54 protein-coding genes and 1 pseudogene (1 of these 55 cut by a window edge) are annotated in these 55,900 nt (G+C 71.5%); 26 read left to right on the top strand and 29 right to left on the bottom strand.

From position 1 onward, the window contains the following. The 3 genes from radA to ABZS66_RS23335 all read right to left on the bottom strand — a co-directional run. Positions 1 to 58, bottom strand: the 5' portion of a protein-coding gene (gene radA, locus ABZS66_RS23345) for a DNA repair protein RadA (protein ID WP_354760893.1). It extends 1,349 nt beyond the left edge of the window; 58 of the gene's 1,407 nt are visible here — the first part of the coding sequence; its start codon is at positions 56 to 58; its stop codon lies off the left edge, out of view. Between the two features lie 34 nt (positions 59 to 92). Continuing rightward, positions 93 to 848, bottom strand: a complete 756-nt coding sequence (locus ABZS66_RS23340; protein WP_354760891.1) for a hypothetical protein — start codon at positions 846 to 848, stop codon at positions 93 to 95. A 96-nt stretch (positions 849 to 944) separates the two neighbouring features. Beyond that, on the bottom strand, positions 945 to 1,766 hold the full coding sequence (locus tag ABZS66_RS23335) for a UbiA family prenyltransferase (protein WP_354760889.1): 822 nt from the start codon (positions 1,764 to 1,766) through the stop codon (positions 945 to 947). Positions 1,767 to 1,820: 54 nt separating this feature from the next. On the opposite strand from ABZS66_RS23335, the gene ABZS66_RS23330 reads away from it, so the two are divergent. Both ABZS66_RS23330 and ABZS66_RS23325 read left to right on the top strand, forming a co-directional pair. Then, the gene (locus ABZS66_RS23330; protein WP_354760887.1) at positions 1,821 to 2,522 is read left to right on the top strand and encodes a methyltransferase domain-containing protein; all 702 of its coding nucleotides are present in this window, start codon (positions 1,821 to 1,823) and stop codon (positions 2,520 to 2,522) included. A gap of 20 nt (positions 2,523 to 2,542) precedes the next feature. Then, a complete protein-coding gene (locus ABZS66_RS23325) occupies positions 2,543 to 3,559 on the top strand; it encodes a type III polyketide synthase (RefSeq protein ID WP_354760912.1) in 1,017 nt (338 codons plus the stop codon). On the opposite strand, the gene ABZS66_RS23320 is transcribed toward ABZS66_RS23325, so the two are convergent. Beyond that, entirely contained in the window at positions 3,556 to 4,329 is a 774-nt protein-coding gene (locus ABZS66_RS23320; protein WP_354760885.1) for a hypothetical protein, read from the bottom strand. The two genes, ABZS66_RS23325 and ABZS66_RS23320, sit on opposite strands and share 4 nt — an antisense overlap. Positions 4,330 to 4,693: 364 nt before the next feature. Between ABZS66_RS23320 and ABZS66_RS23315 the strand changes: the two genes are divergently transcribed. Then, complete coding sequence (locus ABZS66_RS23315; protein WP_033363204.1) at positions 4,694 to 5,179, top strand: CarD family transcriptional regulator; 486 nt, start codon at positions 4,694 to 4,696, stop codon at positions 5,177 to 5,179. Positions 5,180 to 5,218: 39 nt separating this feature from the next. Then, positions 5,219 to 5,914, top strand: coding sequence for a 2-C-methyl-D-erythritol 4-phosphate cytidylyltransferase (gene ispD / locus ABZS66_RS23310; protein ID WP_354760883.1), 696 nt, complete (start codon positions 5,219 to 5,221; stop codon positions 5,912 to 5,914). Between the two features lie 247 nt (positions 5,915 to 6,161). Here the strand turns inward: ispD and ABZS66_RS23305 are convergent, their stop codons facing one another. Continuing rightward, positions 6,162 to 6,899, bottom strand: a complete 738-nt coding sequence (locus ABZS66_RS23305) for a VTT domain-containing protein (protein WP_354760882.1) — start codon at positions 6,897 to 6,899, stop codon at positions 6,162 to 6,164. A 102-nt stretch (positions 6,900 to 7,001) separates the two neighbouring features. On the opposite strand from ABZS66_RS23305, the gene ispF reads away from it, so the two are divergent. Both ispF and ABZS66_RS23295 read left to right on the top strand, forming a co-directional pair. Further along, positions 7,002 to 7,478: a 2-C-methyl-D-erythritol 2,4-cyclodiphosphate synthase gene (gene ispF, locus ABZS66_RS23300; RefSeq protein WP_354760910.1), complete on the top strand. Its 477-nt coding sequence runs from the start codon at positions 7,002 to 7,004 to the stop codon at positions 7,476 to 7,478. Next, positions 7,479 to 7,856 (top strand): PPOX class F420-dependent oxidoreductase, encoded by a 378-nt coding sequence (locus ABZS66_RS23295; RefSeq protein ID WP_354760880.1) that lies wholly within the window; start codon positions 7,479 to 7,481, stop codon positions 7,854 to 7,856. Here ABZS66_RS23295 and ABZS66_RS23290 read toward each other — a convergent pair. Further along, entirely contained in the window at positions 7,843 to 9,018 is a 1,176-nt protein-coding gene (locus ABZS66_RS23290) for a homogentisate 1,2-dioxygenase (RefSeq protein ID WP_354760908.1), read from the bottom strand. The two genes, ABZS66_RS23295 and ABZS66_RS23290, sit on opposite strands and share 14 nt — an antisense overlap. 84 nt (positions 9,019 to 9,102) lie before the next feature. Between ABZS66_RS23290 and ABZS66_RS23285 the strand changes: the two are divergent. From ABZS66_RS23285 to ABZS66_RS23275, 3 genes and pseudogenes are all read left to right on the top strand, one after another. Next, positions 9,103 to 9,933 (top strand): annotated as a pseudogene (locus tag ABZS66_RS23285) (hypothetical protein); the annotation flags it as partial. 164 nt (positions 9,934 to 10,097) lie between these two features. Next, entirely contained in the window at positions 10,098 to 11,297 is a 1,200-nt protein-coding gene (gene fahA, locus ABZS66_RS23280; RefSeq protein ID WP_354760906.1) for a fumarylacetoacetase, read from the top strand. 117 nt (positions 11,298 to 11,414) lie between these two features. Next, positions 11,415 to 12,764 carry a PQQ-binding-like beta-propeller repeat protein gene (locus tag ABZS66_RS23275; RefSeq protein ID WP_354760878.1) on the top strand — a complete coding sequence of 450 codons (1,350 nt, stop codon included), beginning with the start codon at positions 11,415 to 11,417 and terminating at the stop codon, positions 12,762 to 12,764. Between the two features lie 52 nt (positions 12,765 to 12,816). On the opposite strand, the gene hisC is transcribed toward ABZS66_RS23275, so the two are convergent. From hisC to hppD, 4 genes are read right to left on the bottom strand one after another with little or no spacing between them, the layout of a single operon-like run. Further along, complete coding sequence (gene hisC, locus ABZS66_RS23270; protein ID WP_354760876.1) at positions 12,817 to 13,857, bottom strand: histidinol-phosphate transaminase; 1,041 nt, start codon at positions 13,855 to 13,857, stop codon at positions 12,817 to 12,819. After that, a complete protein-coding gene (locus tag ABZS66_RS23265; protein ID WP_354760874.1) occupies positions 13,854 to 15,023 on the bottom strand; it encodes an RDD family protein in 1,170 nt (389 codons plus the stop codon). The genes hisC and ABZS66_RS23265 overlap by 4 nt, the downstream gene beginning before the upstream one ends. Further along, on the bottom strand, positions 14,972 to 15,607 hold the full coding sequence (locus ABZS66_RS23260; RefSeq protein ID WP_354760872.1) for an RDD family protein: 636 nt from the start codon (positions 15,605 to 15,607) through the stop codon (positions 14,972 to 14,974). The genes ABZS66_RS23265 and ABZS66_RS23260 overlap by 52 nt, the downstream gene beginning before the upstream one ends. A gap of 10 nt (positions 15,608 to 15,617) precedes the next feature. Then, entirely contained in the window at positions 15,618 to 16,775 is a 1,158-nt protein-coding gene (gene hppD / locus ABZS66_RS23255; RefSeq protein WP_354760870.1) for a 4-hydroxyphenylpyruvate dioxygenase, read from the bottom strand. A gap of 92 nt (positions 16,776 to 16,867) precedes the next feature. On the opposite strand from hppD, the gene ABZS66_RS23250 reads away from it, so the two are divergent. The 3 genes from ABZS66_RS23250 to ABZS66_RS23240 all read left to right on the top strand — a co-directional run bounded on the left by ABZS66_RS23250 (position 16,868) and on the right by ABZS66_RS23240 (position 19,876). Then, entirely contained in the window at positions 16,868 to 17,365 is a 498-nt protein-coding gene (locus tag ABZS66_RS23250; RefSeq protein WP_354760868.1) for an Lrp/AsnC family transcriptional regulator, read from the top strand. Between the two features lie 67 nt (positions 17,366 to 17,432). Beyond that, positions 17,433 to 18,755, top strand: a complete 1,323-nt coding sequence (locus ABZS66_RS23245) for a PQQ-binding-like beta-propeller repeat protein (RefSeq protein ID WP_354760866.1) — start codon at positions 17,433 to 17,435, stop codon at positions 18,753 to 18,755. Positions 18,756 to 18,934: 179 nt separating this feature from the next. Further along, on the top strand, positions 18,935 to 19,876 hold the full coding sequence (locus tag ABZS66_RS23240; protein WP_354760864.1) for an alpha/beta hydrolase: 942 nt from the start codon (positions 18,935 to 18,937) through the stop codon (positions 19,874 to 19,876). On the opposite strand, the gene fxsT is transcribed toward ABZS66_RS23240, so the two are convergent. The 7 genes from fxsT to ABZS66_RS23205 all read right to left on the bottom strand — a co-directional run bounded on the left by fxsT (position 19,870) and on the right by ABZS66_RS23205 (position 30,415). After that, the gene (fxsT, locus tag ABZS66_RS23235) at positions 19,870 to 23,781 is read right to left on the bottom strand and encodes an FxSxx-COOH system tetratricopeptide repeat protein (protein WP_354760862.1); all 3,912 of its coding nucleotides are present in this window, start codon (positions 23,779 to 23,781) and stop codon (positions 19,870 to 19,872) included. The two genes, ABZS66_RS23240 and fxsT, sit on opposite strands and share 7 nt — an antisense overlap. Next, complete coding sequence (locus tag ABZS66_RS23230; RefSeq protein WP_354760860.1) at positions 23,778 to 24,935, bottom strand: TIR-like protein FxsC; 1,158 nt, start codon at positions 24,933 to 24,935, stop codon at positions 23,778 to 23,780. The genes fxsT and ABZS66_RS23230 overlap by 4 nt, the downstream gene beginning before the upstream one ends. Further along, positions 24,932 to 25,555 carry a TIR-like protein FxsC gene (locus ABZS66_RS23225; protein ID WP_354760858.1) on the bottom strand — a complete coding sequence of 208 codons (624 nt, stop codon included), beginning with the start codon at positions 25,553 to 25,555 and terminating at the stop codon, positions 24,932 to 24,934. Before ABZS66_RS23225 ends, ABZS66_RS23230 begins: the two co-directional genes overlap by 4 nt. 120 nt (positions 25,556 to 25,675) lie before the next feature. Then, positions 25,676 to 27,832, bottom strand: a complete 2,157-nt coding sequence (locus tag ABZS66_RS23220; RefSeq protein WP_354760856.1) for an FxsB family cyclophane-forming radical SAM/SPASM peptide maturase — start codon at positions 27,830 to 27,832, stop codon at positions 25,676 to 25,678. Between the two features lie 4 nt (positions 27,833 to 27,836). Further along, positions 27,837 to 28,010: a hypothetical protein gene (locus tag ABZS66_RS23215; RefSeq protein WP_354760854.1), complete on the bottom strand. Its 174-nt coding sequence runs from the start codon at positions 28,008 to 28,010 to the stop codon at positions 27,837 to 27,839. A 178-nt stretch (positions 28,011 to 28,188) separates the two neighbouring features. Next, a complete protein-coding gene (locus ABZS66_RS23210) occupies positions 28,189 to 29,766 on the bottom strand; it encodes a protein kinase (RefSeq protein WP_354760852.1) in 1,578 nt (525 codons plus the stop codon). Between the two features lie 91 nt (positions 29,767 to 29,857). Beyond that, positions 29,858 to 30,415, bottom strand: coding sequence for an XRE family transcriptional regulator (locus tag ABZS66_RS23205; RefSeq protein ID WP_354760850.1), 558 nt, complete (start codon positions 30,413 to 30,415; stop codon positions 29,858 to 29,860). A gap of 77 nt (positions 30,416 to 30,492) precedes the next feature. Between ABZS66_RS23205 and ABZS66_RS23200 the strand changes: the two genes are divergently transcribed. The 3 genes from ABZS66_RS23200 to ABZS66_RS23190 are packed head-to-tail and all read left to right on the top strand — an operon-like array spanning position 30,493 to position 33,150. After that, positions 30,493 to 31,203, top strand: coding sequence for an AzlC family ABC transporter permease (locus tag ABZS66_RS23200; RefSeq protein WP_354760848.1), 711 nt, complete (start codon positions 30,493 to 30,495; stop codon positions 31,201 to 31,203). Then, positions 31,200 to 31,508, top strand: a complete 309-nt coding sequence (locus ABZS66_RS23195) for an AzlD domain-containing protein (protein WP_354760847.1) — start codon at positions 31,200 to 31,202, stop codon at positions 31,506 to 31,508. Before ABZS66_RS23200 ends, ABZS66_RS23195 begins: the two co-directional genes overlap by 4 nt. Positions 31,509 to 31,521: 13 nt before the next feature. Continuing rightward, positions 31,522 to 33,150 (top strand): fumarate hydratase, encoded by a 1,629-nt coding sequence (locus ABZS66_RS23190; protein WP_354760844.1) that lies wholly within the window; start codon positions 31,522 to 31,524, stop codon positions 33,148 to 33,150. A 364-nt stretch (positions 33,151 to 33,514) separates the two neighbouring features. Here ABZS66_RS23190 and ABZS66_RS23185 read toward each other — a convergent pair whose 3' ends face one another. Beyond that, the gene (locus tag ABZS66_RS23185) at positions 33,515 to 34,471 is read right to left on the bottom strand and encodes a LysR family transcriptional regulator (RefSeq protein WP_354760842.1); all 957 of its coding nucleotides are present in this window, start codon (positions 34,469 to 34,471) and stop codon (positions 33,515 to 33,517) included. On the opposite strand from ABZS66_RS23185, the gene ABZS66_RS23180 reads away from it, so the two are divergent. Further along, positions 34,391 to 35,707, top strand: a complete 1,317-nt coding sequence (locus ABZS66_RS23180) for a nuclear transport factor 2 family protein (RefSeq protein WP_354760840.1) — start codon at positions 34,391 to 34,393, stop codon at positions 35,705 to 35,707. The genes ABZS66_RS23185 and ABZS66_RS23180 overlap by 81 nt on opposite strands. 9 nt (positions 35,708 to 35,716) lie before the next feature. Here ABZS66_RS23180 and ABZS66_RS23175 read toward each other — a convergent pair whose 3' ends face one another. Together ABZS66_RS23175 and ABZS66_RS23170 are read right to left on the bottom strand one after the other, a co-directional pair. After that, a complete protein-coding gene (locus ABZS66_RS23175; protein ID WP_354760838.1) occupies positions 35,717 to 36,799 on the bottom strand; it encodes a tartrate dehydrogenase in 1,083 nt (360 codons plus the stop codon). Between the two features lie 5 nt (positions 36,800 to 36,804). Next, on the bottom strand, positions 36,805 to 37,494 hold the full coding sequence (locus ABZS66_RS23170; protein WP_354760836.1) for a GntR family transcriptional regulator: 690 nt from the start codon (positions 37,492 to 37,494) through the stop codon (positions 36,805 to 36,807). Between the two features lie 102 nt (positions 37,495 to 37,596). On the opposite strand from ABZS66_RS23170, the gene ABZS66_RS23165 reads away from it, so the two are divergent. Genes ABZS66_RS23165 through ABZS66_RS23150 form a run of 4 tightly spaced genes read left to right on the top strand, consistent with a single transcriptional unit; the run spans position 37,597 to position 41,558 of the window. Next, the gene (locus ABZS66_RS23165) at positions 37,597 to 38,880 is read left to right on the top strand and encodes an MFS transporter (protein WP_354760834.1); all 1,284 of its coding nucleotides are present in this window, start codon (positions 37,597 to 37,599) and stop codon (positions 38,878 to 38,880) included. Between the two features lie 16 nt (positions 38,881 to 38,896). Further along, the gene (locus ABZS66_RS23160; protein ID WP_354760832.1) at positions 38,897 to 39,871 is read left to right on the top strand and encodes a phosphoglycerate dehydrogenase; all 975 of its coding nucleotides are present in this window, start codon (positions 38,897 to 38,899) and stop codon (positions 39,869 to 39,871) included. Then, positions 39,868 to 41,238, top strand: coding sequence for an acyclic terpene utilization AtuA family protein (locus ABZS66_RS23155; RefSeq protein WP_354760830.1), 1,371 nt, complete (start codon positions 39,868 to 39,870; stop codon positions 41,236 to 41,238). Before ABZS66_RS23160 ends, ABZS66_RS23155 begins: the two co-directional genes overlap by 4 nt. Further along, on the top strand, positions 41,238 to 41,558 hold the full coding sequence (locus tag ABZS66_RS23150; RefSeq protein ID WP_354760828.1) for a DUF4387 domain-containing protein: 321 nt from the start codon (positions 41,238 to 41,240) through the stop codon (positions 41,556 to 41,558). The genes ABZS66_RS23155 and ABZS66_RS23150 overlap by 1 nt, the downstream gene beginning before the upstream one ends. Here ABZS66_RS23150 and ABZS66_RS23145 read toward each other — a convergent pair. Continuing rightward, positions 41,446 to 42,045, bottom strand: coding sequence for a hypothetical protein (locus ABZS66_RS23145; protein ID WP_354760826.1), 600 nt, complete (start codon positions 42,043 to 42,045; stop codon positions 41,446 to 41,448). The two genes, ABZS66_RS23150 and ABZS66_RS23145, sit on opposite strands and share 113 nt — an antisense overlap. Further along, a complete protein-coding gene (locus ABZS66_RS23140; protein ID WP_354760824.1) occupies positions 42,042 to 42,338 on the bottom strand; it encodes a PadR family transcriptional regulator in 297 nt (98 codons plus the stop codon). Before ABZS66_RS23140 ends, ABZS66_RS23145 begins: the two co-directional genes overlap by 4 nt. 128 nt (positions 42,339 to 42,466) lie before the next feature. Between ABZS66_RS23140 and ABZS66_RS23135 the strand changes: the two genes are divergently transcribed. Beyond that, positions 42,467 to 42,913, top strand: a complete 447-nt coding sequence (locus tag ABZS66_RS23135) for a type II toxin-antitoxin system HicB family antitoxin (RefSeq protein WP_354760822.1) — start codon at positions 42,467 to 42,469, stop codon at positions 42,911 to 42,913. A 35-nt stretch (positions 42,914 to 42,948) separates the two neighbouring features. Here ABZS66_RS23135 and ABZS66_RS23130 read toward each other — a convergent pair whose 3' ends face one another. The 4 genes from ABZS66_RS23130 to ABZS66_RS23115 are packed head-to-tail and all read right to left on the bottom strand — an operon-like array spanning position 42,949 to position 46,311. Continuing rightward, entirely contained in the window at positions 42,949 to 44,133 is a 1,185-nt protein-coding gene (locus ABZS66_RS23130) for an ABC transporter permease (RefSeq protein ID WP_354760820.1), read from the bottom strand. Then, complete coding sequence (locus tag ABZS66_RS23125) at positions 44,130 to 44,804, bottom strand: ABC transporter ATP-binding protein (protein WP_354760818.1); 675 nt, start codon at positions 44,802 to 44,804, stop codon at positions 44,130 to 44,132. The genes ABZS66_RS23130 and ABZS66_RS23125 overlap by 4 nt, the downstream gene beginning before the upstream one ends. Continuing rightward, on the bottom strand, positions 44,801 to 45,850 hold the full coding sequence (locus ABZS66_RS23120) for a peptidoglycan-binding domain-containing protein (protein WP_354760816.1): 1,050 nt from the start codon (positions 45,848 to 45,850) through the stop codon (positions 44,801 to 44,803). The genes ABZS66_RS23125 and ABZS66_RS23120 overlap by 4 nt, the downstream gene beginning before the upstream one ends. Then, the gene (locus ABZS66_RS23115; protein WP_354760814.1) at positions 45,847 to 46,311 is read right to left on the bottom strand and encodes a hypothetical protein; all 465 of its coding nucleotides are present in this window, start codon (positions 46,309 to 46,311) and stop codon (positions 45,847 to 45,849) included. Before ABZS66_RS23115 ends, ABZS66_RS23120 begins: the two co-directional genes overlap by 4 nt. 119 nt (positions 46,312 to 46,430) lie before the next feature. Between ABZS66_RS23115 and ABZS66_RS23110 the strand changes: the two genes are divergently transcribed. Next, positions 46,431 to 47,087 (top strand): response regulator transcription factor, encoded by a 657-nt coding sequence (locus ABZS66_RS23110; protein ID WP_354760812.1) that lies wholly within the window; start codon positions 46,431 to 46,433, stop codon positions 47,085 to 47,087. Beyond that, complete coding sequence (locus ABZS66_RS23105) at positions 47,084 to 48,313, top strand: HAMP domain-containing sensor histidine kinase (RefSeq protein ID WP_354760810.1); 1,230 nt, start codon at positions 47,084 to 47,086, stop codon at positions 48,311 to 48,313. Before ABZS66_RS23110 ends, ABZS66_RS23105 begins: the two co-directional genes overlap by 4 nt. A gap of 323 nt (positions 48,314 to 48,636) precedes the next feature. Here the strand turns inward: ABZS66_RS23105 and ABZS66_RS23100 are convergent, their stop codons facing one another. The 3 genes from ABZS66_RS23100 to ABZS66_RS23090 all read right to left on the bottom strand — a co-directional run bounded on the left by ABZS66_RS23100 (position 48,637) and on the right by ABZS66_RS23090 (position 50,403). Next, positions 48,637 to 49,572, bottom strand: a complete 936-nt coding sequence (locus tag ABZS66_RS23100; protein WP_354760808.1) for a hypothetical protein — start codon at positions 49,570 to 49,572, stop codon at positions 48,637 to 48,639. Continuing rightward, positions 49,566 to 49,883, bottom strand: coding sequence for a PadR family transcriptional regulator (locus ABZS66_RS23095; protein WP_354760806.1), 318 nt, complete (start codon positions 49,881 to 49,883; stop codon positions 49,566 to 49,568). The genes ABZS66_RS23100 and ABZS66_RS23095 overlap by 7 nt, the downstream gene beginning before the upstream one ends. 115 nt (positions 49,884 to 49,998) lie before the next feature. Beyond that, entirely contained in the window at positions 49,999 to 50,403 is a 405-nt protein-coding gene (locus tag ABZS66_RS23090) for a hemerythrin domain-containing protein (RefSeq protein ID WP_354760804.1), read from the bottom strand. A gap of 69 nt (positions 50,404 to 50,472) precedes the next feature. On the opposite strand from ABZS66_RS23090, the gene ABZS66_RS23085 reads away from it, so the two are divergent. The 3 genes from ABZS66_RS23085 to ABZS66_RS23075 all read left to right on the top strand — a co-directional run bounded on the left by ABZS66_RS23085 (position 50,473) and on the right by ABZS66_RS23075 (position 55,766). Next, entirely contained in the window at positions 50,473 to 50,919 is a 447-nt protein-coding gene (locus ABZS66_RS23085; protein WP_354760802.1) for a MarR family winged helix-turn-helix transcriptional regulator, read from the top strand. Positions 50,920 to 51,360: 441 nt separating this feature from the next. Then, the gene (locus ABZS66_RS23080; protein WP_354760800.1) at positions 51,361 to 54,309 is read left to right on the top strand and encodes a BTAD domain-containing putative transcriptional regulator; all 2,949 of its coding nucleotides are present in this window, start codon (positions 51,361 to 51,363) and stop codon (positions 54,307 to 54,309) included. A gap of 29 nt (positions 54,310 to 54,338) precedes the next feature. Beyond that, entirely contained in the window at positions 54,339 to 55,766 is a 1,428-nt protein-coding gene (locus ABZS66_RS23075) for a class II fumarate hydratase (RefSeq protein WP_354760798.1), read from the top strand. Positions 55,767 to 55,900 lie beyond the last annotated feature (134 nt).

The following is a 55,900-nucleotide window of genomic DNA, read 5'->3' as shown; positions in this document are numbered from 1 at the left end:
TCGGCGGCCGATGCCCGCAGACGTCGCACTCGTAAGCCGCGCTCTTCGCCTTCGTCACACCCGAAAGCTAGCCGACGGGTATGACAGAAACGCTATTCGCCGTGCTCCTCGTTCTGCACGACCGCGCTCGGCTTCGGCAGCGGGGTCAGCGGCGGCGACATCGGGAGCTCGGGGAGCGTGGCCGTGGTGGTCTTGCCGTCGGCGTAGGTGAAGGTGAGCACCACGTTCGCCTGGGCGGCGCCCGCCTCGAGGGCGTCGGTGAGCTTGCTGATCGCGAGATACGTCTTGGTGTCGGGGCTCAGGGCCACGAAACCGGCGACCGGGATCGCGATGTTGATGTCGGTGGCGCCGGCCGGCGCCTGGGCGGGCGACGGCGCCGTGGTCGACGGGGCGGCGTTGGCCGACGCGACGTTCGACGGCGAGCCGCTCGGCTTGCGCGAGGTCGACAGGGACGGCGACGGCGACGTGTTGGTCGGGGTCGGCGAAGGCGCGGCGGCGGCGGCCTGCGCGGCGCCGACCAGCACGACCGTGCCGCCGGTTCCGACGCTGACCCCGGTGAGCTTCACCGGCTGCGTGGCGTTGTTGAAGATCCGGACGCTCAGCGGCACCGTCGAGCCGGCCTTGTACCCGTCGGCGTAGACGATCATGGCGTCCCGGACGGCGATCAGCCCGTCGGCGCTGTTCACGGCCACGCCCGGCACGGCGGCGACCTGGGTGTCGGTTCCGGTGATCTGACCGGCTCCGCAGGCGGAGAGCAGGCCCACGCTCAGCGCGGCGGAAGCCAGGAGCGCGGCGCCCAGCACCGTGCGGCGGCGAGCCAGCGGCGTAGCCGGAGTCGAACGCGTCACCTTGGGTCCTCCATCTGGTGTCCCATCAACGGGTGGCCGCACTACAGCCTAGATGCCCTTGATCTGCTGATCACGCGCACCCTGAACAATGTGACGTCAGTCCAGTCGCAGGCCGCTGACCAGCAAAAACACCACATCGATGAGCGCTACCGCGATAACGGCGAGGAAGGGGACCCGGGAGGACGGATCGCGGCGCATGGAGTACCAGCCGAACGACAATGCGATCAGGGCGAGCGCGAGGGCCGGCCAGAAAAGCAGCGCCGGTGGCCCCGGCGGACCGAACGCCAGGACCGCCGTCGCGCTCAGCAGCAGTACCGCTGCCGCAAAAAGCGACCCGGCGCGCCCGAACATCTGCGGCAGGCCCCGCACGCCCGTGCGAACGTCGTCGTCCAGGTCGGGCAGGGTGTTGACGAAATGCGCCCCGGCCCCGAGCAGCCCACCGGCCGCCAGTAGCCACAACGGCGGCGTCCGGCCCGCGCCCAGCGCCACGAACGCGGGCAGGCACGCGAACGACACCGCGTACGGCAGGACCGACACCGGCGTGGACTTGAGCGGCCAGTCGTAGAGCAGGGCCGAGGCGAGCGCGAGCGTCGCGACCAGGCCGGCCTGCCAGCCGGACAGGAACCCGAGCGGCACGCAGGCCACGGCCGCGGCCGCGCCGAGCGCCCCGACCAGCCGGCGGGAGAGCCTCCCGGCGGCGACGGGCTTGTCGGTGCGGCCGACGGCGGCGTCGCGGGGCGCGTCGACGGCGTCGTTGACCCATCCGATCGAGAGCTGGCTCGCCAGTACCGTGGCCGCCGTCGCGACGACGCCGGGCCAGGGCCGATCGAGGCCGATCGCCAGCAGGGCGGCGACCGCGGTCACCCCGGCGGCGGGCTCGGGGTGGCTGGAGCGCAGGAGCGAGATCGCAACCGACACCCGGCAAGTGTGGCCGCTGGAGGGGTTCCATGTCAGGCTCGTTCCATGCCAGCGGTGCGGCGCGCACGCAACGACCCGGGTCAGTACGACGACCTGGCCGGCGAATGGTGGCGCCCCGGCAGCCCGCTGTCCATGTTGTACTGGCTGGCGCGCGCCCGGGCGAACCTGATCCCGCCCGCCGAGCGGGACGGGGCGGTCCTGCTCGACCTCGGCTGTGGCGGCGGGCTGCTCGCCCCGCACGTGGCGGACAAGGGGTACCGGCACGTGGGCGTCGACCTCGTCGTCTCCGGCCTGGAGCAGGCGGCGGCGCACGGTGTGGTGCCGGTGCGGGCCGACGCGACACGGCTGCCGTTCGCCGACGCGAGCGTCGACGTGGTGAGCGCGGGTGAGTTGCTGGAGCACGTGCCGGACGTGCCGGGGGTGATCGCCGAGGCGTGCCGGGTGCTGCGCCCGGGCGGCTGGCTCGTCCTCGACACGATCAACGACACAACCCTGGCCAGGCTGGTCGCGGTACGCCTGGCCGAGTTCGTGATGCCGGTCGTGCGCGGCATCCACGACCCTGCGCTGTTCGTCGACCCGGGCCGGCTGCGGGACGAGTGCGCCAAGCATGGCGTGCCGCTCGACGTGCGCGGGATCCGTCCGACCCTGCCGGCGCTGACCCGCTGGCTGGTGACCCGCCGCAATGCGGTGCCGATCGTGCCGACGTTCACGACCGCGATCCTCTACCAGGGGCGCGGCAGGAAGGGGATTCCGTGACGGGTGCCGCCATAGCGGGGATGGGCGTGACCTTTCCCGACCCGATGCGCCAGGACGAGGTGTGGGCAGGCTACTTCGAGCGGCACTACAACGGCTCCCCGCGCAAGGGGCTGGCCAAGCGGATCTTCGCCAACTCCGGCGTGGTCTCCCGGCACGGCGCGGTCAATCCGTTGATCGAGGACGCGTCGAACTGGTCGACGGGGCAGCGGATGATCCGGTACCTCGCCGAGGCGCTGCCGCTGGGCAAGGACGCCGTCAGCAGCGCGCTGGACGCGGCCGGGCTGCGCCCCGACGAGATCGGGCTGTTCGTCGTCTGCTCGTGCACCGGGTACGCCACGCCGGGCCTCGACATCCTGCTGGCCCGCGACCTGGGCATGGCGCCGACCACCCAGCGGCTGTTCATCGGGCACATGGGCTGCTACGCGGCGCTGCCCGGGCTGGGGGCGGCGTCGGACTACGTCGCCTCGCGCGGCCGGCCGGCCGTGCTGCTCTGCCTGGAGCTGACCAGCCTGCACGTACAACCGCCGAGCGATGATCCGCAGCAGATCGTGGCGCACGCGCTGTTCTCCGATGCCGCGGCGGCGATCGTGCTGGTCCCGGGCGAGGCGGGCACGGGGGTGGCCGACATCGCCGCGGTCACCGACACCGCGACCGCGGACCTCATGACCTGGGACGTCACCGACCTCGGCTTCCGGATGGGCCTGTCGCCGAAGGTGCCCGACGTGCTGTCGATCTACGTCGGCGACCTGGTCGGCGGCCTGCTCGACCGGCACGGGCTGACGCTGTCCGATGTGGACGGCTGGGCGGTGCACCCGGGCGGCCCGCGCATCCTCGACGTCGTGCGGGACGAGCTGGCCCTGCCCGAGGCGGCGCTGGCCGAGTCGCGCGGCACGCTGGCAGCGCACGGGAACTGCTCGTCGCCCACGGTGCTGCTGATCCTGGACGCGCTGCGCCGCCGGGCCGCGGGCCCGCCGCGGACGACGATGATGTTGGCCTTCGGGCCGGGATTGACCTTGTACGGCGTGTTGCTGCGTTAATGCAGCGTCTGTAGGTCGTCGACGAAGTCGGTCGTGCTGGTGACGTTGCGGGAGGTCTTCGTGACCTTGCCCGTGGAGTCGACGAGCACGGCCGACGTGGTGCGGTCGGCGGTCAGGGCCGGCACCGCGGCCCGCACCGAGTTGTTCGGGTCGGCGGCGGCCTTGACCGGCACCGCCGTGTCCAGGCCGATCGGCAGGGTGGGGACCCGGGTGGCCACGACGAGAACGGTGGTGGGTTTTCCGGGCTTCGGGGAGGCGCCGGCGCCAACGGCGTCCACAGTGGTGGTGATGAGGTGCTCGCAGCTGCAGCCCTCGACGAGCAGGATGATCGCCGGCGCGACGTCCTTGATCGAGATCGCGGTGCCCGCCGCGTCGAACAGGGTCAGCCCGGCCAGTGATACCGCCACCGGCGCACTGCTCGGCGAGGCGACGTGTGGGGTGGTCCGGGGCGCGTGTCCGGGCCAGGCCACGGCGAACAGGCTCACAAGCGTCGCGATGACCGCGATCGACATGATCAGCAGCGGCACCGCGAGGCCGGGCGAGTCGTCGGTGGTCCGGCGCACGGGCTCGGGGGCGAGGTGGAGCAGGCGGCGCCAGCGGCGGCGGACGGAGGCGCGGCGGAACTGTCGACGGATCTTAGCGCCTTCGTCATCGAGCGCACCGGGATCGTCGGGGATGATGATCGTGCCCCACTCAGGTGGGAGGTCAGGCAGGCCACCACCTTCTTGCGGTCGATCGCCACCGCCGTTGTCTCCGCGCAGCGTGCCCATCGCTGTTCTCCTCGCACCTGCCTCAACTTTCCCTCACGCGGCGCCTGCGCGCCAGAGGGCGTTCATCGAGATGTGTGCGCGTTTTTCGACGCTCCGCCGCTGGTGGCGTTACTCAGCGTGGCGATCTGGGATACTGGAGAGGTGGAGGTAGACACTTGCCGTAATCAATCCGATATGTCCGACTGGCAGGTCATTTGTGGGTGCTGCGGGTTGTTGATCCATTACACAGCAGGTTCCACGATTCCTGTCAAGCGGGAGAAAGGGGACTCACATGTGTTCTGACCTGCGCGAATGCCTGTCGCTGGGGTGGGACGACAGCGCGTGACCGTGTTACCCTAGACACAGCGAAAGGGGTTTCGAACCTATGGTTTTCAGTGTCGGCGAGACCGTTGTCTACCCCCACCACGGGGCCGCACTCATCGAGGCAATCGAGACTCGGGTCGTCAGGGGCGAGGAGAAGCAGTATCTCGTCCTCAGGGTCGCTCAGGGTGACCTGACGGTGCGGGTGCCCGCCGAAAACGCCGAGATCGTCGGCGTGCGCGAGGTGGTCGGCGAAGAAGGCCTGACGAAGGTCTTCGACGTCCTCCGCGCTCCGCACACCGAGGAGCCGACCAACTGGTCGCGGCGTTACAAGGCGAATCTGGAGAAGCTGGCCTCCGGCAATCCGCTCAAGGTCGCTGAGGTCGTGCGTGACCTTTGGCGTCGCGATCGCGAGCGTGGTCTGTCGGCCGGCGAGAAGCGCATGCTCGCCAAGGCTCGGGACATCCTTGTCGGCGAGGTGGCGCTCGCTGAGAAGAGCACCAAGGACGAGGCGGAGACGCTGCTCGACAAGGTGCTGACCGAGGCCTGACATTCCAGCCTGGCTATCCCTTCGACCGAGGACCGCGACGTGACGGCGCACCCCAGTGTGCGTGGTGACGTCGCGGTCCTCGTGCCTGCGGCCGGTATGGGGATCCGACTCGGACCCGGCGGCCCCAAGGCACTTCGACTCCTGCGCGGCGAGCCGCTCCTGGTTCATGCGGTGCGGCGGGTTGCCGCCGCTCCCAGCGTGGGCTGCATCGTGGTGGCCGCCCCGCCGGACGCCGTGAGCGACGTGGAAGCGCTGCTCGCGCCGATCGCCTTCCCCAATGGTGCGGTGGTGGTCGTCGCGGGCGGCGCGACCCGGCAGGCCTCCGTGGCCCTCGCCCTGGCCGCCGTGCCGGCCTCTTTCGACATCGTGCTCGTCCACGACGCGGCGCGCGCCCTCACTCCACCGTCGCTGGTGGAGGACGTGGCGGCAGCGGTCCGTGGGGGGCACGCCGCGGTCATACCCGTTCTGCCGGTGGTCGACACCATCAAGCGGGTGGACGATTCGGGGGCGGTGCTGGGCACGGTCGATCGGTCTTCGTTGCGGGCGGTGCAGACCCCGCAGGGCTTCCGCCGCGACGTACTCCTGAAGGCCCACGAGGCCGCCGTGGACGACCACACTGACGACGCGGGCCTGGCCGAGCAGCTCGGCGTGACGGTGCAGACAGTGCCGGGCTCCGAGGCCGCGCTGAAGATCACGCGGCCGTTCGACCTGTCGATCGCGGAGCTGCTGCTCTAGGTCGTTCCATGATCGATGGAGAGTTCCGGCTGTGATGGCGACCAGAGGCTTCCATCGATCATGACCGCATCTGCGGGCGGTAGCTGGCCGGGTTGCCGACTACTGCGTGTAGTCCCTGGGCCGTGACTTTCCGTGACGCATCAGGTCTGATGCATCCAGACTGATGCATCAAAATTGATGTATCAGGGCCGATGTATCAGGGCCGATGTATCAGAACTGATGCATCAAGCTTGATGGGCGACGCGGGTCAGGCCGTCGCAGGGGCGGCCGGGGAGATCGGGGCCGTCTTCGGCGCGTGGTGCTTGCGGGGGCGGCGGCGCCAGACCAGCAGGCTGCCGATCGAGCCGCCGATGCCCAGGGTCAGGATCACCACGCCGGCGATCGACATGCCGGCCGCGTCGCCGCGGGCCGTGGCCGAGCCCAGGGCCGCGTAGGCCAGGGTGGCCGGCATCGCGCCCAGGATCGTGCCGCTGATGAACGGCAGCAGCCGGACCCGGGTCGTGCCGAACAGGTAGTTCGAGACGCCGAACGGTACGAGCGGGATCATCCTCGAAATCACCACGGCCAGGATGCCGCGCTTGGCCACGGCCTGCTCGATCAGCAACAGGCGGCCGCGGAGGTGCCGGGCCATGAACTCGCGGCCGAGATACCGCCCGACGGTGTGGGCCAGGATGGCGCCCAGCGTCACGCCGACCAGGATGTACATCGCGCCGCTGGAGAAGCCGAACAGCAGGCCGCCCACGGCCGACAGCAGCGTCCTGGGCAGCAGCGCGGTCGTCAGCAGGGCGGTGCCGAAGACGGCCAGCACGGGAGCGAACGGGTGATCCGGGCTCACCGCGTGGGAGAGTGACGCGCGGTCGGGGCCGACCACAATCATCACCACGAACATGGTCGCCACCAGCAAGGCCAGGGCGCCGAAGCGCAAGGCGGCTCCGGTGCGCCACCACGGCTGGGGGCTCTTCGGGGTCGTCAGTTCGCTGCGCACCCGACCCAGCCTAGGCCCGGATCGCCTTCCTGCCGAGTCCGATGACAACTCGGCAACCGGAAGTTCACGGTTGTGCACCAATCGTCGTACCCTCGCGAAGTGATGTTGATCGGTACCGGGACGGACGTCCACGCCTTCGAAAAGGGCCGCGACTGCTGGGTCGCCGGGCTCAGGTGGGAGGGCGTCGACGGGCTCGCCGGGCACTCCGACGGCGACGTCGTCGCCCACGCGATCTGCGACGCGCTGCTGTCCGCGGCCGGGCTGGGTGACCTCGGGGCGAACTTCGGGACCGGCCGGCCCGAGTGGGCCGGCGCCTCGGGCGTCACCCTGCTGCGCGAGACCGCCCGGCTGGTCCGCGACGCCGGTTTCGAGATCGGGAACGTGTCGGTGCAGGTCATCGGGGTGGCCCCCAAGGTCGGCAAGCGCCGCGCGGAGGCCGAGAAGACCATGCGCGAGGCGCTCGGCGGGATCGTCCGGCTGTCCGGCACGACCACCGACGGGCTCGGATTCACCGGCCGGGGTGAGGGGCTCGCGGCCACCGCCGTAGCGTTGATCTACCCCGTGCAGAAAGAGGCCTGAGTGAACGACACCCTCCGCGCGCTGCTCGACCGCAAGGCGTTCCTGGTGCTGGGCACCGTCAACCCGGACGGCGGGCCGCAGTCCAGCGTCATCTGGGCCAGGTATGACGGCGACGAGCTGGTCTTCTCGACCATCCGGGGCCGCCGGAAGACCCGCAACATGGAGCGGGACCCGCGGGTGTCGATCTGCGTGTACGACCCGGCGAACCCGTACCGGTACGTCGAGGTGCGCGGCACCGTCACCCTCACCGAGGAGGGCGGACCCGAGCTGATCAACGAGCTCTCCCTCGCCTATGACGGGGTCCCCTTCACCGAGAAGGTGCCCGGGGTCACCCGGGTGGTCTGCCGGGTGACCCCGTCGAAGGTCATCGAGCACTAGGCGGGTTGTTCGCCCAGGTCCAGGCGTAGCCCGCGTCCTCGATGCCCAGCGCGGGCTCGCAGAGGTCGAGCGGGCGGAACGTGTCGACCATGACCGCGAGCTCGTCGAACGCCTCGACGCCGATCGCGCGCTCGACCGCGCCCGGCTGCGGGCCGTGGGTGAAGCCGCTCGGGTGCAGCGAGATGGAGCCCTGCTCGATGCCGGAGCCGCGGCGGGCCTCGTAGCTGCCGCCGGTGTAGAACAGCACCTCGTCGGAGTCGACGTTGTGGTGGTTGTACGGCACCGGGATGGCGAGCGGGTGGTAGTCGACCTTGCGGGGCACGAACGAGCAGATCACGAAGTTCGGGCCCTCGAACGTCTGGTGGACCGGCGGCGGCTGGTGCACCCGGCCGGTGATCGGCTCGAAGTCGTGGACCGAGAACGCCCACGGGTAGAGGCAGCCGTCCCAGCCGACGACGTCAAATGGGTGATTTGCGTAAATGTGCTCGGTCCAGCCCCGGCGGTGCTGCACAAGCACGGAAGTGTCAGACCCCTCCTGGAGGATGGGCGCCGAGGGGCCACGGAGGTCGCGCTCGCAGTAGGGAGCGTGCTCCAGGAACTGGCCCCGCACCGACAGGTAGCGCCGCGGGGGGCCGATATGTCCAGTCGCTTCGATCGTCAGCAGCTTCACCGCTCCGCCGACCGGGACAAGCCGGTGGATCACCGACGTGGGGACGATCGCGTAGTCGCCCTCGGTCAGCTCCAGCACGCCGAAGGTCGTCTCCAGCGTGACCGCGCCGGCGGAGACGTAGAGGCACTCGTCGCCGACCGCGTTGCGGTAGAGCGGCGAGGGCAGCGACGCCTCGACGTAGGAGATGCGCACGTCGTCGTTGGCCAGCAGGTGCTGGCGGCCGAGCACGGCGTCGACAGGCCCGCCGCCGATCTTGCCGGTCTGGAAGTGGCGCGGCTTGAGCGGCAGGTTCGGGATCCGCGACCAGGCGGGTGGAGTGAACTCGGTGGCCGAGACGATCGCCGTCGGGCGGTTGCGGTGATAGAGCAGCGACGAGTCGCTCGAAAAACCCTCCTGCCCCATCAGCTCTTCCGCGAACAGGGAGCCGTCTGGTTGGCGAAACTGGGTGTGGCGCTTCGGCGGCACGTCGCCGACGCGGCGGTAGTACGGCATCACGGCCTCCACGGTGAAAGTTGGAGTGTCCGGATAGCGGACGTAGTTGTCCGCCCTGTATAGCGTCCATTAGATTCGGAAGCCGTGTCAAACGCAGTGCCGCCCCTGCTGACAGCCCTCATTGACGACGCCGCCGTGTTCCCGCCGGGCAGCGCGGCGCTCGCCGATGCCGTTCCCGCACACGACGGCCATCGTGCGAGCTGGTATTCGCCGCTCATCGGCCCGCTCCTGCTCCCCGTCGCCGACCTTGCCGACCCGGCCCTGGCCAGCCATGCGCACGGCCTCGGCGTGATCGGCGAGGCGGGCGCGATCGAGCGCGCCCTCTCCGATCCGGGCGGGCTCGCCGGCCTGGACATCCGGCAGATCGAGAGCCCCGTCGCGAAGCGCGGCGAGGACCCGGGTCCGGGCATCAAGCGACTCGCCGCGTTCATGCGGGCGGGTGAGACGCCCTGGGAGTGGTATTTCGAGGTCCCGCTGACCTGGGGGCTCATGTCGGCGCTCGACGAGCTGGCCGACCTGCGGGCCGAGGGGCTGCGGGCGGCCGCGAAGTTCCGCACCGGCGGGCTGGCGGCGGAGCTGTTCCCGACGCCGGTGGAGCTCGCCGCGGTGATCTGCGCCTGCCGGGATCGGGAGATGCCGTTCAAGCTGACCGCCGGGCTGCACAATGCCGTCCGGCATACGGACGCGGAGACCGGTCTGGTGCACCACGGGTTCCTCAACGTGCTGGCCGCCGTGCTCGCCGCGGCCGACGGGGCCGAGCCGGCCGACCTGTCGATCATCCTCGGCGGCACCGACGCGATTCCGCTCGCCGAGGCCGTCCATGCGGCGCTCGAGCGGCCGCGGCCGCTGTGGGTCGGGTTCGGCAGCTGCAGCGTGCAGGAGCCGGTGGCCGATCTCACGGCGCTCGGGCTGCTGCACCGGCCGAAGGGGCACGGGCCGACCGGGCTGACCGCCATCGGGCCGACCACCGGCACCGAGGGGCTGGCCGGGGGACGAGCGGACGGGAGCGGGGGAGGAAGCGGTGGTGAGCGGTCCGGGCGGGCCGGGTGGAGCTGTGGGTGGCCCGCGGACGGTGCGCGGTGACCTGGCTGGAGCTGGGTGAGGGCCACCCGTTCGGGGTGCACAACCTGCCGCTGTGCTCGTTCGGGCGGGAGTGTGCCGAGTGGGTCGGCGTGCGGATCGGGGACCGGATTCTCAACCTGGCCGGGGCCGAGCATCTCGGGCTCGTCGACGCCGGCGGGAGCCTCGACGGGGAGACGACGCTCAACCGGTTCCTGGCGCAGGGGCGACCGACCTGGACCAGGCTGCGGGAGCAGCTCACCGAGCTGTTCACCGACGGCCGCCACCGGGAGAAGGTCGAGCCGCTGCTGTTCGACGTCGGTGACGTGCGGCTCAACCTGCCGTTCGAGGTGGCGGACTACGTCGACTTCTACTCGTCCGAGCAGCACGCGACCAACCTCGGGAAGCTGTTCCGGCCCGGGATGGAGCCGCTGCTGCCCAACTGGAAGCGCCTGCCGGTCGGGTATCACGGGCGCGCCGGGACCGTGGTCGTGTCGGGCACCGAGGTGCCGCGGCCGTGGGGGCAGCGGAAGCGGCCCGACGACGCGGCGCCGACCTACGGGCCCTCGGAGCGGCTCGACATCGAGGCCGAGCTCGGGTTCGTGGTCGGGGTCCCCTCCGCGGGGGCCGTCGGCGTGGACGAGTTCCGCGAGCATGTGTACGGGGCGGTGATCGTCAACGACTGGTCGGCGCGGGACCTGCAGGCGTGGGAGTACCAGCCGCTGGGGCCGTTCACGGCGAAGTCGTTCCGGACGTCGGTCTCACCCTGGGTGGTGTCGCTCGACGCGCTCGACACCGCCCGCGTGCCGGCGCCGGTCCAGGAGCCCGAGGTGCTGCCGTATCTGCGGGGGCGGGAGCACGTGGGGTACGACATCCGCCTCGAAGTGACGTGGAACGGGACGGTGGTCGCGCGACCGCCGTTCGCGGGGATGTATTGGACGCCGGCCCAGCAGTTGGCGCATCTGACCGTGAACGGCGCATTCGCACGCACCGGTGATCTGTATGCGTCGGGGACAATCTCGGGGGATTCGCCGGAGGAGGTCGGATCGTTCATCGAGCGGACATGGAACGGCGCACAGCCGGTCCGGCTTTCGGATGGTTCTTCTCGTAGTTTTCTGCTGGACGGGGACACGGTGACGATTTCGGCGACCGCGCCCGGGGTAGATGGCGCTGCGGTTGCCTTCGGTGAGGTGACCGGGACCGTGGTGCGGGAGTTGTGATGAACGTGTGAGTCTCCTGTCGATAGACGGTCACCGTGAGCGGATCGCGACAATCGCCGGGTATGGTGCCCGGCGGAGGTGGTTATGGGGACGGGTCGGTCAGGGGTTCGGCGACTCGTGCGGCCGGGCAGTTGGCCCAGGCCCGTACGCCGGATCTTCACCGCGCTCTTCGCGATCGTGGTGCTGTCGGCCATGGGGATCACCTCGTACCGAACACTCAAGCCGGCCGAGACGGTGAGCAGCGCCAAGCGGCCCGTGCCGTCGCCCGAGCCGATCAAGTCGATCCAGTACGGCGAGCTGCCGTCCGCGCCGCTGATCGTCGAGGGGCGCCTGCGCGTCTACACCGAGCAGCGGCGGGTCTTCGCCGACACGCCGGTGACGGCGCTGCGCGAGATGACGCCGCACTGGGCGTACCGGCGGTGGCCGGCCGAGGTCGTCTCGGTCGTGGCCGTGGAGAAGCCGGCCAGCGGGGTCGGGCTGTCCGTCGTGATCACGAAGTGGTCCGACGGGGAGATCGTCGCGCTCGACGCCGAGAAGGGTGACATCGTCTGGCAGGTGCGCATCGAGCCGGCCGACGGCGAGACGTTCAAGGGGCGGCGGACCGGCGCGAAGACGATGTACGAGCCGGAGGACCTGTTCGTCACCGCCTCCGCGGTCGACAAGCAGCCGGTGGTGATCGCGACCGGGAAGGACACCGCGTACGCGATCGACCCGAGCGACGGTCACCTCCGCTGGACGAAGTCGTTCGCCGCCCAGCCCGGGTGCCGCTCGAACGACTGGACCGGCACCGACGCGTACTTCGTGAAGGACACCTGCAGCAAGCCGGCCACGCTGGAGATCTACGACGCGGCGACCGGCGTGATGCTGAACACATGGCGGCCGCCGGGCGCGTCGATCGGGCCCGACAACGTCACCAACTGGTTCCTCGAACCGACCTCCTGCCAGCTCGGCCGGTCCGGGTGCGCGGTGTTCAAGGCCGCGCCGACCGGCGACGTCGTGAGCTTCGCCGACGCGGCGGCCGGGGTCGGCTCGCTGACGCCGACGTACTGGTCGCTCGGCGCCGACCACCTGGTGCGCCCCGAGCCGGTGGTCGACAAGGACACCATCGTCGTGGTCGGCGACACGGTCGCCCAGCAGGTGACCGGCGGCTACGTCTGGGCGTTCTCGCGCACGACCGGCCAGCGGCTGTGGATGTCGGAGGTCGCGGGCGCGCTCATCGGCGGCGACCAGCGCAACATGTACATCATCAACAACGAGTATCAGCTGCTGGTGCTGAACCTGGAGACCGGCGCGGTCACGTCGAGCACCGAGCTGCGCATCCGGCCCGAGGACAAGTTCGTCTACAGCGAGTACTACCTGCACTCCGGATACCTGGTGGTCGAGCGCCTGCAGACCACCAAGGAGTCGGAGATCGACGACAAGTACTACTTCAGCATGAACACGGTGGTCCTGGTCGGCATCGGCTGACCTCGGACGCTCCCGGCGGGAGGCGCGGGTGCGCCTCCCGTGCGCGGGGCCGTCAGATGCCGAGGGCCGACAGGAACTGGTCGTTCTCCTCCGGGGTGCCGATCGTGACGCGGACGCCGTCGCCCTGGAAGGCGCGCACGATCACGCCCGCCTGCTCGCACTTCGCGGCGAAGTCGGCGGACTGGTCGCCCAGCGGGAGCCAGAAGAAGTTGGACTGCGTCTCGGGGACCTCGGGGTAGAGCTTGCGGACCGCGGTCACCACGCGCTCCCGCTCCGCGCAGACCAGCGCGACCCGGCGGAGCATCTCGTCCTCGGCCGACAGCGCGGCCAGCGCGGCGGCCTGGGCGGCGCCCGACGTCGAGAACGGGGTGACCACCTTGCGGACCGCGGCCGCCACCGCCGGGGAGCCGACCAGGTAGCCGACGCGCAGGCCCGCGAGGCCCCAGGCCTTCGACAGGGTGCGCAGGACCACGACGTTGGGGCGGTCGCCGTACGCGGCCAGGCCGTCCGGGACGGTGTCGTCGGTGACGAACTCGCGGTACGCCTCGTCGAGGGCCACCAGCACGTTGGACGGGACCTTGTCGAGGAACGCGTCCAGCTCCGCGCGGCGGACCGCGGTGCCGGTCGGGTTGTTGGGGTTGCAGACGATCACCAGGCGGGTCTTGTCCGTGATCGCCGCGGCCATCGCGTCCAGGTCGTGGGCGTGGTCCGCGGTGTTCGGGATGCGCACGCTGGTCGCGGCCGTCGTCGCGGCGATGATCGGGTACGCCTCGAAGGAGCGCCACGGGTACACCACCTCGTCGCCCGGCAGGCAGGCGGTCCTCAGCAGGTGCTCGGTCAGCGCCACCGAGCCGCAGCCGGTCGCGATCCGGTCGGCCTCGACGCCCAGGCGCTCGGCGATGCGGTCGCGGAGGGCGACGACGCCCATGTCCGGGTAGCGGTGGACGCCCGCGACCGCCTCGGTGACCGCCTCGACGACGCCGGGCAGCGGGCCGTAGGGCACCTCGTTGCTGGCCAGTTTGATCGCGCCGGGGACGGAGCGGCCGGGCACGTAGGCGGGGAGGGCGTCGAGGTCGGGGCGGGTGAGGCTCATCGCGGTTCTCCGGCGGGTTCGGTGGGAACGGGGTCGGCCGCCACCACGACGGTGCCGGCGGAGCGGTCGTGGAACGCGCGATGGAGCGGCCAGTCGATCACGGGGGACAGGCTGTCGAGGAACTGGAGCAGGAAGCCGACGCCGCAGGTCCAGAGCAGGACCGACAGGCCGAGCGGGTTCCAGCGGCGGATCGCCCGGCCGAACCCGATGGGCTCCTCGCTCTCCAGGCGCATCACCTTGATCTTGAGCAGGCGCTTGCCGACGGTCTGTCCGTTGTTGGCGATCGAGGGCACCTCGTACGCGAACCACAGCGCCGCGATCAGGATCAGGATCACGACCTGGAGGTAGCCCTGGCGCTCCGGCGCGACCAGGTCCCCGGTCGACTGCTGGTTCTGGAGGCGGTGGTAATACTCGCGCCAGTAGGGCGCCACCTCCTGCAACCACTGGTAGATGAACCAGCCGGTGACGGCGGCGTTGAGTAGGCCGACGATCGCGATGTCGACGAGCCGGGCGAGCAGCCGCGCGCCGAGGCCGGCGATGGGCCGGCCGTGGGGCTTCACGACGCCTTGGCCGGCCGTGGCGATCTGTGGCGGCAGCAGTACCTGTACCGCGCCGGACGGCAGGCTGCCCTGCGGCAGCAGGCCGGGGGGCAGCGGGGTGCCCGGCGGCAGGATGATCGCGCCGGGTGGCAACTGGCCGGGCTTGAACCCGCCGGGCGGCACCGGCGTGCCGGGTGGGAGGACGACGGCGCCCTGCGGCAGCGGCGTCCCCGCCGCGATCGGCGAGGTCCAGGACGCGGGGGTCCCAGGACCGGTCACCCCGGGACGATCGGAGGACGTGGGCGTCCCGGAGTCAGGCGTCCAGGGAGCCGCCGGCGGCCAGGCCACGGGAGCGGGCGGACCACCGGCCTCGGCCTGCGCCGCATCCGAGGAAGGCGCGTCCGAGGATGGCGCGTCCGTGTCGGGCTTCTTGGACCAGTCAGGGGCCTCGGCGCCCTCCGGAGGCCCGTCCGGGGTCGGGTCCGACGCCGGGATCGGCTCACCCAGCCAGCCCTCACCGTCCCAGTACCGCTGAACCTCAGGGTCGACCGGATCCTTGTACCAACCGGGTTGTGTCACGTGCTGACCTTTACCACAACGGTTTCCGCCACCTTGTCGTGCAGGCATTGCTGCCACGGCTTGTCCCAGAGCTGCCACAGGTTGTCAACCCAGGAGAACAGCGGCACGACCGACCCGACCCCGAACTGCATCGCCCAGCGCTTCGCCGCGACACCCCGGGTGATCGGCGCCGCCGGGTCGTTCAGCCGTACCAGGGCGAGTTTCATCGCCCGCTTGCCGAGCGTAACTCCCCGGCGGCTGGGGAACAGCTCCACGTAGTACACGTAATAGGCGACCAGCAGCAGGACGAAGAAGCCCAGCTCGATCGCCAGGAGCGGGCCGAAGAACAGCGCGAGGTCGCCACCGTCGGTGATCTCGCCGGTCTCCGGGTCGGTCTCGATCGAGCCGACGCTCGCGCCGATGACCGCGAACATCGCGATGAACGTCGGGATCATCAGGACGATCACGACGCCGAACATGACGGCGACGTCGATGAGGTACGCCAGGAAGCGGTCGCCGAAGCCGGCCAGCGGCTGACCGTTGGGGGCGAGGGTCGGCGGGGGCACGACGTACTGACCCTGCGGTATGTAGCCGGGCGGTGGCCCGTAGTAGGGAACACCACCCGGTGGGGGCTGCTGTCCGGGGTAACTCACCCGGACAGTGTTACAGGTTCCCGCGACGCTCCTGCTCCCGCTCGATCGCTTCGAAGAGCGCCTTGAAGTTGCCCTTGCCGAAGCCGAGCGAGCCGTGCCGCTCGATCAGCTCGAAGAAGACCGTCGGGCGGTCCTGCACCGGCTTGGTGAAGATCTGCAGCAGGTAGCCGTCCTCGTCGCGGTCGACCAGGATGCCGCGGGCCTTGAGCTCCTCGATCGGGGCCCGGACCTCGCCGATGCGGGCGCGCAGCTCGGGGTCGTCGTAGTACGAGTCCGGGGTACTCAGGAACTCGACACCCGCGGCGCGCATGGCGTCGACCGTGCGCAGGATGTCGCCGGTCGCGAGCGCAATGTGCTGGGCGCCGGGGCCGCCGTAGAACTCGAGGTACTCGTCGATCTGCGACTTCTTGCGCGAGATGGCCGGCTCGTTGAGCGGGAACTTGACCTTGCGCGTGCCGCTGGCGACGACCTTGCTCATGAGCGCGGAGTACTCGGTGGCGATGTCGTCGCCGACGAACTCGGCCATGTTGGAGAAGCCCATGACCCGGCGGTAGAACTCGACCCACTCGTCCATGTGGCCCAGCTCGACGTTGCCGACCACGTGGTCGACGGCCTGGAAGTACCGCCGCGCCGGCGGCGCCACGATCGGCTGGCGGGCGACGAAGCCCGGCCGGAACGGCCCGCTGTAGCGGGAGCGGTCGACGAGCGTGTGGCGGGTCTCGCCGTACGTCGCGATCGCGGCGACCCGCACCGTGCCGTGCTCGTCGGTCTCGTCGTGCGGCGCCTCGATGCCCTGCGCGCCCTGCTTGAGCGCGTACGCGTAGGCGGTGTCGACGTCGGGCACCTCGAGCGCGATGTCGGCGATGCCGTCGCCGTGCCGCTCGTAGTGCTGGGTCGCCGGGGCCTCGCGGTGCACGCCGCCGGCCAGGACGAAGGTCGCCGAACCGGACTTCAGCACGTACTCGGCGTGGTCGCGGTAGCCCTGCTCGGGCCCGCGGTACGCGATCAGGGTCATGCCGAACGCGGTGGAGTAATAGTGCGCGGCCTGCTTGGCGTTGCCGACGTAGAACCGGACGTGGTCGAGGCCGGTGAGCGGGAACGGGTCGTGGGAGACGTCGTGCTCGACGGCCCCGATGAGCTCGTTGAGGTCTTCGATAGCGCGGGTCATGCCGCAAGCCTCGCCCGCGATTCCATAGTGGGCAAGGAAGGCTATTCTTCATGGTCAGGTTGACCAATTCTGCCCTGGATTTGGCGGTACCGGTGAGCAAGTTGCCCAGCGAAATCGACACACTGGATGCACGGCTGCTGGCGCTGCTGGAGGCCGAGCCGCGGATCGGCGTGCTGGAGTGCTCGCGGCGCCTGCAGGTCGCGCGCGGGACCGTGCAGGCGCGGCTCGACCGCCTGGCCGAGCGGGGCGTGATCCGCGGGCACGGGCCCGACATCGATCCGGTCGCCCTCGGCTATGGGGTGACCGCCTTCGTGACCCTGGAGATCCGCCAGCGCTTCGGCCACGACCCGGTCGCCGCCCACCTCGCCGAGATCCCCGAGGTGCTGGAGGCGCACACGATCACCGGCTCCGGCGACCTGCTGTGCCGGATCGTGGCCCGCTCCAACGCCGACCTGCAGCGGGTGATCGACCGGGTGATGAACTTCGAGGGAATCGTGCGATCCTCGACGATCATCGCGCTCGCCCAGCAGATCCCCTACCGGGTGATGCCCTTGGTCCGGGCGGCGTCCGAGGGTCGCCCGAGCGGGTGAATCCGCTCGACACGGGCAATTGCGACGATCCTTCGCCGTATCATGCTCCGCCGGTACCGTGCAGATCGTGGCGAGGCGAGGAGCTGTCCGCAACTTCGAGACGGTGCTGGGGGCGATCGGCGTCCTGGCGCTGATCATCACCGCCATCATCATCACCGGCTGGAACCCGCTGCCGAACGTCACCGACTGGTGGAAGAAGGTCGCCGACAACGCCGGCAAGCTGTCGGAGCCCCAGCCGACCTGGGACGATCGGGTCGGCGGCCAGCCGTCGGCCGCGGTGATCGCCGGCTCCACGACGATCGTGGTCATGCGCGGCACGGTCGAGGCCCGCGGCCTGACCAGCGGCACCGTCCTGTGGACGAAGGAGGCCGACTGGGCGGCCGTCGCCGGCGACGGCGACGCCATGGTCGCGATCATCGGCCGCCGCGGGCAGGGCGTGAAGGCGTTCGACCCGGCCTCCGGCACGGAGAAGTGGAAGGACGACGACGGGATCGGCGCCTGGACGTACCGCAACACCGTCCTCACCCTGTCCTGTGGCGGCCTCACCGACTGCACCCTCATGGCCCGGGCGCCGAAGGACGGCGCGCAGATCTGGAAGGTCACCGTCCCCGGCATCGGCCGCACGCTGAACGGCGCGAACAGCGACCTGCTCGGCACCCGGCTGGCGGCGGACACCTACGACGACGCCGTGCGGGCCATCCCCGGGGCGATCCCGGCGATGCTGGGCTTCCCGATCGAGCAGCGCGTCCAGGTCGTCGACGCGAGCACGGGCAAGCGCCTGCGCCAGGAGGAGGCGAGCAACACGTCCCGCGTCGTCGTGGTCGGCGGCCGCGTCCTGATCTCCACCGCGGCGCCGAAGGACGGCAGCTGCCGGTACACCCTGGAAGCCAGAGACCCGTCGACCGGCAAGCAGCTGTGGAAGAAGGAGGGCTTCGACCTGCACACGTCCTCCGGCGCCGGCTGTGAGCAGCGCAAGGACCCGGCCGGCGCGGACACGGTCCTGATCGCCACGCGCGGCGACAACCGCGAGGTGTTCCTCTCACCGCAGGACGGCCACGAGATGTGGGTCGGCGCGGTGGGCGACGAGATCGTCGCGGCCGACAGCCAGTACGGCCTGGTCAAGATCGACGGCGGCCGCAAGCTGCTGGTGGTGAACCTGACCAAGGGCGGCAAGGCGTGGGAGCAGGAGATCCCGGCCAAGGCTGACGTGGCGGTGACCCGGTGGGCGATCCTGGTCCGCGACGACGCCGGCGGCAAGGTCTGGGCCTACACGCCGGACGCGGGTCGCCTACTGTTGGAAGCGAAGACCACGTCAGACATCCTGGGCGTCGGCAAGGACGGCCTGATGATCGGACGCGGCCGCACGATTGGCTATCTCCCATTCGCATGAACATGGATGAAACCGGATGGGTGAGTACTCCATGAGTACTGTCAACTCGAACGTTCCGGTCGTTCTTTGGCCGTACCGTAGCGAGCATCGCCGCCTGCGGTTTAACCTGAAACTCCGGCTGACGTCGGCACCGTCCATCGAGCGTCTTCGTTGTGTCAAGACGCGGAAGGCAGGCTGCAGTGATCCTTGACGGGGATCCGGGGCCCCACTTCGCCATCCGCGGCGACAACCGGAAGGTCGCTTTCGACGACTCCGGGGCGCCGGACGGTTTCCCCGTCTTCCTGTTGCACGGCACGCCGGGCAGCCGGAAGGGCCCGCGTCCCCGCGACAGCGTCCTGCACCGCCTCGGCATCCGTCTGATCACCTACGACCGCCCCGGCTACGGCGACTCCGACCGCCGGGCCGGCCGCATCGTCGCCCATGCCGCGCGCGACGTCGAGGCCATCGCCGACGAACTGGGGCTGACCCGCTTCGCGGTTGTCGGTCGCAGTGGCGGCGGCCCGCACGCGCTGGCCTGCGCTGCCGACCACGAGCTGCGCCGCCGGGTGACCCGGGTGGCCGTGCTCGTCAGCTTCGCCCCGCCGGACACCACGGACGTGGCGTGGTTCGAGGGCATGAACGAGGACAACGTGCGGGGCTTCGGCCTCGGCGTGGATGCAGCCGCCGAGATCGAGGCCGAGATCCTCCGGCGCGCCGAGCTGGTCCGGAGGGACCCGGGTTCACTGCTCGACCAGCTCATGGACTTCATGACGCCGGCCGACCGCCGGGCGCTCAACAGCTCCGCCCTGCGACAGATCGTGATCCAGACCCACCGCGAAGGGCTGCGGTCCGGGCCGTGGGGCTGGGTCGACGACGTGCTCGCCCTGCGCGGCAGCTGGAAGGTGGACCTGAAGTCCATCGACACCGATGTGCGCATCTGGCACGGCGCTGACGACACGTTTGCGCCGGTCAGCCACGCCTCCTGGCTCGAGGACCGCATCCCGAGCGCCGTGAAGTTCGTGGCGCCCGGGAAGGCACACTTCGACGCGATGGAAGAGATCCCCCGCGTTCTGCGCTGGGCGGCCGGCGACGGTGCCGCCCTCAGCACGGCCCTCAGCGGGGCCGGCAACGCCGCTCAGTAGGGGTGCGGGTCGAGGATCCGGCGGATGTAGCGGCCGTCGCGGAGGGCCAGCACGCTCGGGTGATCCTGGCCGATCCGGTTCGCCAGCTGGTCGGCGATGCGGATCCGCTCCAGCCGCGGAGCCTCGTGGCGTGACTGACCGGCGATCGCCAGGTTGCCGGCCGTCCGCAGCGTGTCGGGGTGGTCGGCGCCGAGGGTGGTACGCAGCCGGGCGAGGGCGTCCGTCATCAGCTCACGTCCTTCCTCCAGGTCCCCGGCCGTGATCGTGAAGACGGCGTGGTTGTTCGCCACCGCCATCGAGACCGGGTGGGTGGCCCCGAGCTGGTTGTCGAGGGTGACCGTGGTCGTGGCGGTCAGCGCCCGGGCGCCGGCCACGTCGTTGGCGTCAGCCAGGGCAACGGCGAGGTTGGTGCGGCACACCAGGACGTACGGGTGCTGGGCGCCGAAGATCTCGGCCAGCTGGATATCGGTCTCGATCAGTTCCTGCCGCGTCTCGGCGCGCAGCCCCTGGAGCTGGAGGTTGGCGGCCCGGCTGAGCCGGGTCAGGGCGGTGTCGGGGCTGTCCGGCCCGTAGCTGTCCTTCAGGCCGTGGTAGGCCTGGTCGAGCAGCCGCGCCGCCTCCGAGATCTGGCCGGTGCCGCGCAGCGATGCGGCGAGGTTCGTCTGCGCCGTCAGCGCCTCGCGGGACTGGTCGCCGTAGAGCCGCTGATAGCCACTGACGACGTCGCGCAGCAGGTCCACCGAGTTGGCGTACTCACCCGCTTCGCGCAGGTCGCGGCCGAGGTTGTTGGCCGACCGCAACGTCCGCGGGTGGTTCTCGCCGGACAGTCGGACCCAGCGGGCGTAGGTGTCCTCGTCGATCCGCCTGGCCTCCTGGAAGTCGCCGACCAGCCGCAGCGACGCACCGAGGTTGTTGGCGAAGATCAGCGTCCGGCGGTGCTCCTCGCCGAGCGCGTCGACCGAGGCGCGGTAGGTCCGCCGGTCGCGTTGGAGGGCGTCGTCATAGCGGCCGAGCGCGCGCATGTCGCCGCCGAGACTGCTCGCGGTGGCCAGCGTGCGCGGCTCGTTCGGGCCCAGGAGCTGCTCCTGCTGGCCCAGGGTGTCGGCGTTGAGCTCGTACGCCTCCTGGAACTTGCCGAGGCTGCGCTTGAGGTTCGCCAGGTTGAACCGGAGCTCGAGCAGTCGCACCAGCAGCCGGTCGTGGTCCGCGCTGTCCGGCTCGAGGCGCGCGAGCTGACCCGTCCACGCCTCGTTCACCTCTTCGGCGTAGATCTCGCCCTGTTCGTAGCCGCCGAGCACGTAGATGTACCGGATGCGGTCGATGAGCAGGGCGCGGACGTCGTCGGATTCGCTCTTCTCCGCCGCCGCGCCGTCGAGGTGCGGCCAGAGGATGCGGAACTGCTCCTGGAACTCGGGGTCCTCGACCTCACCCGTCGGGCGCGACCCGACGAGCAGCCGATGCACGTCGCGGGTGACGCCCGTCAGTTCCTCGGGGGACATCCGGCGGCGGAGCGCCCGCTGCAGGAGCCGGTGGATCTGCAGCTGGTTGGCCTCCAGCTTGATGAGGGCCAACCGGTTGATGTGCTGGACGATGGTCGCCGCGATGTCGGCCACCGGGGCGCGCAGCCGCAGCTGCCGGGCCACGTCCTTGTCGTGCTCGGCGATGATGCGCGCCGCTACCTCACTGCGCAGCAGGTCATGGGAGATTTCCGGGGCGAGCGCGGACGCGAGTTGCAACAGCCGGTGGGCGGCCGGCGAGCGCTCGGCGAGCCGCTCCAGCGACACGTTCCAGACGTGGACCTGGTCGACGATGCTCTCCGACGGGTCGGGGGTGCCCAGCCGGGACAGATAGTTGGCGGCCGGGCGGCCGGTCTCGGCCAGCCACGCGCCGGCCAGCGCGACGAAGATCGGCAGGTGCTGGACGGCGTCGGCGACCTGGGTCGCCTCGGCCGGGGCAAGGGCCGACACGCGGGACAGCAGGTGTCCCACGCTCTCGCCGGGCAGGAACTTGTCGACGTTGACGATCCGGGCGTGGGTGACCGCCTCCTCCTGGTCGCGGGTGGTCAGCAGGAGGTGGCCATCGCCGCGCGGGAGGTACTCCTCGATCGCGTTGTACTTCTCGACGTTGTCGAACACGAGCAGCCAGCGCAGCGGACCGGCGGCGTCACGCCGGCTCAGCCGGTTGTCGACGGCGCGGATGCGGTCCGGGACGGTCGGCTGGCGCGGGATGTCGAGGGCGGCGCCGAGGTCGGCGATGCCCATGTCGACGAACTGGGGAGGGTCGGCCGAGATCCACCAGATGATGTCGTAGGCGCCGCGGAACCGGTACGCGTACTCCATCGCCAGTTGGGTCTTGCCCATACCGGGCCCGCCGACCAGTGCCACCAGGCCCGGTCCACCGGACCGCAGCTCCTCGCGCAGCCTCAGCATGAGCGCCTCGCGGGCCGTGAACAGCATGTTGCGGGCCGGTGCGCGGAACACCTGCGCGCCCTCGGCGGGGAAGCGCGGCAGGCGCGGGAACTTGCCGCCGGCGGTGAGCGTGCCGACCCGGCCGAACAGGGTCAGCAGCTGCTCGATCGCCTGCTCCTCGCCGATCCCGTCCAGCGAGACCCAGTTGGCCAAGGGAGTGTCGGGCATTGGCGCGGTGCCGTCCAGGTGGACCGCGAGCGCCCCCGTCGGCCGGCCGAGACCGGATCGGCGGCCGGTCGCGTCGAGGTACGACCGGGAGACCAGGACGACGTCCCGCACCGGCATCGACTGGTCGTCCTCCGTGCGCTCGGACATCCCGAGGTCGATGACGCGCAGGTTCGCGTTGGTGAGCACCGCCTGGACCCACTCGGCCCAGGCCTGGTCGGCCGGCGCGTGCCGCAGCAGGAGCACCTCGTCGCGGATGGCGGGCCGGCGCTCCAGCTTCGCCACCGTCGCGGTGCGGATCCCCTCGTCCATCGGCGGAAGTTCGGTGACCGCGCGGTTGGTGATGTAGCCGGTCAACCGCTCGTAGGCCGGCAGCAGGGCGAGGGGGCTGCCGGGCGGGTCGCCGAAGGTCGCCAGGATCTCCTCGTAGGCGTAATAGGCCCGGTACGGCACCTGGACGCCCAGCCAGTACCGGCGCCGCTCGGATTCGGTCATCCCCTGCGGCAGGTCGCTGAAGCGCTGCATGGCGAGGGCCCGGCCGGCGTCGGCCTTGTTCTTCTCGCTGTTCTCGTCCACCCGCATCGGCACCGGCAGGACCCGGCGCGGGCGGGTGCCCTCGTACATCGCGACCCGCTCGGCCACCTCGGCGGCGCCTTCGATGCCCTGGTTGGAGAACGTGAAGCAGTCGACGAGCACGTCGGGCAGGTGGATCGTGCAGATCTCGGCGACGTCGCTGATGCCGGTGCGGCTGTCGATGAGCGTGTAGTCGTAGTGGCGTTTCATGTCCTCGCGCAGCGCGTCGAAGAACTTGGCGCCACCGAGGCGCTTGTAGAAGTTGTCCCAGTCGCGGCCGGTGACGCTGGCGACGTAGTCCGGGGTGGGCTTGCCGGCGAGCAGGATGTCGAGGGAGCCGCCGTTGCCGAAGTCCCACTGCAGGGTGAACGCGTACTTCTCGACCCTGGCGTAGTCGAGGTGCCAGTCCGCGGGCCGCTCGATCGGGTTGCCGTCGGAGTCCTTGGTGACGGCCACCGCGCCGTCGTAGTCGCCGATCAGGTCCATCACCCCGCCGGTCGTCGCCAGCATCTCGGGGTCGACGAAGGCCGAGAAGAAGCGGTGCAGGCCGGGCGATTCCAGGTCCCAGTCGGCGACGAGGACCTTCTTGCCGTTGGCGGCCAGGATCCAGGCCGTGTTGGCCAGGGCCATCGTGCGTCCGGTCCCACCCTTGTACGAGTAGAACGTGACGACTTCGCCCTGGCGGTCCTCGTCCGTCATCGAGCGTCTCCCTGCCCTTGCCGATCGTCGGAAACGTTGCCCAGGCGCAGCGTCGGCTTGGGCTTTACGGGTCCGGCGGGCGGGTCGACGGGCCCGAGCCGGAGGAACTGCTTGCGAGCCTCGGTGACCAGGGCCGGCACGGACCGCTCGAACTCGCCCGCGGTGCGCGCGGGCAGCAACTTCGGAAAGCCGGCGCTCTGCAGCGTAGTGGCGACACTCTCGGCGTCGGCCGCGCCCCGCTGGTCGTCACCCACCACGACCAGTGGCATCACCCACGGGGGCAGAACCCCGGCCGCGGCCCGCGCGGCCGGCGCGGGCAGGCCCGGGTCGACGAGCAGCACCGTCGGCTTCATCGCCGCCCAGTCGGCCGCGGCCGCGAGGTCGAGCACGGTGGCCGGCATGCCGAGCCGGTCGGCCGTCGCCGCCACGTAGTCGGCCAGCCCGAGCTCGTGCTCGGTCGGGTAGGGCCGCCAGCGGACGCCCTCGTCGCCGGTCAGCACCGTGACGACCAGCTCCGCGTTGCGTGGGTCGGTCGCCAGCGGCTGGATCGCGGCCGGCGGATCGGACCGCGACAGCGGATGGTCGCCGGCCACGCCGACGACGCGGTCCGCCACCGCCTGCACGATCCGCTCGTACTGCACGCGGTACGCGCCCAGCTTGCACAGCGCACGAAGCCCGTTCTGGGAGTAGTCGGCCCGTTCCGGGGCGTCCTTGTCCACGACGGCCAGCGCCGCGGCGACCTGCGGCGCCCGGTCGTCCCACGAGGCCAGCGGACTCCACAGCACCGGCACGATGTGCCGCTCGGGATCGGGTGTACGGGCGTTGGACAGGCGGATGCGGAAGGCCTCCAGTTCGCCGGAGGCCCAGCTGTTGCTGAAGTAGTTCTTGGAGTAGAGCGGGACGAACACGTGTGCGGCACTGAGCGCGGCGGCGAGCAGCGTCCGGAGGTCGGCGCCGGCCGGCAGGGAGCCGTCGAAGAAGCCCGCGGCCAGATCCTCGTTCCGCTGCGGGTGTCCGGCGACGGCCGCCGAGAGGTCCAGGTAGAACTTCTTCACCCAGTAGTCGGTGTCCGGGCGGGCCTTCTCCGACAACGGAACCGAGTGTGCGTAGCTGAGGAAGAAGTACGTCTCGGGCTCTCCGTTGCCGATGCTCATGACAGGTCCCCCTCGAAAGCGTCGGGCAGGCCCTCGAAGTCTGTGGCGTCGCTCGGCGGAACGTGGTGGTTGTCGGCGAGTTCGACGATCGTGTTGGCGAGTCGCCAGACGACCAGGTCGTAGGCCGACGAGTCCGCGATGCGGAGCCCGTAGACACCCTCCTTGCCGTAGCGGCGCTGGATGTCGGGGGGCGGCGGGCTCGGCAGGAACCGCTGCAGCCGGTCGATCTTCGCGGGGACCGCGCCGCGTCCCTTGCTCCAGAGCACCGGAAGCATTGCGGTGGAGCGCGGCGCCGGGCTGACGTCGGGCATCCGGCGGGCGAACGCGTGCCACTCGAGGGCGCAATACTTGCTCCCGTAGTACCGCTGCGAGAGCAGCGCAACGAAGACCTGGCAGTGGCCGACGGCGAAGGCGAGCTCTTCGGACCAGTCCGTGCCGGTCCTCATCTCGGAGTTCATGAATCCCACGAAGCTCGCCGGTTTCCCCATCAGCTCACCCACATGGTCCGAGAGCTCCTCGAAGAACTGCGGTACCCAGTCGTTGGCCGCGGACTGGGCATAACTGAGGAAGAAGACCGGGGCGCGCGGGTGCGGCACCAGTGGTGGCTGTTCTTCGACCACGTACCGCTCCCAGTGCTCCCGTTCGGCCTATCCAAGATATCGACGGCAGCAAGCCGGAACGGATCGCAGTTCCGGCTTCCGATGACCGGGCGTCCGGCTCTTGCGCAGTCGGTCGCGTGATCACCAGGAGTCCAGCTTCGCGCGGAGGTGCTCCACGAACCGCCGCCCGGCCGGGGTCAGGGCGCCGCCCTCCAGCAGGGCGTCCACGGCTCCCGAGGCCCAGGTCCGGTAGCGGTCCGCCGCCGGGCCCGGCCGTGCACGCCACATGTCGGCCACCGCCACGAAGGCGTACGTGCCCTGCAGGACGCCCTCCATCGGGCGGGGGTCCTCGCGCCAGGGCACGCGCACGGTGTGCGGGTCGTCGCGGTCGAACAGGGCGGTCACGTCCAGGACGGCGCCGAGTTTCAGGTGTTGTACCTCGTGAACGAGCAGCACCGACAGCGCCGCGGGATCGGCGACCGGCGCCACGGCGACCGCGCCGAAGGCGTCGCGCGCCGCGGCGCTGCGCTCGCGGTGTGCGTCCGGGCGGAGAGGCACGATCGCCCGCAGCGTGCCGCGGACGCCGGGTCCGTACGGCGTGGTGTCGATGATGTCCAACGCGCCGTCGAGGAGGTCCCGCCAGCGTTTGACCTCGCCGTCGTCGAGGCGGTCGGCGATCTCCAGGTCGTCGAAGCAGTCGCGGTCCGGGTCGGTGTCCTCAAGCAGCACTGTCCCGAGGCTTCTGGACGGCTGCCAGCGTTGGTGCGTCGTGTGCAGCTCGAACTCGCCGCCCACGATGACCAGGGCGGCCTGCTCGGCGTTCTCCACCTGGAACGCTCCGATGCCCGGCAGCGTGAGTCGTCCCTTGTGGACCGGGACCGTGATGCGGGCGTCGGCGCCGGCGTGGATCGCCGCCGCAGCCGCGATGCCGGCGAAGCGGGCGAGGTCCGCTCCGGGCGTCGCTCGACAGCGGGATGCCCAGCTGCGCACGAACGGGTGGGCCAGCACCGTGCGGACCGCTTCCGGGGACTCCTCGTCCAGGCGGGCCAGCAGGTCCCAGCCCTCGGCGGCCAGCGGGACCGGGTCGACGAAGCGGCTCAGGTCGCGCAGCTGGGCGCGGACCATGGCCTCGTTGACGGCCACCAACTGGTCGATCGACGCCGGTTCGCCGGCCGCGGTGCCCAGGTCGTCCAGGATGGTGCCGGCCAGGCGGTCGTTCGGCGGCGGCGGCATCGCGGCGATCAGCTCCTGCAGGTCGGCGCAGTACACGGACGGGTTGTCGAAGCCGGAGCCGGTGCGGTACCGATGCGTGAACTGGCCGCCGCCACACTGGTGGACGATCGCGCAGGCGCGGCAGGTGGCGGACAGGCCGGCGAGCCCGGTCTGCCGGATCGCGATCATCGGGTGGTCGGCGACCTCGTCCACGCTGTTGCGGAAGACGTCGAACCCCGTCGCCGCGGCGCCGTCGAAGGCGGACTTCAGGGAGTCGACCTGCTCGAAGGTGCCGTCGGACTCGATGACGACCAGGTCGGCCCGGCCCAGGCCGACGGCCTCGGTGTGGCTGGGGCCGCCGGACATGGCGTCGAACAGCCGGATCGGCATCGGGCGGCCGTCGGCGATCCAGCGCCGGTGGATGCGCAGGAGCCAGTCGGCGTGCGGTGTCCCGCTGTCCCTCCGGTCCGGCGGGCGGTCCCAGTTGGCGTGCGGGAGCAGGAAGTCGACGTGGGGTGGCTGCTCGGCGCGCAGGGCCTCGTAGACCGCGATCGGGTCGTTGTCGACGTCGACGGTGCAGAGGATGCCGCCGTAGGCCGCCCGGTACTTCTCGCGGCGCAGCAGGGCGAGCGCCGCCAGCACTTTGGCGTGGCTGCTGCTGCCGTTGGCGTAGCGGCGGTGGCGGTCGTTCGCCTTCCGGTCGCCGTCGAGGGAGATGCCGACCCGCACCCGTTGCTCGACGAGCACGTCGCAGATCTGCGGGGTGAGCAGCAGCCCGTTGGACTGCATGCCGAGCTCCAGCCGGGTCACCGGATCGATCCGGCGGCGCAGCTCGGTCGCCACGGCACGCAGTCCGTCAGCACCGGCAAGCAGCGGCTCGCCGCCGTGCAGGATCACCCGGACCGCCCCGAGCTGATGCTCGGCGGCGTGCTCGGCGATGCGGGCCGCCACCTGGGCCACCGTCGTTGGTGCCATGGTGATCGGCTGGCGCCGCCAGCTCTGGTCCGGGTGCTCGTACACGTAGCAGTGATCGCACGAGAGATCGCAGCGACTCACGATCTTCAGCACGAACTGGCTGAGCGGCACCGAGCTAGATGGCAGAACCAAATGCCGCGACCCCGACCGGAGCCGTCTGGCCCTCGCTGCGGTCGTTGACGCGGGCTACCTGGGCGGCCCGGTCGATCGGGATCCGGGCGAGTGGCGTGTTGCGCAGGTCCTCGAACGGAGGCGGCGTCGGCTCCTCTTGGCGTGCGATGCGGTCCACGTGCGTCCCCCCACTTGGACTCGTTGGAGCAGGGCACGTCCGACGAGCGGTTGCTCGACAAGACATCCATCGACAAGCATAGGCAACACCCGCCGTCATGTCACCGGTGCACAGCGCTTCGTGACTTACCCGAACGACCCATTCCTTCCGGGTCGCTCGGGGTAGGCGGGCCGGTCGGCTACCGTCTGGGCGCCCGGGACGTCGGGTCGGTCGGCCTGCCGCCGTCGCCGGGGGTCGGTAGGTTCGCCGCGAGTTGGTCGATCGGGGTGAGCACCGCCGTGTAGCCGGTGCCGGTGAGTGTGCCGTCCTGGTGCAGCTGGTCGAGCCGGTTGAGCAGGCCCGACAGCTCTGCCGCGGCGCGGTCGGCGTTGCCGCGTTCGAGGTAGCGGTCCAGGTTGTCGAGCCGGCGGTTCAGTTCGCGTGCGGTGCCGCTGTTCAGGCCGCCCTCACCGGCCTGCGCCTGCACGGCGGCGCGGGCCGCGGCCAGTGCCGCCGCGGTCGGGTCGGTCGGCTCGGTGCTCCACGGGGCGGTCGGTGTGTCGCTCGGTGCCGCGCTCGAGGTGTCCGCCGACGGCAGGGAATGGGTCGTGTCGGTGGGCGCGGGCGCGGCGGCCCGGTGGTCGGACCAGCTCGGGAAGGTCCCGAAGGCGAACACGGCGGCGGCGACGGTGGTCGTGCCGAGCGCCGCCAATGCGATCCCGGCCGAGCGGCCCCGTCGCCGGGCGGGCGGCGCGGGCGGGTGGCCGGGCACGGGCAGGCTGCGCGTCGCGGGCCGCACTGCGGCGCGGCCGCGGGTCGGCGCCTCGCCAATGCGCGCGGCCGGTCCACCACGTGCGAGTGCGGCCGGTCCACCACGTGCGAGTGCGGCCGGTCCACCACGTGCGAGTGCCGCCGGTCCGGCGGCGTGCGCGAGCACAGCCGTTGCGGCCCCACCGGCCCCACCGGCCGCGCCGGCCAGCGCCGCGCGGACCTGCGCCGCGCTCGCCGGCCGGTCCGTCGGGTGCTTGGCCAGCAGCGCGCCGACCAGCCCGGCGAGCTTCGGCGGCAGGCCGGGCCGCCGGGCTGCCACCGGTACCGCTTCCTCGTGCACCTGCTGCCAGGCGATCTGCACCGGCGAGCCGGCGACGAACGGCGGGCGGCCGGTCAGCATCGCGTACAGCACGCAGCCCAGCGCGTACAGGTCGGTCCGGGCGTCCACGGGCTTGCCGAGGACCTGCTCCGGCGCCATGTACGAGCTGGTGCCGACCACGGTGGCGGCGGCGGTCAGCACGGTCTGCGCCCGGTCGGTGATGCGGGCGATGCCGAAGTCGCAGACCTTCACCCGACCCTCGTCGCCGATGAGGATGTTGGCCGGCTTCATGTCCCGGTGTACGACCCCGGCGTCGTGCGCGGCCGTCAAGGCGTCGCACACCTGCTCGGCGATGCGCACGGCACGCCGCGGATCCAGCGGCCCCGCGGCCAGCTCGTCGGCGAGGCTGTGCCCCTGGACCAGCTCCATCACGAGGTACGGCGTGCCGTCGTCGATCCCCACGTCGTACACGGCCACGATGTTCGGGTGCGACAGCCGCGCGACGGTGCGCCCCTCGCGCTCGAACCGCTCCGGCAGCGACGGATCGGCGCCGCCCTCGTCGTGCAGTATCTTCACGGCCACGGGTCGGCGCAGCCGCCCGTCGACGGCCTGCCACACCTCGGCCATGCCGCCGCGGCCCAGGACCGATCGCAGCTCGTACCGGCCGCTCAGCAGACGCCCTACCACGGTGTTCAACCCTGACACAACCGCCAGGTGCAACCTGCGGGTACGTCACGGTACGTCACGGTGGCCGCCCGCCCGGTGGCCTTCTGCCTCCCTAGCGGTGCTCCATGATCAGGGCGAACGACGTGCCCGAGGCGAGGGCCTCGTAGGCGTGGGGGACGTCGCCCGCGAACGAGGCGTAGTCGTGGACGTCCAGGTCGACCGGGGAGTCGGCCGGGCCGACCCGCAGGCGGCCGCTGATCATCACCACGTGCTCGACCGTGCCAGGCAGGTGGGGGTCGGCCTTGCGGGCGCTGCCGAGCTCCACCGTCATCAGATAGATGTCCCGGCGTACCCCCGGTGGGCACGTCGCCAGCAGGGTGCCGACGAAGTCGGCCTGTTCGGACCTGATCGACGGGCCCTCGCCGGCCCGGATCACCCGCGGCGCCGTCGGCGGGGGCTCCACCAGCCGGCTGAACGGCACGTTCAGGGCCACCGCCAGCGCCCACAGCGTCTCGATGTTCGGGTTGCCGGCGCCCGACTCCAGCTGGCTCAGCGTCGACTTGGCGACCCCCGCGCGCTTCGCCACCTCGCTCAGCGAGAGGTTGGAGCGCTCGCGCTCGCGCCGCAGCGCGGCCGCGATGAGGTCCAGCGGGGCCTTGCGTGGGTCCATGCGAGAGCATCCGTTCGGTAGAACGAACGAGTCATTCGACTTGACGAACGACCGGGATGAGTTCAGCATACCGAACTATGCGTTCGATAATCCGAACGGGAGATTCGCCCCGGCGAACGCTCGACCCGATCGCCCGCGACGTCGCCGCGCTGTGTGCCGCCGGCGTGGTGGTCGGGCTGTCGTTCGGGGCCATCGCCTCCGCGGCCGGGCTCCCGCTGTCGCAGATCGTCGCCATGTCGGTGTTCGTCTATGCCGGCGGCGCGCAGTTCCTGGCCGTCGGGCTGGTCGGGGCCGGCGCCACGACGGTCGCGATCGTGCTCGCCGGGCTGCTGCTCAACGCGCGGCACCTGCCGTTCGGGCTGGCCATCGGCAGTGCGCCGCTCGGCGACCGCTGGGCCGCCCGCCTGCTCGGCAGCCACCTGATGACCGACGAGTCGGTCGCGTTCGCGCTGGCCCAGGAGGACCCGGCCCGCCGGCGCCGGGCCTACTGGATGACCGGCATCGGGCTGTTCCTGACCTGGAACGTCGCGTCGGCGATCGGCGCCGTCGCCGGCAGCGCGCTCGGTGACCCCAACACGTTCGGGATCGATGCCGCCTTCCCCGCGGCCCTGCTGGCGCTCACGCTGCCGTCGCTCAAGGACCGGGCATCGATCCGGGTGGCGGTCGGCGGTGCCGCCCTGGCGCTGCTGAGCACGCCGTTCCTGCCGGCGGGCCTGCCGGTGCTCGTCGCGCTGGTCGCCCTGGCGCTTGCGTTGCCGGTACCACGGAGCAAAAGGACAGCAGCATGAGCTGGGTCGTCATCCTCGCCCTCGCGGCCGGCACGTATGCGCTGCGGCTCGCGGGTCCCGTTCTGCGGGAACGCCTCTCGGTCTCCGAGACGGTCAAGCGCTACCTGACCCTCGCCGCCGTCGCTCTGCTGGCCGCGCTGATCGGCACGGCGGCGCTGCTGGACGGCACCGAGTTCGTCGGGATCGCCCGCCCGGCCGGCGTGCTGGTCGGCGCGGTGCTGGCCTGGCGGAAGGCGCCGTTCGTCGTCGTGGTGGTCGCCGCCGCACTGACGGCGGCCCTGCTCAGGCTGGCCGGAGTGCAGTAACTACAGTCGAGGCATGCCCGAGTTCGCGTTTTCACCCCTGCTGCCGCTCGGTCCGGACACCACCGAATACCGCCTGGTCACCAGCGACGGCATCGGGCGCGACGGCCGGTTCCTGACGGTCGAGCCGGAGGTGCTGACCCTCCTCACCGACGAGGCCATGCACGACATCGCGCACTTCCTGCGCCCGGCCCACCTGACCCAGCTCCAGTCGATCATCGACGACCCGCTCGCGTCGGCGAACGACAAGTTCGTCGCCCTCGATCTGCTGCGCAACGCGAACATCGCCGCCGGCGGCATCCTGCCGATGTGCCAGGACACCGGTACCGCGATCGTGATGGGCAAGCGTGGGCGTTTTGTCCTGACCGACGGCAACGACGAGGCCGCCATCGCGCGGGGCGTCTACGACGCCTACACGCGGCTCAACCTGCGGTACTCGCAGCTGGCGCCGATCACGATGTGGGACGAGAAGAACACCGGCTCGAACCTCCCGGCCCAGATCGAGCTCTATGCCGAGGGCGACGACGCCTACAAGTTCCTGTTCATGGCCAAGGGCGGCGGCTCGGCGAACAAGAGCTACCTCTATCAGGAGACGAAAGCGCTGCTCAATCCCACGCGGATGATGCAGTTCCTGGAGGAGAAGCTGCGGCTGATCGGCACCGCGGCCTGCCCGCCGTACCACCTGGCGGTCGTCATCGGCGGCACGTCCGCCGAGCACGCGCTGAAGACGGCGAAGCTCGCGTCGGCGAAGTACCTCGACACCCTGCCGACGTCGGGCACCGCGGTCGGCCACGGCTTCCGCGATCTGGAGCTGGAGGCGGAGGTACTGGAGCTGACGCGCAACTTCGGCATCGGCGCCCAGTTCGGCGGTCGCTACTTCTGCCACGACGTGCGCGTGGTCCGCCTCCCGCGGCACGGCGCCTCGTGCCCGGTCGCGATCGCGGTCTCCTGCTCCGCCGACCGGCAGGCGGTCGGGAAGATCAACGCCGAGGGCGTCTGGCTGGAGCAACTGGAGCGCGACCCGGCCCGCTTCCTGCCGGACGTGACCGAGGACAAGCTGGACTCCTCTGTCGTCCAGGTCGACCTGAACCGGCCCATGTCGGAGATCCGCGCCCAGCTTTCCCAGCTGCCGGTGAAGACCCGCCTGTCGCTGACCGGCCCGCTGGTCGTGGCCCGGGACATCGCCCACGCCAAGATCGCCGAGCGCCTCGACGCCGGCGAGCCGATGCCGGACTACCTGCGCGACCACGCGGTGTACTACGCCGGCCCGGCCAAGACCCCGGAGGGCTACGCGTCGGGCTCGTTCGGCCCGACGACGGCCGGCCGCATGGACGCGTACGTGGAGAAGTTCCAGGCCGCGGGCGGCTCGATGGTGATGCTGGCCAAGGGCAACCGCTCCAAGCAGGTGACCGACGCCTGCCAGGCACACGGCGGCTTCTACCTGGGCTCGATCGGCGGCCCGGCGGCCCGGCTGGCCCAGGACTGCATCAAGCACGTCGAGGTCATCGAGTATCCGGAGCTGGGCATGGAGGCGGTCTGGAAGATCGACGTGGTCGACTTCCCGGCGTTCATCGTGGTCGACGACAAGGGCAACGACTTCTTCGCCGAGGTCACCAAACCCGTCCTCACGGTCGGACGCCGCTAGGGTCTGTCTCACAACCGGGGCCGGGCTGCGGCGGGCCCAGATTCCGCCTCGCTCCGGCCCCTTTGTGAAACAGATCCTAGTCGTTCGTGCAGATCGGCAAGCGCCAGGAGCGGTGCGGGTGCCCGAGGTCGAAGTCGGCCTCGGGCATGTTCATTGCTCTGCCGTCTGAGCTACCTTCCGAGCTGAGCCGGAAGGGCTGGACTCGAACCAGCGACCCATGAATTACGAAGTAGCCGTGGCCTGCGCACCGGGCACCCGCTGACGCTGTCAGCCGCTCCCGAGATCCATTCGGCCGACGGTGTCTCGGATTCGAACCGGGTTACCAGAAGGAACCGTCGAGCCTGCACACCGGGAGCTGCTGCGATCACGCTAACAGCGGCCCTGCCGAGCTGTCGCGACCATTTTCGTGGAGCCGGGGCGCGGCTTCGGCGGGACGGACCGGGCCGAGGGCTGCCGTGAGGTGGTCGAGCAGCGGCGTCACGGACGGGTGTGGGTCGCGCCGTGGCGTGATCGTGTAGATGCCGCGGGTCGGGGGATCGACGAGGGCCACCGTGGTGACGTCGGTCCGCAGTGCGGACGTCAGCACCCCGGGTATGAGCGCGATGGCGTGGCCGGTGGCGACCAGGGCGACCTTGCCGAGCAGATCGGCGGCGGTGAGGTCGATGCGGGCGGTGACTCCGGCGCGGGCGGCGTGCTGGCGCAGCAGCGCCGCCGAGCCGTCGTTGTCCTCGACCCAGGTCTGGTCGGCCAGGGCCTGAATGCGGACCGGGCTCTGCTCGGCCTGCGGGTGGTCGACGGGCAGCGCGACGACCATCTCGTCGATCCCCAGGAACCGTCGTTCGAGCCGCGGGTCGTTGGGCAGCCCCGGTGGCGCGTCGGTGACGACGGCGACGTCGAGGTCGCCGGCGATCACGCGGTCGTGCAGTTGTGCGCTCAGCTCGGGCAGCAGGCTCCACCGGACGGGTCCGGTCGTGTCGATGAGGCGGCGGATCGCGGCGGGCACGATCCCGGCGGCCAGCGACGGCGTCGCGCCGACGGTCAACGGCCGGCGGAACGTCCCGTCACGAACGTCCCGTACGGCGCGAACGGCGCGGTCGGCCTCGTTGAGCGCGGCCAGGGCATGGTGCCGGAACACCTCACCGGCCGGTGTCGGACGCACGCCGCGGGCATGCCGCTGCAGCAGCGGCACGCCGAGCTGGCGCTCCAGTCCGCCAACCTGGCGGGAGACCGCCGACTGGGTGTGCCCGAGCTCGGCGGCGGCCGCCGCCAGCGACCCGAGCCGGCACACCGTCACGAACGCCCGCCACACGGTCAAGTCCATGCCCAAGTATGCGCATCTCGCAGGGCTGACCTGCAAGATCTGCGCTTGTCGCAAGTGTCGCGACGCCGCAGGCTGGGACGCATGACCACACCGCACACGATCGCCGTCCTCGGCCTGGGTCGCATGGGCGCCGCGATCGCGACACGACTCGCCGACTACGACTGGAGCGTCGTCGGTTGGACCCGCTCCGGGCGCACGGCAGGCGCTGTCGAGACGACCGTCGACCCGAAAGACGCGGTGGCGAAGGCCGACGTCACGCTCCTGGCGCTGTTCGACGGCCAGGCCTGCCGGCAGGTGGTCGACCAGGTCCGCGGCTCGCTGCGACCGGACGCGATCGTGGTGAACACCAGCACCATCGCCCCCGCCGAGGCGGCGGGGCTGGCCCGGCAGCTCGGCCCGGCCTACGTCCACGCGCCCGTGCTCGGCTCCGTGCCGGCTGTCGCCGCCGGCGCCCTGCAGCTGCTCGCCGCCGCCGACCAGGAGGCGCTCGACCGGGTCCGGCCGGTGCTGGAGGCGCTCGGCACCGTGCACCGCGTCGACGATGCCTCCACCGCCGCCGCGCTCAAGCTGGTCGCCAACCTCAGCCTCGCCGGCGCCGTCCTCACGGTGCGCGACGCACTGCGCCAGGCCGACGCCTTGGGCCTGCCCCGTGACCAGGTGCTGGACGTCCTCGAACTGGGCCAGCTCGGCGGCCTCGTCGCCCGCAAGCGATCCTTCCTCGCCGGCCGGCCGGCTTTTGACAGGGCCGAGTTCACGATCGGCGCGCTGGCCAAGGACATGGCACTGCTGACCGCCGCGTCGAACGTCCCCCTGCGCAGCGCGGCCGACCTGGCCGATACTCCTGCCGACCCGGAGGCCGACATTGCCGTCGCCGCCACGGTTCCCGCCGTGGGTGACGCCGTGCTCGAACCGCTCCGCGCCTACATCCGCGGACACGCCACCGGCGACTCCGCCCACTTCCGCGACGCGTTCCTGCCCACCGCCCACATCGAGGGAGTCCGGGACGGCGCGTTCACCTCATGGCGCCTGGACGACTACTGCGCGCTCTTCCAGGGTCACCCGGCCCCGGACGAGCCGACCCGCTCCCGCCGCATCGACGCCATCGACGTGCACGGCACCGTCGCGACCGCGACCATGACGCTCTGGCACGGCGCGGACACCTTCACCGACATCTTCCTGCTGGTCCACGTCGACGGCAGCTGGCGCATCGCCAACAAGGCCTACCACCGCCGCTGAGGCGCCGCGCTAGCGGTCGCGGACCCGCTCGGCGATTGCTCGGCCCAGTTCGGCCGTCGTGCCCTTGCCGTGCAGGTCGGGGGTCAGCGGCGCACCCTGTGGGCCCTCGGCCAGGACGTCCTCGATCGCGCCGAGCAGGTGCACCGCAGCCTCCGGATGGCCGAGGTGGTCCAGCATCATCGAGCCGCACCAGATCTGGCCCACCGGGTTGGCGATGCCCTTGCCGGCGATGTCGGGAGCCGAGCCGTGCACCGGCTCGAACAGGCTCGGGTGGTCGCGGTCCGGGTTGATGTTTGCGCTCGGGGCGATGCCCAGCGTGCCGGTGCAGGCCGGGCCCAGGTCGGAGAGGATGTCGCCGAAGAGGTTGCTGGCTACCACCACGTCGAACCACTCGGGGTGCAGCACGAACTGCGCCGCCAGCGCGTCGATGTGGAACTTGTCGAGGCGGACGGCCGGGAACTGCGCAGCCATCGCGGCCGCGCGCTCGTCCCAGTACGGCATCGAGATCGAGATGCCGTTGCTCTTCGTCGCCGACGTCAGGTGCTGCTTCGGGCGGCGGGCCGCCAGGTCGAAGGCGAAGCGGAGGACCCGGTCGACGCCGACCCGGGTCATGATCGTTTCCTGGAGCACCGTCTCGCGAAGAGTGCCCTCGAAGATGCGGCCGCCCACGCTGGAGTACTCGCCCTCGGTGTTCTCGCGGACCACGACGAAGTCGATGTCACCGGGTGAGCGGCCGGCCAGCGGGCTGCGGACGCCGGGCATCAGGCGGCAGGGGCGCAGGTTCACGTACTGGTCGAACGTGCGGCGGAACTGCAGCAGGCTGCCCCACAACGACACGTGGTCGGGGACGACCGACGGCCAGCCGACCGCGCCGAAGTAGATCGCGTCGTAGGCACGCAGCGTCGATTCCCAGTCGGGCGGGAGCATCCTGCCGTGCTTGAGCCAGTAGTCGGCGCTGGCGAAGTCGAACTCGTCGAACTCGAGGCGCAGGTCGAAGCGGTCGGCGGTGGCCCGCAGCGCCTCCAGGCCGGCCGGGACGACCTCCTTGCCGATGCCGTCGCCCGGGATGACGGCGATGCGATGCGCGGTCACCACCGTCACCGCCCCTCTCGGAGCGCGGCGAGGCCGCCCTGGGAGTCCTCGAGCGCGATGCGCTCGGCGGTCGCGGAGTCGCCGGCGCGCAGCGCGCGGACCAGGGCGCGGTGGCTGGTGTACCGCTCCAGGCCGAACGTGTCGTCCTCCGCCACGCGCTGGAGCAGCAGCTCCCGGCGCCGCGGGCGGGAGAACACCCGGCTCTGGTCGAGCATGCGCACCAGGACCGGGTTGTGCGCGCAGGCGTCGACGGCGTCGTTGAACTCCTGCATGGTGTCGAGCAGCTCGGTGAGGTGCCGGTCGGTCGGCTGGCCCTGGCGGCGGCGCTCCTTGAGCAGGATCAGCAGGTCGTCGGCCCGGTCGAGGATCGCGTCCAGCGCGTCGAGCTGGTCGGCGGTGGCGTGCCGGGCGGCGAACCGCGCGACCAGGCCGCGCAGGCCGACCTCAACCTCCGCGAGGTCGTCGATGGCGGCGTCGCGGATCGCGGCGACCAGCACCGTCCGCGGGCCGAGCCGCTCGATGAGCCCGTCGAGCTCCAGGCGGCGCAGCGCCTCGCGGACCGGGGTCGGGCTGATCGCGAGCCGCTCGGCCATGCCGCGTTCGGTGACCTTCTCGCCCGGCCGGAGCTCGCCGTCGGCGATGGCGATGCGGATCTGACGGTACGCCTGATCGGCGAGCGTCTCGGTGACTGGCATGCTCCGCACCCTACCTCATGCGATCGTTAGCGAAGATGCAACCGTTGACACGTTTGCTATAGCAAATTAACGTGACGCCGCACACACCCCGAGGAGGAGGGCATGGGTATGGCGGATCCGCTAGTCCGCAACGACGCGGTGTCCACCCGGAAGATCACGTTCTTCGTCGCGCTCGCGATCTTCGCGCAGGAGTCGGCCTGGAACTTCTACGACAACCAGGTCCCGGTCCTGCTGCGCGAGCAGGTGGCCAGCGCCGGGCTGGTCGGCCTGCTCATGGGCATGGACAACCTGCTGGGCATCTTCGTGCAGCCCTGGATCGGCAACCGGTCGGACAACACCCGGACCCGGTGGGGCCGCCGCATGCCGTACCTCGCGGTGGGCATGCCGCTCGCCGCGGTGGTCTTCGTGTTCCTGCCCTGGGCCACGTCGCTGGCCGCGCTGGTCGCGGTCATGTTCCTCTACGCGCTGCTCGCCAACACCACCCGGCCGCTGACCGAGTCGATGGTGCCGGACTTCATTGCCCCGGAGCGGCGGAGCCGGGCGAACGCGATCGTGAAGATCGCGACCTCGCTGACCATCATCATGGCGTCGCTGATCAGCCTGCTCGTCGTGGACGAGCACCCGCGGGCCGCGTTCGTGATCCCCTCGGTGATCCTGCTGCTGACGACCGCGGTACTGATCGCGAAGGTGCGTGACAACCAGTCGCCGGCGTACCAGGCGGCGCTGGTCGAGGAGGAGACGACCGCCGAGGCGAAGGTCCCGTTCCGGCAGGTGCTGATCGAGCTGATCCGGGACCCCGACCGCCGCAGGCTGCTCCTGCTCCTGTCGGTCCTGCTCTTCGGCGGCGCGTGGTTCGCCTCCCGTTCGCTCATCACGCCGTACGGGATGGAGGCTCTGGGTCTTTCCCGCGGTGACGCCGGTGGGCTCACGCTGCCCAGCGGCGTGGCGTACCTGCTCGCCGCCTACCCGGCGGCACTGTGCGCCGAGCGGTTCGGGCGGCTGCGGACGATGGGCGCCGGCATGGCGATCTTCGCCGCGGCGCTGGCGGCCGGGACGTTCGTGCAGAGCGCCGCCGGGACGGTCGTCGTGTTCTGCGTCGCCGCGATCGGCGCGGCCGCCTTCACGATCAACGCGGTGGTTGCGCTGTGGAACCTGGCGCCGTCGAGCCGGGTGCTCGGCACCTACACCGGCCTGTACGCGGTCACCTGGTACCTCGGCGGCTTCGGCGGCCCGGCATTGATCGGCGTCGTCGTCGACCTCACCGGCTGGAGAGGGATGCTGCTCGATGTCGCGGTGCTCGCCACGCTTGCCGTCCTCGTCGTCGTGCGGCTCGGGCGCCTGCAACGGCGCGCCGCCGTGGCCTCAGCGGCCCCGGCCAACTCCTGAACCCGAAGTGAGCGCGATGCCGACCATCCTCATCACCACCGACTACCTCGCCCCCGGCGACGAGGTGGACGCCTACCTCACCGGCCTGGGCTTCACCACCCGCCACGACCCGATGCGCGGGCCGCGTCACCAGGAGGAGCTGATCGCCGCCCTGGACGGCGTGCAGGGGGCGCTGATCGCCAATGAGCCATTCTCAGCAGGTGTACTGCGGGCAGCGTCGAGCCTGCGGGCCATCGTGCGCACCGGCGTCGGCTACGACTCCGTCGACGTCCCGGCCGCGACCCGCCTCGGGATCAGCGTGAGCAACCTTCCCGGCGTCAACGCCAACGCGGTGGCCGAGTACACGATCGCGCTGCTGCTCACCCTGGCCCGCGGGCTGGTGCCGATGGCCGCCGGGGTCGCCGCCGGCCGCTGGCCCAGGGCGGACGGCCACGAGCTGCGCGGCCGGACGCTCGGCCTGATCGGCTGGGGCGCCTCGGCCCGGCTGGTGGCACCGCTCGCGACCGCCTTCGGCATGACGGTCCTGTGCACCACCGGCGTACCGGAGGGGCTGCGGGCCGGTGTGCCGGTCCGGTTCGTCCCGCTCGACGAGCTGCTCGGCGCGGCCGACTTCGTGTCCGTGCACACCGCGCTGACCGACCGCACACGGCACCTCATCGACGCCGCCGCGCTCGCCCGGATGCAGCCGGGCGCGTACCTGGTGAACACCGCCCGCGGGCAGATCGTCGACGAGGCCGCGCTCGCCGCCGCCGTGCGCGGCGGACGGCTCGCCGGTGCGGCCCTCGACGTCGTGGACGTCGAGCCGCTGCCGGCCGACAGCGTCCTGCGCGGCGTCGACGGCATCACCGTCTTCTCGCACATGGCCGGGCAGACCGCCGAGGCCCGCCGCAGCGCCGGCCTGGACGGCGCGAGGGAGCTCGTCGCAGCCCTCGCCGGCCGCCCCGGATCGTCCGTGAACGCCCACCTTCTCAACAATGAGGTTCGCCCATGACCGCGCCCCGGGACTCCGTCCGCATCCTCGTGCCGACCGGCATGCTCGGCGGGGGGTTCCCGCCGGAGACCGTGACCCGCGGGCTGGAGCTCGGCGCGGACGTCATCGCCGTCGACGGCGGCTCCACCGACTCGGGCCCCTATTACCTCGGCTCCGGTACCGCCAAGACCGCGGCGGCTGCCGTGGCCCGGGACCTGCGGGTGCTGCTGCGCGCGGCGGCGACCGCCGGCATCCCGCTGGTCGTCGGGTCGTGCGGCACCAGCGGTACCGACTCCGGAGTGGACTGGGTCGCGGGCATCACCCGCGGCATCCTGGCCGAGGAGGGGCTCGACCTGCGCGTGGCCACCATCTACAGCGAGCAGCGGGCCGCCGACCTCAAGGAGCACCTCGGCCGCGGCCAGGTGCACCCGCTGCCGCCGGCCGGCGAGCTCGACCCGGCGACGCTGGAGAGCTGCCGGCACATCGTCGGGATGATGGGCCACGAGCCGATCGTGTCGGCGCTGGCCGCCGGCGCCGACGTCGTGCTGGCCGGCCGGGCCACCGACACGGCCGTCGCCGCCGCCTACCCGCTCATGCTGGGCATGCCCGCCGGCCCGACCTGGCACGCCGCGAAGATCGTCGAGTGTGGCGGGCAGTGCACGACGAACCCGCGCGCCGGCGGCGTCCTGGCCACCATCGACGCCACCGGCTTCACGATCGAGCCGCTCGACCCCACCGTCGCGTGCACGCCGACGTCCGTCGCGGCGCACATGCTGTACGAAACCGTCAATCCGTTCTCGATGCGCGAACCGGCGGGCACCATCATGGTCGCGGACGCCACCTACCGGGCCCTGGACGACCGGCGCGTGCGGGTCGAGGGCTCCCGGTTCGAGCTCGCCGACCAGCACACCATCAAGCTCGAAGGCGCGCGGATCACCGGCTACGAGACGATGTCGTTCACCGCCATCCGCGACCCGCACATCCTCGGCCAGATCACCACCTGGGCCGCGCTCCTGCGGAAGATGATCACCGAGTGGGTCTCCGGGACCCTCGGCCTGTCGACCGACGAGTACGCCTTCGACATCCGCCTCTACGGCCACAACGCGATCCTGGGCGACCTCGACCCTTCCGACCGGCCGCCCCGCGAGGTCGGCGTGATGCTGCTGGTCAGCGCGGCCGACCAGCAGACCGCCACGGCTGTCGCGAAGGTCGCCAACCCGCTCATGCTGCACCTGCCCACGCCGGACATGGACTACCTGCCGAGCCTCGCGTTCGCCACGTCCCCGGCCGAGATCGAGCGCGGCGCGGCGTACGAGTTCGTGCTCAACCACGTCGTCGACGTGGACTCGCCCACCAGCCTGTTCCGCATCTACCTTGGAGAGAACTGATGGCCCGTACCGTGGGCGACCTGGCACTGGAGGTCCGGTCGAAGAACGCCGGCCCGTTCTGGGTCACGATGGAGGTGTTCGCGCGCGACGACGCCGGCTACGCGGTGGTCGCCGACCCCGGCTTCCTGGACGAGTCGGTCATCGCACGCCTCTACGGCGTCGCGGCTTCGGGCGTCCAGATCTTCCGGCTGCCGGAGCTGCGGGTCGTCAAGATCTCGTTTCCGCGTCCGGTGTCGCAGGGCAGTCTGCGGGATCGGGACATGCACGCGGGCCAGCATCACGTGCCGCTGGCGCTGCTTCCGCTACCCGGGACTGCATGACCTGGCGGAAGGCCGCACGCCGGGCCAGGGTGTGCGGCCGGCCCTTCCGGTGGGTCCACATCGCCGCCGACATCAACAGCGTCGCGAACGAGCCCATCAGCGTGGCGTCGGCGCCGGTCACCATGGCAACGAGGATCGTCACCAGGTTGGCGGCGAGCATGCCGTAGCTGACCAGCTCCCACACGCTGGTGAGCCGGAGGTTCAGCCAGGCGGCGAAGGCCCGGTCGGACACCCAGCCGCGGCCGGCCCGCACGGTGCCGCCGCCGAGGAAGGCCAGGGCTGTGGTCAGCTTGAACAGCTTGCCCGGGCGCTCGTCGATGATCGCCAGCCAGGCTTCGGCGTTGATCGCGCGGCGGTCCTCGTCGGTCGTCCACAGGCGGGCCGCGAGCGGCACGATCCGTCGCGCCAGCCAGGGGGAGACGTCACAGAGCTCGTTGGCCACCAGGCCGAGCGCGAAGCCGGCCGCGATCTCCCAGCCGGCGCTCACGCGGTCGCCTCCCGCCACTGCTCGGGTCGCCGTTCCCGGAGCACCTGCCGCGCCCGGGCAACACCGTTGGGCGTGAGCTTGTAGAACCGCCGCCGCGGGCGGTTGTCCTGCTCGCCGAGCTCTTCCCAGCGCTCGGTGAGCAGGCCGCCCCCGGCCAGCCGCTCGAGAATCTTGTAGACGGTAGGCCCGGACCGCTGCGTCGACTTGATGATCGCCCACCCGTGCAGCTCAAAGCCCTCAGCACCGAGCAGCGCCTCGAGAACGTCGAGCGTAGGCTGCGTGACCCGTTCCACAGCGCTAAGTGTACTAGGTGAAATAACGAACCGAGAGGCCTTCCCTGACTCATCCGAGTGAATCCGGTTTGGCTTCGTGGGATCGTGCGCAATCTTGAGGATCAACTGGGAGATGGGTGGTGGCGAGGATGACCGGCTACACCGCTGTCTGCCGGCTTTCCGGTGGTTGGTGGGCCATCAGCGTGCCCGAGCTCAAGGGCGTTCATACGCAGGTGCGGCGCCTGAGCGACGCCGAGGCGATGGCCCGGGACGCGATCGCGTTGTTCCTCGATGTCGATCCCGGTTCGTTCGGCGTGGCGTTGCAGCCCGAGGTGCCCGACGCCGGGGATGTGCTCAGCGCGGCGCTCGCAGCCCGGAAGGTCGCCCAGGAAGCGGACCGGGAGGCGGCGACGGCGACCGCCGTGGCTCTCCGTCGCCTCGCCGATCTCGGCATCACCGGCCGGGACGCTGCTCGGTTGCTCGGCATCTCACCGCAGCGAGTCTCGCAGTTGAAGAAGAGCGCTGCGGACACCCCAGCTCGAACCCGCAAGAGTGGCCGCCGTGGATCCCGCCGGAGCGCGGAAGTCCAGGCCTGACGGGGAAGGCGGATGCCCGCCCTCCCCGCATCTCGTCACGGCGTCTGGAGGGCCTCCGTCGGGGAGAGGCGGGCCGCCTTGGCCGCCGGGTACAGGCCCGCGACCGCGCCGATGAGCAGGGTTGCCGCCACGCCGCCGGCCAGGGCCCACGGTGGGACCACGACCGGCCAGGTCTTGTAGGCGGCGTAGCCGGTCGTGACCGCGGCGCCGAGCAGGACGCCGCCCGCGCCGCCCAGGGCGGACAGCAGCAGCGACTCGGCCAGGAACTGGGTGCGGATCTGGCCCCTCGTCGCGCCGAGGGCGCGGCGCAGGCCGATCTCCGGGCGGCGCTCCAGGACCGAGATCACCATCGTGTTCGCCACGCCGACGCCGCCGACCAGCAGGGCCACCGCGCCGACGCCGAGCAGGAGGCCGGCGAAGGCTTGGCTGGTGGCCTGCTTCGCGGCCAGGGCGTCGGACGGGCGGGACACGTCCACCTCGTTCGGCGCCTCCGGGTTCGCCGTCGCGGCCAGCTTGTCGCGGACCGTCGACAGCTGCGCCTCCACCGAGCGGGTGTAGACCGTGGTCGGGTGCTCGTCGAAGTCGAGCCAGCGGGTTGCCGCCGGCCAGCCCATGAGGGCGGCACTGTCCAACTCCGACGCCAGCGCCACCGGGGCGAGAATGCCGATGACCGTGAACCGGACGCCGCCGATGACCACCTGGGTGTCGGCGCCCGCCGAGCCTATGCCGAGGCGTTCGGCGGCCGCGGAGCCGAGCACGACCGACGGGAACCGCTCCGTGGCCGGGTTCAGCCACGTCCCGCCGCGCAGTGCCGCGCCGGTGATGGCGAGCAGGTCCGTCCGGGCCGCATACGCGGCGATGCCGTTGGTCTGGGCCTCGGGGATGTGCTCCGAGCGGTACACCTTGGCATCGACCCGGCCGATCGCCGACACCGCCTCGACGGCCGTGATCCGGGCGATCATCGCCTCCGACTCCAGCGGCAGCTCCGCGTCCTCGCCGAGGATGGTGCGGCCCGGCGAGACGGTGAGCAGGTTCGTGCCCAGCGCCGACAGCGTACGGTCCAGCTCGGCGCCCGACGAGGACGAGATGCCGACGACGGCGACCATCGCGGCGATGCCGATCGCGATGCCCAGCGCCGACAGGAACGCCCGCATCGGCCGGGTGCGCAGGCCCACGCCGCCGACCCGGACCACGTCGCCCGGGCTCAGCCGGGCGCTCATCGCAGCACCGCCGCGGTGTCCTCCACGATGCGGCCGTCGCGCATCCGGATCTGTCTCGGCAGGCTGTCGGCGATCTCCCGGTCGTGGGTGATGACCACGACCGTGGTGCCGCCGGCGTGCAGGTCGCGCAGCAGCGCCATCACCCCGGCGCCGGACTGCGAGTCGAGCGCGCCGGTCGGCTCGTCGGCGAGCAGCAGCGGCGGGCGCCCGGCCACCGCCCGCGCGATGGCGACCCGCTGCTTCTCGCCGCCCGACAGCTCGTGCGGGTCGTGGCCGACGCGGTGGGCGAGGCCGACCCGCTCCAGCGCCTCAGCCGCCTTGCTGCGCCGCTCCGGGCGGCGCATCCCGGTGTAGAGCAGGCCGTCGGCGACGTTGTCCAGCGCGCTGGTACCGGCGGCGAGGTGGAACTGCTGGAACACGAACCCGATGCGGGTCGCCCGCAGCTCCGACAGCCGCCGGTCGGAGAGCCGGGCCACGTCCTGGCCGTCGATGCGGACGGTGCCGGACGTCGGGCGGTCGAGCGTGCCGACGATGTTGAGCATCGTCGACTTCCCGGAGCCCGAGGGGCCGACGATCGCCGCGAGCTCGCCGCGCTCGATGTGGGTCGTGACGCTGTCGAGGGCCGTGACGCTCCCGCCGTACAACTTGGAGACCTTCTCCAGGAGGATCATTTGGGCATCCCGACCGTCGCGCCCTCGGTCAGGCCGGGGCCCGTGATCTCGACCCGGCCGCCGGCGAACAGGCCGGTCTCGACCGGCACGTGGCGGGTCGTGGCGCCGTCGACGACCTCGACGCCGAAGCCGCCGCCGTCCATCGCCACCAGGGCGGCGACCGGCACGGTGAGCACGTTCTCGCGCTTCGCCGCGGTGAACGTCACGTCGACCGCCGCCAGCCCGAGGTCGGCCGCCGCCTGCTGGTCGTCGAGGGCGACCAGCGCCTCGATCCGGGTCGTCGGGTCGGCGTTGCTGCCCTGGCCCGGCTCGATGACCGTCGCCACCTCGGTGACCTTGCCCGGGGTGCGCTTGCCGCCCGGCAGCGTGACCGACACCGCGGCGCCGGGCTTGGCGACGGCGCGGTCGTCGACGTCGAGGTCGACGGTGACGACCTTGGTGGTTCCGGTGTACGTCAGGAGCCGCTGGCCCGGCGACGCCGGCTGGCCGACCTCGGCCTCCAGCGAGTCGACCCGCACCGTCCCGGACGCGAACACGACCCTTCCCAGCTCGACGACGCCCGTTTCGGGCAGGCCGAGGTCCTCCTGCCAGCGTTCGACGGCGTCGGCGGTAGCGTCGGTGTACTCGTCGTCGACCGTGAAGCCCTGGTAGCCCAGCGCCCGCAGGTTCTGCTCCAACTGCTGGACGTCCGGGCCCTCGGTGCCCGGCGACATTGCGCGATAGGCCGGAACGGTGCCGCTCAGCAGTACCGTGGCCGCGTTGTCCAGCCGGTAGAGCGGATGTCCCGCGGTCACCTCGGCGCCGGCCGCCGGCAGCCAGGTGACCGTGCCGGGCCTGCGGGCGGTCGCCGTCAGCGTCGGGCCGTAGCCGAGCTCGCCGTCGACGTCGAGCGTCTCCTGCAGCGTCTGCCGGGTGATCTGTGCGGTGGCCGGCGGCATTGCCTGCGGCTGGCCGGCGTGTCCGGTGTCGCGGTTCGCGGCGGTGAGGGCCGCGGTGCCGGCGGCGATGACCAGCACCCCGGCGGTGATCGCGACGGACCGCCTCACTGCATTTCCTTCGCGCAGGCCTGCTCCGCCGCCTTGAAGTCCGGGTCGTCGGCGACGCTCTTGTCCAGGCGGATGCCGGTGCCGTCGGGGTCGGGGAACGCCTCGACGCCGTTCGCCCGCATGCACTGGGAGTACTTGCGCATCTTCGCCTCCTGTTGCGGGTCTCCTCCTCCGCCGCCGCCGTTCATGCCCTGCGGCGCCCACTCGCGGCACGCCTCCATGGCCTTCTGGACCTGCTCCTGGCTGACCGAGCCGTCGAACTTCATCATCACGCCCTTGCCGGGCTCGGGGTCGGGGACGTTGACGCCGTTCTCGCGCATGCACTGGGCGAACTTCAGCGCCTTCGCGTTCGGGTCGGCGCTGGCACTGGCCTGTGGCGTTGGCTTCTCCTCTTCGCCGCAGCCCGCCATGGTGAGCGCGAGGGCGAGCAGGGCCGTCGCCGCATACAGGTGTCGTCGCATCGGGGTCGCTCCTATTTCGGTCGGTTCGTCCGGCCGCCCATGCAACGCGGCGGCCCGTTTCCGGAGCGTTTGTGCTGGTGATAACGCCGGGGAAACACCGCCGGTGGCAGTCTTGAGCGATGCGGGTGCTGGTGGTGGAGGACGAACGGATGCTCGCCGAGGCGATCGCCGAATGGCTGCGCGAAGAGACCCACGCCGTTGACGTGGCCCTCGACGGCGCGGCCGCGCTCGAGCGCATCGGGGTCAACGACTACGACGTGGTCGTGCTCGACCGCGACCTGCCCCACGTCCACGGCGACGACGTCTGCCGGACCGTGGTCGGCTCCGGCTCGGCGGCGCGGGTGCTCATGCTGACCGCCGCCGCCGAGATCGGCGACCGGGTCGCCGGGCTGTCGATCGGCGCCGACGACTACCTGACCAAGCCGTTCGCGTTCCCCGAGCTGGCCGCCCGGGTCCTCGCGCTCGGCCGCCGCTCCCGCCCGCTCATCCCGCCGGTCCTGCGCCGGGCCGGCATCACGCTGGACCCGGCGCGGCGGGAGGTGACCCGCGACGGGCGATATGTCCCGTTGTCGAAGAAGGAGTTCGCGGTACTGGCGGAGCTCCTGCGCGCCGAGGGCGCGGTGGTGTCGGCCGAGCACCTGCTGGAGAAGGCCTGGGACGAGCACGTCGACCCGTTCACCGGCGCGGTGCGCCTGACCATCCTGAAGCTGCGCCGCAAGCTCGGCGACCCGCCGGTCGTCGAGACCAGCCCGGGTGTCGGGTACCGGATCGCATGAGGCCCACGCTGCGCCTCCGCTTGACGCTCGTCTACGGCGGCCTGTTCCTCCTCGCCGGGATGGCCCTGCTGGGCGTCACGTACCTGCTGTTCACCAAGCAGCTCACCGACTCGATCGGCGGCTACATGCCGGACGAGCCCGGCATGGACCGACAGATGATGATCATGAGGCGCGACGGCACGACCCTGACCGGCGAGGCCGCGCTGGACTGGATGCGCCGCCAGCAGGCCGACCTGCGGGACGCGGCGACGAAGTCAATGCTCACCCAGGGGTCGATCGCGCTGGCCCTCGTCGGCGCCGCCGCGGCCGCGTCCGGCTGGTTGGTCGCCGGCCGCATGCTGGCCCCGCTGCACCGGGTGACCGCCACCGCCCGCCGCATCGCCGCCGCGCCGGCCACGGACCGCAGCCTGCAGCAGCGCATCGACCTGCACGGCCCGGCGGACGAGGTGAAGGAGCTGGCCGACACGTTCGACCGGATGGTGGCGCGACTGGACCACGCCTTCGCCGGCCAGCGCCGCTTCGTCGCCAACGCGTCCCACGAGCTGCGGACCCCGCTGACGCTGAACCGCGCCCTGGTGGAGCTGGCGATGCACCGCCGCACCGCTTCGCCGGACGTCATCCAGCTGGGCGAGAGCCTGCTGGAGATCAATGCCCGCCACGAACGCCTCATCTCGGGCCTGCTGCTGCTGGCCCGCGCGGACCACGAGATCGCCGACCGCTCCCCGGTCGACCTGGCCGACGTGGTCAGCCACGTGGTGGCCCAGACCAAGGACGAGGCCGACGACGCCCTGGTGGACGTGACGGAGGACCCGGGCGCCGCCCCGACGCTGGGCGACGCCCTGCTGCTGGAACGCCTGGTGCACAACCTCGTCGAGAACGCCGTCCGCCACAACGTCCCGGACGGCTGGGTCCACGTGGTCAGCCGGCGGGTCGCGTCAGGTGGTGCGGCGCCGGCCGGTGGGGCGTCGGGCGGCGGGGCTTCGAGTGGCGTGGTCGAGCTGGAGGTCAGCAACAGCGGCCCGGTGGTCCCGCCGTACGACGTCCCGGCCCTGTTCGAGCCGTTCCGCCGGCTGGGCCCCGAGCGCCTGGTGACCGCCAAGGGCTCCGGCCTGGGCCTGTCGATCGTCCGCTCGGTGGCCCGCGCCCACGGCGGTGACGTGCAGGCGGTGCCGCGCGAGGGCGGCGGCCTCATTGTCACGGTCCGTCTGCCGACGGCCCGTGGGTAGTGTCCCGGTCGAGCGCTGTGCCGACCGGCCCGCCGACCTGTTCGCCAGGTCGGCGGCTGACCTGGCCGCTGACCTGACCGCTGAGCTGACCCGGCCGCCGATGACCCGTTCGCCAGGCTGGCGGCTGACCTGTTCGCCAGCCTGGCCCCCGATCGGTCTGCCAGGCGCGTCGGCTGACCTGGCCGCCCGACCGGTCCGGCAGGCTGGCGGCTGACCGGTCCGCGAGTCTGGCCGCCGGCCGGTCCGGCAGGCTGGCGCTTGACCTGGCCGCCGACCTGTTCGCCAGCCGGGCGACTGGCCTATCCGCCGGCCGGGCGACTGGCCTATCCGCCAGCCGGGCGGCTGACCTGTTCGCCAGCCTGGCCGCCGATCTGTCTGCCGAGCCTTCCGTCGACCTTCTGGCCGAGCGCCGCGCCTAAGGCGAAGCCGGTGAACACCAGGTAGAACAGCGGGTCGAGCTCGGCGACGTCGCCGATCATGAACGCATCCGGCCAGGTTGGGATGCCCAGGTTCTGGCCGGTGAGCACCACGAACAGCCACAGCGGGGCACCCAGCGGGTCAGGGGACTGCGGGGAGTTGAGCACCGGCACCATCGTCGCCACGTCGGCCAGCGCGACCGCGCCGGCGATGGCGAGCCAGCGTGCCGAACGGCGCCGGCCCGCCCTGGCGCGGTGCCCGGCCCAGGCCAGCAGGAGCGCGAGGCCGCCGAAGTACAGCAGGTAGGCCGGGCCGTGCAGCCTGATCTTGTCGGTGCTGTTGGTGACGCCGTAGACCAGCACGCAGATCACCAGCGGCGGGACGGTCACGGCGGCGAGGAGCGTCGCCGGGCGGTCGGGCAGGCTCCACCGGCGGCCGAGCCTCGCGAGCAGCAGCGCCGAGAGCGCGCTGAGCCCGGTGACGATCGGCATCTGCAGGTCCATCGGGTCGAACGCGCCGTCTCCGTAGGGAATCGTGCTGACCACGACATTCATGATCACCACGCTCACGGCGAGCAGGGCGAACCCGGCGACGGGCGCGACGAGCACGAGCCGGACGGCGTGCCACAGCTGGCGCAGTCGCATCGCGGCGGTCATCGGCTGGCGGGCCGGGCGGGCGAGGGCGAGGCTTCCGGAATAGCGCAGCATCGCCCACGGCCGCCCGCTCTCGGCCAGCACATGCAGCTCGGCCGCCCACTCGCGGTGCAGGTCCGCGCGGATCGCCGCCGGCCACCGCCGCGCCGCAACGCGCAGCAGCGCCGCGGCCAGCCGCGCGGTCACCATGCCGGCCTCACAGTGCCGTTGGGGTGCGGGACGGCCGTGCGGCGGTGCAGTTCGGCCAGCGCGTCGCGGGCCCGCTCGACGCCGTCGGGCGTCAGCCGGTAGAAGCGGCGCGCCGGCCGCCCGGCGTCGGCCGGGTCGACGTCCTCCCACTGCGCGGTCACCCAGCCGGCCTCCTGGAGGCGGTGCAGGATCGGATACAGCGTGCCGCTGGCCAGGCCGGTGGCCTGCATGAGCTCCAGCCCATAGCGGTCGGCCGCCGGGTCGGCGAGCAGCGCCGCGAGGACCTGCGCGGTGGTCACGGTCATTCGCACGCGAGCACTGTATCGCATGTCTACATAGGGTGCTGCCCCGTCATGACGCCGCGTCAGGTTGGAAGGTGTGCCGAGAGCCGCGGTCCGCTCGGCGAGCTGATCGTGGGGGCGTCGATCAGGGCAGCGCCTCGATGGCCGGGATCAGCATGGCCTCCTCGTAGCGGAAGTGCTCGTCGAGCTCGGCCGCCAGGGTGTCGAGGCGGTCGCGGAGGGCGCGCGGGTCGGCGGCCGACAACGCGCGCAGCTCGCGGATGCGGTCGGCGACCACCGAGTGTTCGCGGCGGAGGCGGTCCAGGGTCGGCTTCAGGTCCGGCGACGCATCGTCCAGGTACGGGAAGGCGAGGGTGTCCTCGCCGGTGTGGTGGGCCGTGAGCGCGGCGCAGAAGGCGAGGCAGTGGTCGGCCAGGCGGGCGGGGAGTGCTTCCCCGGATCGAAGGCGGTCGAGGTCGGCGCGTAGGCCGTTGTGGATGTCGGCGAGCTGGCGAGCCGCCGCGCGCAAGCGATCGGCAGACGTGGGCATGCGACTCCCTACGATGCAGGAGGCAGGACGCATTAGCTTTGCAAGCAAAATTACTTTGGAGACAAAGGCATGTCAACGGGTCTGGGCGTCGACGACGGGGTGCGGACGTTGTTGCTGCTCATGCCGCGCATGGTGGGGCGGGCGAAGCGGATCCCGGTGCCGGCCGAGCTGCAGTCGCTCTCTCTCGCGCCGCGGCATCTGTCGTTGCTGTCGTACCTGCTGTTCGACGGGCCGCTGGGCGTCAACGAACTCGCCCGGCGCCTCGAGGTCGCGCCGACGACGGTGAGCCTCATGGTCGCCGAGCTCAGCCGGGCCGACGTCGTGGAGCGGGCCGAGGACCCGGCCGACCGCCGCCGAGCGATCGTCAGCATCACCGAACGTCGACGCCCGGCCATCGACGCCTGGCTGTCCCGGGGCGCGCACGCCTGGCGCAAGGTGCTCGAGCCGCTCACCCCGGAGGAGCGGAAGCTGTTCGTCGACACCCTCGCCGCGTACGAGCGCGAGCTTCAGACCTGACAGCGCAGGCGGACGATCAGCACGTCCGCCGGTAGGCCCAGCAGACATTCCTGGATGCCGCCCGCGGCGACCGGCGCCGCATGCGTTGGGGCCGCATCCAGGGCGGCCAGATCAGGTACGCACACCGTGAGCGACAGGCCAGCGACGGCAACCTCTCGACCAAGCGGCCGGTCGGGGGCCGCACACGCCAGCGAGCGCGGCCCCTCACCCCGAAAAAGGGGCGCGCGACCGAAACATCCCCGTTCGTCCGAGAGTAATGACTGCACACCGCCTGAGTAAGAAGACGGGGGTTCTGAGCAAGTCCTGGACGCATTCCGGCACGCGCTTGCCTTCCAGTGAAAAAGGGTCGCCGCCCTTGCTCTCCTGGCGCTCTCATCTGACTACCATCAGGTGTTCAGCGTGCAGCTTCGAGGGGAGGCGGCGGCCGCACAGAGGGTGGTTATGCGCAATTCGACCAGGTTTTCGATCTTGGGACCGGTGCAGATCCGCACACCGGTTACCGAAATCACGGTCGCTGCGCCCCGCGAACGGGTGCTGCTTGCCCTTCTGCTATTGCGCGAGGGGCAACTCGTCCCCGTGCAACAGGTCATCACCGCGCTCTGGGACACCCATCCGCCGCCGACCGCGCGGGCCCAGGTCCACAGCTGCGTCTCACGGCTGCGCCAACTCCTGCGCCGGGCCGGGCTGCCGGAGGAACTCGTCATCACCGAGCCCGCGGGGTACCGCATAAAGGTCGGGCCCGAGGACCTCGACGCCGCACTGTTCGCGGCCCGGGTCGAGCGGGGGCGGGCCTGCGCCGCCGAGGGTGACCTCACCGGCGCCCGCGACGAGCTGCGGGCCGCGCTCGCCCTGTGGCGCGGGCGGCCATTGGCCGACGTGGATTCCGAGACGGTCCGGGCAGCCGCCGCCCACCTCGACGAGCAGTGGACCGCCGCCATGGCGTTCTGCCTCGACCTCGAGCTCCAGCTCGACCTCGCCGAGGAGATCCTCGCCGAGGTGGCCGACCTGATCGAGCGATTCCCGCTCAACGAGCAGTTCCGCGGCCACATGATGACCGCGCTCGCGCGCACCGGCCGGCGCGCCGACGCGCTCGCCGTGTTCCGGCGCGGGCGGGCGCTGCTCAACGACGAGCTGGGCATCGAGCCCGGCGCCGAGCTGGTCGAGCTGCACCGGCGCATCCTCAACGGCGATGTGTCGCTGCTACTCATGCCGCACATCTCCCGGGGCGGCATCCGCCGGCCGGCCCGCTGCCTGCCCCGCGACGTCGCCGACTTCGCCGGCCGGGCCGACGCCGTGCAGCGCATCGTCGACGCGCTCAGCGACGGCCGCCAGGCCGTGCTCGCCATCGACGGGATGCCCGGCACCGGCAAGACCACCCTGGCCGTGCGGGCCGCCCACGCCGTGTCCGACGGTTATCCCGACGGCCAGCTGTACCTCGACCTGCGCGGCCACAGCGACCGCACGCCGCTGGACCCCGGCGAGGCGCTCGGCCTGCTGCTGCGCCAGCTGGAGGTACCGGTCGAGCGGGTCCCGCAAAGCCTGGACGAGCGGGCCACGCTGTGGCGCACCGAGCTGGCCGACCGGCAGGTCCTCGTCCTGCTCGACAACGCCCTCGACACCGCCCAGGTGCTGCCGCTGCTGCCCGCCAGCACGCAGACCGCGGTGATCATCACCAGCCGGCGCCGGCTCGGCGGGCTCGACGGCGTCCATCCGCTCTCGCTCGACGTGCTGTCCCTGGAGGACGCGGTCGAGCTGCTGCGGCGCACGGTCGGCGAGCGGGCGTTCGCCGACCCGGCGTCCACCGCCGAGGTCGCCGAGCTGTGCGGCCGGCTCCCGCTCGCGGTCCGGCTCGCGGCCGCCCGGCTGCAGCACCGGCCCAGCTGGAGCGTCGCCGACCTGGTGGCCCGGCTGCGCACCGCGGACCGGCGCCTGCCCGAGCTCGCCGTCGACGGGCGCACCGTCGCCGCGGCGTTCACGCTGTCGTTCCAGCATCTGGCGGTACCGCTGCAGCAGCTTTTTGCTCTTCTCGGGCTGCACCCGCCGGGGGACTTCGAGCCGTCCGCGGCGGCGGCCCTGGCCGGCCTGCCGGAGGCCGAGGCGGAGGCGCTGCTGGAGGACCTGGTCGACGTCCATCTGGTCGAGGCGCCGGCGGCCGGGCGGTACCGGCTGCACGACCTGCTGCGGGACTACGCGGCGCAGCTCGCCGGCGCCGCCGCGAAGCCGGCCGTCGAACGCATGCTCGACTACTACCTGCACAGCGTCGTGAGCGCGACGCGGTTCATGGAGCTGTCCGACGCGAAGACGGTGCTGCGCCTCGGGCCGCCGCCACCGACCGCGCGGCACTTCGCCACGCTCGGTGACGCGCGGCGGTGGCTCGACCGGGAGCTGCCCAACGTGCTGTCCGTCGCGCGGCTCGCCGCCGACTGCGGCCTGCACCGGCACACCTGCCTCATGACCCGCGCGGTGTCGCCGTTCCTGTTCGGCGTCGGGTTCGGTGAGACACAGCTCGATCTCTACGAACGGGCGATCTCCGCCGCCGTCGCGCTCGGTGACGGCGAGCTGGAGGCAGAGTCGCGCAACTACCAGGCCGCCGTGTACTTCCGGATGGGCCGCATCGCCGACGCCCTCGCGACGCTGCAGCTGGTCGTCGAGATCGCCGAGCGCGACGGGCTGCCCCGGCTGGTCGGGACGGCGCTCACGAACCGGGCCATGCTGCTGACCAAGCTGGGCCAGTACCCCGAGGCGATCGCTGCCGCCGAGGCCGCTTCCGAGGTACCGCGGCGCCATCCCGGCTACGAGGTGCCCGCGAGCCTCGAGTTCAAGATGCACAACATGATCGGCGTCGTGCACACCCAGGCCGGCAACTACGCGCAGGCCCTGGTCGCCAACCGGCGCGGGATGGCCGTCGCGCGGCGCCTCGGCGGGGTCCGCCCGGTCGCGATCATGATGGGTGAGCTGGGCCTGGTCCACCTGCACCTGGGCCACCTCAAGGTCGCCACCGGCCTGCTGCGCCGGGCACTGCTGCTCAAGCAGGACTCGTACAACCAGTACGGCGCCGCGGAGACGCTGTCGAAGCTTGGCACCGCGCACCGCATCGCCGGCCGGGTCAAGGACGCGATCGCCTGCCAGCGCGCCGCCCGCGAACAGATGGAGCAGGTCGCCGACGTGTCCGGTCAATGCCTGGCCGCGAACGACCTGGCGTTCTCGCTGTCGGCGCTCGGCGCGCAGGAGGAGGCCGGTGCGCTGCACCGCGAGGCCCTCGCCAAGGCGACGCGGATCGGCGACCGGTACGAGCAGGCCCGCGCCCTCGCCGGGCTGGGCCGGACCGACGAGGCAGTGGCGCTCTTCACGTCACTGGGAGCGCGTGATTTGTCCGCCTTGACGCGCTGAACGACGCTTTCCGGAGCACGATTGGCGACATGGAACTTTCGCCCGAGCCGGACGGTGGCCCGAACAACTTCCGCGTCGAGCACGACACGATGGGTGAGGTGCGCGTCCCCGCCGACGCGCTCTGGCGTGCGCAGACCCAGCGGGCCGTGGAGAACTTCCCGATCTCCGGCGGCCGGCTGGAGAGCGCCCACATCCAGGCCCTGGCCCGCATCAAGGCCGCCGCCGCGGCCGTCAACGCCGACCTCGGCGTCCTGGACCGCGACGTCGCCGACGCGATCGTCGCCGCGGCCGGCGAGGTCGCCACCGGCGCCCACGACGGCCACTTCCCGATCGACGTCTTCCAGACCGGCTCCGGCACCTCGTCGAACATGAACATGAACGAGGTGATCGCCACCCTGGCGACCCGCGCGCTGGGCCGCCCGGTGCACCCGAACGACCACGTCAATGCCTCGCAATCGTCGAACGACGTCTTCCCCACATCGATCCACGTCGCCGCTGCGCATGCACTGGTCAACGACCTGCAGCCCGCGTTGCAGGTGTTGGTCGATACCCTTGCATCGAAGGCCACCGAATTCGGGACGGTCGTGAAGTCGGGCCGCACGCACCTGATGGACGCCACACCGGTGACGCTCGGCCAGGAGTTCGCGGGCTATGCCGCGCAGATCTCCTATGGCATCGATCGGGTGTCAGGTGTACTGCCAAGAGTCGCGGAACTTCCGCTCGGCGGCACCGCGGTCGGCACCGGCATCAACACGCCCCCCGGCTTCGCTCCCGCTGTGATCGCCCGCTTGGCCGCGGACACCGGCCTGCCGCTGACCGAGGCCCGCAACCACTTCGAGGCCCAGGGTGCCCGCGACGCCCTGGTCGAGGCGTCGGGCGTCCTCCGCACGATCGCCGCCGGCCTGTACAAGATTGCGAACGACATCCGCTGGATGGGCTCCGGCCCCCGCGCCGGCCTGCGTGAACTGCACATCCCCGACCTGCAGCCGGGTTCGTCGATCATGCCGGGGAAGGTCAACCCGGTGATCCCGGAAGCGGTACGCCAGGTGGTCGCCCAGGTGATCGGCAACGACGCCGCGGTCGCGTTCGCCGGCACCCAGGGCGACTTCGAACTGAACGTGATGCTCCCGGTGATCGCCCGCAACCTGCTGGAGTCGATCCGTCTGCTGTCGAACGTGTCCCGCCTGTTCGCCTCCCGCTGCGTGGTCGGCCTGACCGCGAATGTCGAGGTTCTGAAGGCGTACGCCGAGGGCTCCCCGTCGATCGTCACCCCGCTGAACAAGTACCTGGGTTACGAAGAGGCCGCGTCCATCGCCAAGCAGGCCCTGAAGGAGAACCGCACGATCCGCGAGGTCGTGATCGACCGCGGCCACGTCGACAGCGCCAAGCTCACGCTCGCCCAGCTGGACGCCGCCCTCGACGTCCTGGCGATGACCTCGCCTCCGCGGGCTTCGTGAGCAGTTGTCCTGCTGGAAGCCCGAAACAGGCTCAGGGGCCTCGATTTGGACCCTGGCGGTGGAGCGGGTAATGTAATCCACCGGCAGGGACGCGGACGAGTTCTGCGGGTCGCTTCGGCGAGCCGCTGCGGACG

Source organism: Dactylosporangium sp. NPDC005572, assembly GCF_040605515.1.
Classification (GTDB): domain Bacteria; phylum Actinomycetota; class Actinomycetes; order Mycobacteriales; family Micromonosporaceae; genus Dactylosporangium.
This window is presented reverse-complemented; position numbering and strand designations above follow the sequence as displayed.

Excerpts from the sequence above, each read along its gene's own strand:
- hisC (WP_354760876.1), bottom strand. The coding sequence starts at position 13,857 with ATGAGCCTCACCCGCCCCGACCTCGACGCCCTCCCCGCCTACGTGCCC.
- ABZS66_RS23200 (WP_354760848.1), top strand. The coding sequence starts at position 30,493 with ATGCGTTCGATAATCCGAACGGGAGATTCGCCCCGGCGAACGCTCGAC.
- ABZS66_RS23185 (WP_354760842.1), bottom strand. The coding sequence starts at position 34,471 with ATGGACTTGACCGTGTGGCGGGCGTTCGTGACGGTGTGCCGGCTCGGG.
- ABZS66_RS23150 (WP_354760828.1), top strand. The coding sequence starts at position 41,238 with ATGGCCCGTACCGTGGGCGACCTGGCACTGGAGGTCCGGTCGAAGAAC.
- ABZS66_RS23115 (WP_354760814.1), bottom strand. The coding sequence starts at position 46,311 with ATGCGACGACACCTGTATGCGGCGACGGCCCTGCTCGCCCTCGCGCTC.
- ABZS66_RS23125 (WP_354760818.1), bottom strand. The coding sequence starts at position 44,804 with ATGATCCTCCTGGAGAAGGTCTCCAAGTTGTACGGCGGGAGCGTCACG.
- ABZS66_RS23205 (WP_354760850.1), bottom strand. The coding sequence starts at position 30,415 with ATGGACCCACGCAAGGCCCCGCTGGACCTCATCGCGGCCGCGCTGCGG.
- ABZS66_RS23155 (WP_354760830.1), top strand. The coding sequence starts at position 39,868 with ATGACCGCGCCCCGGGACTCCGTCCGCATCCTCGTGCCGACCGGCATG.
- ABZS66_RS23085 (WP_354760802.1), top strand. The coding sequence starts at position 50,473 with ATGTCAACGGGTCTGGGCGTCGACGACGGGGTGCGGACGTTGTTGCTG.
- ABZS66_RS23190 (WP_354760844.1), top strand. The coding sequence starts at position 31,522 with ATGCCCGAGTTCGCGTTTTCACCCCTGCTGCCGCTCGGTCCGGACACC.
- ispF (WP_354760910.1), top strand. The coding sequence starts at position 7,002 with ATGTTGATCGGTACCGGGACGGACGTCCACGCCTTCGAAAAGGGCCGC.
- ABZS66_RS23105 (WP_354760810.1), top strand. The coding sequence starts at position 47,084 with ATGAGGCCCACGCTGCGCCTCCGCTTGACGCTCGTCTACGGCGGCCTG.
- fxsT (WP_354760862.1), bottom strand. The coding sequence starts at position 23,781 with ATGACGGACGAGGACCGCCAGGGCGAAGTCGTCACGTTCTACTCGTAC.
- ABZS66_RS23290 (WP_354760908.1), bottom strand. The coding sequence starts at position 9,018 with ATGCCGTACTACCGCCGCGTCGGCGACGTGCCGCCGAAGCGCCACACC.
- ABZS66_RS23160 (WP_354760832.1), top strand. The coding sequence starts at position 38,897 with ATGCCGACCATCCTCATCACCACCGACTACCTCGCCCCCGGCGACGAG.
- ABZS66_RS23325 (WP_354760912.1), top strand. The coding sequence starts at position 2,543 with ATGGGCGTGACCTTTCCCGACCCGATGCGCCAGGACGAGGTGTGGGCA.
- ABZS66_RS23080 (WP_354760800.1), top strand. The coding sequence starts at position 51,361 with ATGCGCAATTCGACCAGGTTTTCGATCTTGGGACCGGTGCAGATCCGC.
- ABZS66_RS23170 (WP_354760836.1), bottom strand. The coding sequence starts at position 37,494 with ATGCCAGTCACCGAGACGCTCGCCGATCAGGCGTACCGTCAGATCCGC.
- ABZS66_RS23265 (WP_354760874.1), bottom strand. The coding sequence starts at position 15,023 with ATGCCTGCACGACAAGGTGGCGGAAACCGTTGTGGTAAAGGTCAGCAC.
- ABZS66_RS23110 (WP_354760812.1), top strand. The coding sequence starts at position 46,431 with ATGCGGGTGCTGGTGGTGGAGGACGAACGGATGCTCGCCGAGGCGATC.
- ABZS66_RS23130 (WP_354760820.1), bottom strand. The coding sequence starts at position 44,133 with ATGAGCGCCCGGCTGAGCCCGGGCGACGTGGTCCGGGTCGGCGGCGTG.
- ABZS66_RS23195 (WP_354760847.1), top strand. The coding sequence starts at position 31,200 with ATGAGCTGGGTCGTCATCCTCGCCCTCGCGGCCGGCACGTATGCGCTG.
- ABZS66_RS23100 (WP_354760808.1), bottom strand. The coding sequence starts at position 49,572 with ATGGTGACCGCGCGGCTGGCCGCGGCGCTGCTGCGCGTTGCGGCGCGG.
- ABZS66_RS23165 (WP_354760834.1), top strand. The coding sequence starts at position 37,597 with ATGGGTATGGCGGATCCGCTAGTCCGCAACGACGCGGTGTCCACCCGG.
- ABZS66_RS23315 (WP_033363204.1), top strand. The coding sequence starts at position 4,694 with ATGGTTTTCAGTGTCGGCGAGACCGTTGTCTACCCCCACCACGGGGCC.
- ABZS66_RS23135 (WP_354760822.1), top strand. The coding sequence starts at position 42,467 with ATGACCGGCTACACCGCTGTCTGCCGGCTTTCCGGTGGTTGGTGGGCC.
- ABZS66_RS23090 (WP_354760804.1), bottom strand. The coding sequence starts at position 50,403 with ATGCCCACGTCTGCCGATCGCTTGCGCGCGGCGGCTCGCCAGCTCGCC.
- ABZS66_RS23075 (WP_354760798.1), top strand. The coding sequence starts at position 54,339 with ATGGAACTTTCGCCCGAGCCGGACGGTGGCCCGAACAACTTCCGCGTC.
- ABZS66_RS23320 (WP_354760885.1), bottom strand. The coding sequence starts at position 4,329 with ATGGGCACGCTGCGCGGAGACAACGGCGGTGGCGATCGACCGCAAGAA.
- hppD (WP_354760870.1), bottom strand. The coding sequence starts at position 16,775 with ATGACCCGCGCTATCGAAGACCTCAACGAGCTCATCGGGGCCGTCGAG.
- ABZS66_RS23230 (WP_354760860.1), bottom strand. The coding sequence starts at position 24,935 with ATGAGCATCGGCAACGGAGAGCCCGAGACGTACTTCTTCCTCAGCTAC.